The 55,464-nt window shown below is 65.5% G+C and carries 52 protein-coding genes and 2 tRNA genes (2 of these 54 running past the window's edge); 29 read left to right on the top strand and 25 right to left on the bottom strand.

All coding sequences use genetic code 11. The features are described from left to right. A protein-coding gene (gene psbA, locus KBZ14_RS00930; RefSeq protein ID WP_255116396.1) for a photosystem II q(b) protein crosses the window boundary here: on the bottom strand, positions 1 to 585 show its 5' portion. The gene continues 495 nt to the left of window position 1, outside the view; only the first 585 of its 1,080 coding nucleotides appear in the window; the start codon lies at positions 583 to 585; the stop codon falls past the left edge of the window. Between the two features lie 113 nt (positions 586 to 698). On the opposite strand from psbA, the gene cofG reads away from it, so the two are divergent. After that, complete coding sequence (gene cofG, locus KBZ14_RS00925) at positions 699 to 1,697, top strand: 7,8-didemethyl-8-hydroxy-5-deazariboflavin synthase subunit CofG (protein WP_255116395.1); 999 nt, start codon at positions 699 to 701, stop codon at positions 1,695 to 1,697. A 28-nt stretch (positions 1,698 to 1,725) separates the two neighbouring features. Then, entirely contained in the window at positions 1,726 to 3,312 is a 1,587-nt protein-coding gene (locus KBZ14_RS00920) for a photosystem II high light acclimation radical SAM protein (RefSeq protein WP_255116394.1), read from the top strand. Here KBZ14_RS00920 and KBZ14_RS00915 read toward each other — a convergent pair. The 3 genes from KBZ14_RS00915 to KBZ14_RS00905 are packed head-to-tail and all read right to left on the bottom strand — an operon-like array spanning position 3,309 to position 5,734. Continuing rightward, a complete protein-coding gene (locus KBZ14_RS00915) occupies positions 3,309 to 4,118 on the bottom strand; it encodes a CPBP family intramembrane glutamic endopeptidase (RefSeq protein WP_255116393.1) in 810 nt (269 codons plus the stop codon). The two genes, KBZ14_RS00920 and KBZ14_RS00915, sit on opposite strands and share 4 nt — an antisense overlap. Further along, on the bottom strand, positions 4,118 to 4,438 hold the full coding sequence (gene clpS, locus KBZ14_RS00910; protein ID WP_255116392.1) for an ATP-dependent Clp protease adapter ClpS: 321 nt from the start codon (positions 4,436 to 4,438) through the stop codon (positions 4,118 to 4,120). Before clpS ends, KBZ14_RS00915 begins: the two co-directional genes overlap by 1 nt. 45 nt (positions 4,439 to 4,483) lie before the next feature. Then, positions 4,484 to 5,734, bottom strand: a complete 1,251-nt coding sequence (locus KBZ14_RS00905) for an LL-diaminopimelate aminotransferase (protein ID WP_255116391.1) — start codon at positions 5,732 to 5,734, stop codon at positions 4,484 to 4,486. Positions 5,735 to 5,777: 43 nt separating this feature from the next. On the opposite strand from KBZ14_RS00905, the gene KBZ14_RS00900 reads away from it, so the two are divergent. The 3 genes from KBZ14_RS00900 to KBZ14_RS00890 all read left to right on the top strand — a co-directional run bounded on the left by KBZ14_RS00900 (position 5,778) and on the right by KBZ14_RS00890 (position 11,572). Then, on the top strand, positions 5,778 to 8,492 hold the full coding sequence (locus tag KBZ14_RS00900; RefSeq protein ID WP_399219561.1) for a TIGR03960 family B12-binding radical SAM protein: 2,715 nt from the start codon (positions 5,778 to 5,780) through the stop codon (positions 8,490 to 8,492). Between the two features lie 468 nt (positions 8,493 to 8,960). Next, positions 8,961 to 10,997: an Rne/Rng family ribonuclease gene (locus tag KBZ14_RS00895; protein WP_255116389.1), complete on the top strand. Its 2,037-nt coding sequence runs from the start codon at positions 8,961 to 8,963 to the stop codon at positions 10,995 to 10,997. A gap of 2 nt (positions 10,998 to 10,999) precedes the next feature. Beyond that, positions 11,000 to 11,572 (top strand): ribonuclease HII, encoded by a 573-nt coding sequence (locus KBZ14_RS00890; protein WP_255116388.1) that lies wholly within the window; start codon positions 11,000 to 11,002, stop codon positions 11,570 to 11,572. Here the strand turns inward: KBZ14_RS00890 and KBZ14_RS00885 are convergent. Next, complete coding sequence (locus tag KBZ14_RS00885) at positions 11,569 to 12,087, bottom strand: DUF1997 domain-containing protein (protein ID WP_255116387.1); 519 nt, start codon at positions 12,085 to 12,087, stop codon at positions 11,569 to 11,571. The two genes, KBZ14_RS00890 and KBZ14_RS00885, sit on opposite strands and share 4 nt — an antisense overlap. 53 nt (positions 12,088 to 12,140) lie before the next feature. On the opposite strand from KBZ14_RS00885, the gene pheA reads away from it, so the two are divergent. Continuing rightward, on the top strand, positions 12,141 to 12,980 hold the full coding sequence (gene pheA / locus KBZ14_RS00880) for a prephenate dehydratase (RefSeq protein ID WP_255116386.1): 840 nt from the start codon (positions 12,141 to 12,143) through the stop codon (positions 12,978 to 12,980). A gap of 2 nt (positions 12,981 to 12,982) precedes the next feature. On the opposite strand, the gene KBZ14_RS00875 is transcribed toward pheA, so the two are convergent. From KBZ14_RS00875 to KBZ14_RS00835, 9 genes are all read right to left on the bottom strand, one after another. After that, positions 12,983 to 13,993 (bottom strand): methyltransferase domain-containing protein, encoded by a 1,011-nt coding sequence (locus KBZ14_RS00875; protein WP_255116385.1) that lies wholly within the window; start codon positions 13,991 to 13,993, stop codon positions 12,983 to 12,985. Between the two features lie 6 nt (positions 13,994 to 13,999). Beyond that, complete coding sequence (locus KBZ14_RS00870) at positions 14,000 to 14,674, bottom strand: LON peptidase substrate-binding domain-containing protein (protein ID WP_255116384.1); 675 nt, start codon at positions 14,672 to 14,674, stop codon at positions 14,000 to 14,002. Positions 14,675 to 14,863: 189 nt separating this feature from the next. Next, positions 14,864 to 15,184 carry a 30S ribosomal protein S10 gene (gene rpsJ, locus KBZ14_RS00865; protein ID WP_185466691.1) on the bottom strand — a complete coding sequence of 107 codons (321 nt, stop codon included), beginning with the start codon at positions 15,182 to 15,184 and terminating at the stop codon, positions 14,864 to 14,866. Positions 15,185 to 15,412: 228 nt separating this feature from the next. After that, positions 15,413 to 16,612, bottom strand: a complete 1,200-nt coding sequence (gene tuf / locus KBZ14_RS00860; protein ID WP_255116383.1) for an elongation factor Tu — start codon at positions 16,610 to 16,612, stop codon at positions 15,413 to 15,415. A gap of 39 nt (positions 16,613 to 16,651) precedes the next feature. After that, positions 16,652 to 18,727 carry an elongation factor G gene (gene fusA, locus KBZ14_RS00855; protein WP_255116588.1) on the bottom strand — a complete coding sequence of 692 codons (2,076 nt, stop codon included), beginning with the start codon at positions 18,725 to 18,727 and terminating at the stop codon, positions 16,652 to 16,654. 109 nt (positions 18,728 to 18,836) lie between these two features. Further along, the gene (gene rpsG, locus KBZ14_RS00850) at positions 18,837 to 19,307 is read right to left on the bottom strand and encodes a 30S ribosomal protein S7 (RefSeq protein ID WP_255116382.1); all 471 of its coding nucleotides are present in this window, start codon (positions 19,305 to 19,307) and stop codon (positions 18,837 to 18,839) included. A 40-nt stretch (positions 19,308 to 19,347) separates the two neighbouring features. Beyond that, positions 19,348 to 19,722 carry a 30S ribosomal protein S12 gene (gene rpsL / locus KBZ14_RS00845; protein ID WP_255116381.1) on the bottom strand — a complete coding sequence of 125 codons (375 nt, stop codon included), beginning with the start codon at positions 19,720 to 19,722 and terminating at the stop codon, positions 19,348 to 19,350. A 67-nt stretch (positions 19,723 to 19,789) separates the two neighbouring features. Continuing rightward, complete coding sequence (locus tag KBZ14_RS00840) at positions 19,790 to 20,146, bottom strand: AIR synthase (RefSeq protein ID WP_255116380.1); 357 nt, start codon at positions 20,144 to 20,146, stop codon at positions 19,790 to 19,792. A gap of 70 nt (positions 20,147 to 20,216) precedes the next feature. Then, positions 20,217 to 22,052, bottom strand: a complete 1,836-nt coding sequence (locus tag KBZ14_RS00835; protein WP_255116379.1) for a phosphodiester glycosidase family protein — start codon at positions 22,050 to 22,052, stop codon at positions 20,217 to 20,219. A gap of 191 nt (positions 22,053 to 22,243) precedes the next feature. Between KBZ14_RS00835 and gltB the strand changes: the two genes are divergently transcribed. After that, positions 22,244 to 26,842, top strand: a complete 4,599-nt coding sequence (gene gltB / locus KBZ14_RS00830; RefSeq protein WP_255116378.1) for a glutamate synthase large subunit — start codon at positions 22,244 to 22,246, stop codon at positions 26,840 to 26,842. Here gltB and lipA read toward each other — a convergent pair. After that, positions 26,839 to 27,708: a lipoyl synthase gene (gene lipA, locus KBZ14_RS00825; protein ID WP_255116587.1), complete on the bottom strand. Its 870-nt coding sequence runs from the start codon at positions 27,706 to 27,708 to the stop codon at positions 26,839 to 26,841. The two genes, gltB and lipA, sit on opposite strands and share 4 nt — an antisense overlap. 83 nt (positions 27,709 to 27,791) lie before the next feature. Here lipA and KBZ14_RS00820 point away from each other — a divergent pair. Beyond that, positions 27,792 to 27,865, top strand: a tRNA-Pro gene (locus tag KBZ14_RS00820). A 45-nt stretch (positions 27,866 to 27,910) separates the two neighbouring features. Here the strand turns inward: KBZ14_RS00820 and cobJ are convergent. Both cobJ and KBZ14_RS00810 read right to left on the bottom strand, forming a co-directional pair. Next, positions 27,911 to 29,707: a precorrin-3B C(17)-methyltransferase gene (gene cobJ / locus KBZ14_RS00815; protein WP_255116377.1), complete on the bottom strand. Its 1,797-nt coding sequence runs from the start codon at positions 29,705 to 29,707 to the stop codon at positions 27,911 to 27,913. Further along, complete coding sequence (locus KBZ14_RS00810; RefSeq protein ID WP_255116376.1) at positions 29,704 to 31,041, bottom strand: hypothetical protein; 1,338 nt, start codon at positions 31,039 to 31,041, stop codon at positions 29,704 to 29,706. The genes cobJ and KBZ14_RS00810 overlap by 4 nt, the downstream gene beginning before the upstream one ends. A 445-nt stretch (positions 31,042 to 31,486) precedes the next feature. On the opposite strand from KBZ14_RS00810, the gene psaA reads away from it, so the two are divergent. After that, complete coding sequence (gene psaA, locus KBZ14_RS00805; RefSeq protein ID WP_255116375.1) at positions 31,487 to 33,790, top strand: photosystem I core protein PsaA; 2,304 nt, start codon at positions 31,487 to 31,489, stop codon at positions 33,788 to 33,790. Positions 33,791 to 33,809: 19 nt separating this feature from the next. Then, positions 33,810 to 36,023, top strand: coding sequence for a photosystem I core protein PsaB (gene psaB, locus KBZ14_RS00800; RefSeq protein ID WP_255116374.1), 2,214 nt, complete (start codon positions 33,810 to 33,812; stop codon positions 36,021 to 36,023). Positions 36,024 to 36,141: 118 nt separating this feature from the next. Here the strand turns inward: psaB and KBZ14_RS00795 are convergent, their stop codons facing one another. From KBZ14_RS00795 to KBZ14_RS00775, 5 genes are all read right to left on the bottom strand, one after another. Beyond that, on the bottom strand, positions 36,142 to 36,300 hold the full coding sequence (locus tag KBZ14_RS00795) for a hypothetical protein (RefSeq protein WP_255116373.1): 159 nt from the start codon (positions 36,298 to 36,300) through the stop codon (positions 36,142 to 36,144). 5 nt (positions 36,301 to 36,305) lie between these two features. Then, positions 36,306 to 36,899: an L-threonylcarbamoyladenylate synthase gene (locus KBZ14_RS00790; RefSeq protein ID WP_255116372.1), complete on the bottom strand. Its 594-nt coding sequence runs from the start codon at positions 36,897 to 36,899 to the stop codon at positions 36,306 to 36,308. Between the two features lie 4 nt (positions 36,900 to 36,903). Then, positions 36,904 to 37,791 (bottom strand): peptide chain release factor N(5)-glutamine methyltransferase, encoded by an 888-nt coding sequence (gene prmC / locus KBZ14_RS00785; protein WP_255116371.1) that lies wholly within the window; start codon positions 37,789 to 37,791, stop codon positions 36,904 to 36,906. A 25-nt stretch (positions 37,792 to 37,816) separates the two neighbouring features. Further along, positions 37,817 to 38,983: a DNA-processing protein DprA gene (gene dprA, locus KBZ14_RS00780; RefSeq protein ID WP_255116370.1), complete on the bottom strand. Its 1,167-nt coding sequence runs from the start codon at positions 38,981 to 38,983 to the stop codon at positions 37,817 to 37,819. A 90-nt stretch (positions 38,984 to 39,073) separates the two neighbouring features. Beyond that, a complete protein-coding gene (locus KBZ14_RS00775; protein ID WP_255116586.1) occupies positions 39,074 to 39,523 on the bottom strand; it encodes an acyl-CoA thioesterase in 450 nt (149 codons plus the stop codon). A gap of 71 nt (positions 39,524 to 39,594) precedes the next feature. Between KBZ14_RS00775 and KBZ14_RS00770 the strand changes: the two genes are divergently transcribed. Continuing rightward, positions 39,595 to 40,446, top strand: a complete 852-nt coding sequence (locus KBZ14_RS00770; protein WP_255116369.1) for a universal stress protein — start codon at positions 39,595 to 39,597, stop codon at positions 40,444 to 40,446. A 132-nt stretch (positions 40,447 to 40,578) separates the two neighbouring features. Here KBZ14_RS00770 and psbM read toward each other — a convergent pair whose 3' ends face one another. Together psbM and KBZ14_RS00760 are read right to left on the bottom strand one after the other, a co-directional pair. Then, a complete protein-coding gene (psbM, locus tag KBZ14_RS00765) occupies positions 40,579 to 40,683 on the bottom strand; it encodes a photosystem II reaction center protein PsbM (RefSeq protein ID WP_255116368.1) in 105 nt (34 codons plus the stop codon). Between the two features lie 49 nt (positions 40,684 to 40,732). After that, a complete protein-coding gene (locus KBZ14_RS00760) occupies positions 40,733 to 41,227 on the bottom strand; it encodes a 2Fe-2S iron-sulfur cluster-binding protein (protein WP_255116367.1) in 495 nt (164 codons plus the stop codon). Between the two features lie 269 nt (positions 41,228 to 41,496). On the opposite strand from KBZ14_RS00760, the gene psbB reads away from it, so the two are divergent. The 13 genes from psbB (at position 41,497) to KBZ14_RS00695 (ending at position 51,451) form a co-directional block, all read left to right on the top strand. Beyond that, a complete protein-coding gene (psbB, locus tag KBZ14_RS00755; RefSeq protein ID WP_255116366.1) occupies positions 41,497 to 43,056 on the top strand; it encodes a photosystem II chlorophyll-binding protein CP47 in 1,560 nt (519 codons plus the stop codon). A gap of 15 nt (positions 43,057 to 43,071) precedes the next feature. Then, complete coding sequence (locus KBZ14_RS00750; protein WP_010314684.1) at positions 43,072 to 43,167, top strand: photosystem II reaction center protein T; 96 nt, start codon at positions 43,072 to 43,074, stop codon at positions 43,165 to 43,167. A gap of 187 nt (positions 43,168 to 43,354) precedes the next feature. After that, positions 43,355 to 43,834 (top strand): transcriptional regulator NrdR, encoded by a 480-nt coding sequence (gene nrdR, locus KBZ14_RS00745; protein WP_255116365.1) that lies wholly within the window; start codon positions 43,355 to 43,357, stop codon positions 43,832 to 43,834. A gap of 111 nt (positions 43,835 to 43,945) precedes the next feature. Next, positions 43,946 to 45,022, top strand: a complete 1,077-nt coding sequence (locus tag KBZ14_RS00740; protein WP_255116364.1) for a 30S ribosomal protein S1 — start codon at positions 43,946 to 43,948, stop codon at positions 45,020 to 45,022. A gap of 16 nt (positions 45,023 to 45,038) precedes the next feature. After that, complete coding sequence (locus tag KBZ14_RS00735) at positions 45,039 to 45,824, top strand: HAD family hydrolase (protein ID WP_255116363.1); 786 nt, start codon at positions 45,039 to 45,041, stop codon at positions 45,822 to 45,824. A 30-nt stretch (positions 45,825 to 45,854) separates the two neighbouring features. Beyond that, a complete protein-coding gene (metK, locus tag KBZ14_RS00730; protein ID WP_255116362.1) occupies positions 45,855 to 47,123 on the top strand; it encodes a methionine adenosyltransferase in 1,269 nt (422 codons plus the stop codon). 51 nt (positions 47,124 to 47,174) lie between these two features. Continuing rightward, complete coding sequence (locus tag KBZ14_RS00725) at positions 47,175 to 48,392, top strand: FGGY-family carbohydrate kinase (protein ID WP_255116361.1); 1,218 nt, start codon at positions 47,175 to 47,177, stop codon at positions 48,390 to 48,392. A 187-nt stretch (positions 48,393 to 48,579) separates the two neighbouring features. Further along, the gene (locus KBZ14_RS00720) at positions 48,580 to 48,849 is read left to right on the top strand and encodes a DUF2470 domain-containing protein (RefSeq protein WP_255116360.1); all 270 of its coding nucleotides are present in this window, start codon (positions 48,580 to 48,582) and stop codon (positions 48,847 to 48,849) included. 37 nt (positions 48,850 to 48,886) lie between these two features. Continuing rightward, positions 48,887 to 49,555, top strand: a complete 669-nt coding sequence (locus tag KBZ14_RS00715; protein WP_255116359.1) for a ComF family protein — start codon at positions 48,887 to 48,889, stop codon at positions 49,553 to 49,555. A gap of 30 nt (positions 49,556 to 49,585) precedes the next feature. Continuing rightward, a tRNA-Phe gene (locus KBZ14_RS00710) sits at positions 49,586 to 49,658 on the top strand. A 38-nt stretch (positions 49,659 to 49,696) separates the two neighbouring features. After that, a complete protein-coding gene (locus KBZ14_RS00705; protein ID WP_255116358.1) occupies positions 49,697 to 49,933 on the top strand; it encodes a hypothetical protein in 237 nt (78 codons plus the stop codon). 47 nt (positions 49,934 to 49,980) lie between these two features. Beyond that, positions 49,981 to 50,574: a chromophore lyase CpcT/CpeT gene (locus KBZ14_RS00700; protein WP_255116357.1), complete on the top strand. Its 594-nt coding sequence runs from the start codon at positions 49,981 to 49,983 to the stop codon at positions 50,572 to 50,574. 130 nt (positions 50,575 to 50,704) lie between these two features. After that, complete coding sequence (locus tag KBZ14_RS00695; RefSeq protein ID WP_255116585.1) at positions 50,705 to 51,451, top strand: phycobilisome rod-core linker polypeptide; 747 nt, start codon at positions 50,705 to 50,707, stop codon at positions 51,449 to 51,451. Position 51,452: 1 nt separating this feature from the next. On the opposite strand, the gene KBZ14_RS00690 is transcribed toward KBZ14_RS00695, so the two are convergent. After that, entirely contained in the window at positions 51,453 to 51,851 is a 399-nt protein-coding gene (locus KBZ14_RS00690; RefSeq protein ID WP_255116356.1) for a hypothetical protein, read from the bottom strand. Between the two features lie 216 nt (positions 51,852 to 52,067). Here KBZ14_RS00690 and KBZ14_RS00685 point away from each other — a divergent pair, with 216 nt between their 5' ends. From KBZ14_RS00685 to KBZ14_RS00665, 5 genes are all read left to right on the top strand, one after another. Continuing rightward, positions 52,068 to 52,913: a phycobilisome rod-core linker polypeptide gene (locus KBZ14_RS00685; protein ID WP_255116355.1), complete on the top strand. Its 846-nt coding sequence runs from the start codon at positions 52,068 to 52,070 to the stop codon at positions 52,911 to 52,913. Positions 52,914 to 52,949: 36 nt separating this feature from the next. Next, on the top strand, positions 52,950 to 53,207 hold the full coding sequence (locus KBZ14_RS00680) for a rod-capping linker protein CpcD domain-containing protein (protein WP_255116354.1): 258 nt from the start codon (positions 52,950 to 52,952) through the stop codon (positions 53,205 to 53,207). 413 nt (positions 53,208 to 53,620) lie between these two features. Continuing rightward, positions 53,621 to 54,139 carry a C-phycocyanin subunit beta gene (gene cpcB / locus KBZ14_RS00675; protein ID WP_255116353.1) on the top strand — a complete coding sequence of 173 codons (519 nt, stop codon included), beginning with the start codon at positions 53,621 to 53,623 and terminating at the stop codon, positions 54,137 to 54,139. A 97-nt stretch (positions 54,140 to 54,236) separates the two neighbouring features. Further along, a complete protein-coding gene (gene cpcA / locus KBZ14_RS00670) occupies positions 54,237 to 54,725 on the top strand; it encodes a C-phycocyanin subunit alpha (protein ID WP_255116352.1) in 489 nt (162 codons plus the stop codon). A gap of 354 nt (positions 54,726 to 55,079) precedes the next feature. After that, on the top strand, positions 55,080 to 55,464 hold the 5' portion of the coding sequence (locus tag KBZ14_RS00665; RefSeq protein WP_255116351.1) for a phycobilisome rod-core linker polypeptide. The gene runs 374 nt beyond the window's last position; the window shows 385 of its 759 coding nt (coding positions 1-385); the start codon lies at positions 55,080 to 55,082; its stop codon lies off the right edge, out of view.

The following is a 55,464-nucleotide window of genomic DNA, read 5'->3' as shown; positions in this document are numbered from 1 at the left end:
GTGCATCAGGATGTTGTGCTCAGCCTGGAACACCAGCATGTAGTTGAAGGTGCCGGAGATACCCAGGGGCATGGCGTCCGAGAAGGAGCCCTGACCGAAGGGGTACACCAGGAACACAGCAGAAGCAGCAGCCACGGGTGCGCTGTAAGCAACGCAGATCCAGGGGCGCATGCCGAGGCGGTAGGAGAGTTCCCACTCGCGTCCCATGTAGGCGTAGATGCCGATCAGGAAGTGGAACACCACCAGCTGGAACGGACCGCCGTTGTACAGCCACTCGTCGAGGCTGGCGGCTTCCCAGATGGGATAGAAGTGCAGGCCGATGGCGTTGCTGCTGGGGATCACAGCGCCGGAGATGATGTTGTTGCCGTACAGCAGGCTGCCGGCGACAGGCTCACGGATGCCGTCGATGTCAACAGGGGGAGCTGCGATGAACGCAACGATGAAGCAGATGGTGGCTGCCAGCAGGCAGGGGATCATCAGAACGCCGAACCAACCCACATAGAGGCGGTTGTCGGTGCTGGTGACCCACTCGCAGAACTGGTTCCACGCAGAAGCGCCTTGGCGCTGCTGGAGAGTGGTGGTCATGAGTACGGGAAAGAAATGCCGCGTGCCCGAAGGCTTTTGGCGGTAAGTAGGGCAGCGGCCGGAGCCGACGCCTCCCACAACGTAACGGAACATTGCGCGCTTGTAAAGGGGTGTTGAGGGAGGGATCGCCGCGGGGTCATCGCCCCTTCGGGCGCCGCATCAGCTGGAGCCCCAGCGTCACGCTGGTGCCCACCCACGGTTGCTTCAACGCTTGCGGCTACTGCAGTTTTCGGGTTCCCCTGGCGCAGGCCAGCGCCCTCAGCGAGGCCTCGGCCCTGGAGCAGCTGGCGGCCCGCCCCCTGGCCCGTGAGGTGTTGCTGCTCAGCGGTGAGGTGGCCCCGGCATCGCCCCAGCGGGCCGGCTGGTTTGCCCATCTGATCCGACTGAGTCGCCTGGCCCTGGCCCAGGGGCGCTTGCCCCATACCAACGCCGGCCCCCTGTCGCTGGCTGAGATGGCTTCCCTGGCCCGGCTTAACCCCTCCATGGGCCTGATGCTGGAGGGCCTCGGGCCGGCCTATGAGCCCCTGCATCGCCACGCCCCCAGCAAGCGCCTGGAGGTGCGCCTGCGGCAGTTGCAGCAGGCAGGGCGGCTGGGTCTTCCCTTCACCACGGGCCTGCTGCTGGGGGTGGGCGAGAGCTGGGCCGATCGCCAGCAGGCTCTTGAGCTCCTGGCGGACCTGCAGCGGCGTTGGGGGCATCTGCAGGAAGTGATCCTGCAGCCCTGGCGTCCCGATGGTGAGCAGGCGCGGCCTCTCACCACGGCCGAGCAAGACGATCTGCTGGCGTTCATTGCCACGGCCCGTGCCGTACTGCCGGCCGAGGTGCATCTCCAGATGCCCCCCAATCTCTGGCCCCTGGAGGCCCTGCCTGCGGCCCTCGAGGCCGGCATCGACGACCTGGGTGGCATTGATGTGGGCGATGTGATCAATCCCGCCTACCCGCAGCCCAGGCCCGAACAGCTGGCTGAGCTGCTGGCGCGCCACGGCTGGGAACTGCGCCAGCGTCCCTGCGTGCATCAGGCCTGGTGGGGTTGGTTGCCCACCCCGCTGCAGCGCCGCGTGCGCGAGCTGGCCAGCGCCATGGCGACTCCGGCCCCTGAGATCAGTTGTTAGCGTCCAAGCACGCTTTTTGTGCCCCGCCGTGAGCCAACCCTGCCCGGGTGATCAGCGGGTGTTGCTGGTTCGCCTGCCCTGCAATCCCATCTTCCCGATCGGCCCGGTGTACCTGGCCGATCACATTCATAAGCAGTTTCCCCAGGTGCCCCAGCGGATCCTGGATCTGGCAGCCCTTCCCCTGCTGGATGTGGAGCGCGTGCTGCTCGCCACGATCGAGCAGTTCCGCCCCACCCTTGTGGTGTTCTCTTGGCGGGATATTCAGATCTATGCGCCAGTGGATGGGCGCGGCGGCAATCCCCTGCAGAACTCTTTTGAGGTGTTCTATGCGCGCAATCCGCTCAAGCGCCTGCGTGGTGCCCTGGGCGGCCTGCGCCTGATGGCCTCCTTCTATGGAGAGCTGTGGCGCAACCTGCGCTTGGTGCGGCGGGGGTTGCGCCGGGCCCGCCGCTTTGAACCGCAGGCCATCGCCGCCCTCGGCGGCGGCGCCGTGAGTGTCTTTTATGAGCAGCTGGGCCGCAAGTTGCCCCAGGGCACCGTGGTGTCGGTGGGGGAAGGCGAGCCGTTGCTGGAGAAACTGATCCGGGGCGAGTCCCTCGAGGGGGAGCGCTGCTTTCTGGCGGGGGAGGAGCCCAGGCCTGGCTTGATCCATGAGCAGCCGGCGGGCATGGAGAAAACCGCCTGCAACTACAGCTACATCGCCCAGATCTGGCCCCAGCTCGACTGGTATCTCGACGGCGGCGACTTCTATGTGGGTGTACAGACCAAGCGCGGTTGCCCCCACAACTGCTGCTATTGCGTCTACACCGTGGTGGAGGGCAAGGCGGTGCGCGTGAACCCCGTGCAGGAGGTGATCGCCGAGATGCGCCAGCTCTATGCGAAGGGCGTGCGTGGCTTCTGGTTCACCGATGCCCAGTTCATCCCCGCGCGCCGCTACATCGACGACGCCAAGGAGCTGTTGCGGGCCGTTCAGGCGGAGGGTTGGAGCGATATCCGCTGGGCCGCCTACATCCGGGCCGACAACCTCGATGCCGAGCTGGCTGAATTGATGGTGGCCACCGGCATGGACTACTTCGAGATCGGCATTACCTCCGGCTCCCAGGAGCTCGTGCGCAAGATGCGCATGGGCTACAACCTGCGCACCGTGCTGGAGAACTGCCGCCTGCTCGCCAGGGCTGGTTTCCGCGAGCACGTGTCGGTGAATTACTCGTTCAACGTGATCGACGAGCGGCCCGAGACGATCCGCCAGACCGTGGCCTATCACCGCGAGCTGGAGCGCATTTTCGGTGCCGACAAGGTGGAGCCGGCGATCTTTTTCATCGGCCTTCAGCCCCACACCCACTTGGAGCAGTACGGCTTCGATCAGGGCCTGATCAAGCCCGGCTACAACCCAATGAGCATGCTGCCCTGGACGGCTCGGCAGCTGCTCTGGAACCCCGAGCCGATGGGGAGCACCTTCGGTCGGATCTGTCTGGAGGCCTTCGAGCGCAACCCATCTGATTTCGGCCGCACGGTGATGGATTTGCTAGAGCGCGACTACGGGGTTGCTCCCCTGGAGCAGGCGTTGCATGCGCCGGTGGAGGGTCGCAAAGCCCTGGCCACGGCCACCCGCTAGGCGCTCCACCAGCGTCGTCGCGCCCACAACAGCAGGCCCAGCCCCAGCCAGCCCAGCACGCTCCCGATGGGGTTGGCGGGTCCGGTGAGCCAATTGGGGGTGGCCGGTTCCAGGGCGGTCAGCCCCTGGTTGAGCACAAACCAGCCGCCCACCAGGCCGCCATGCAGTCCAATGGCCCCCCACAGCAAGCCCCTGTCGGAACGGCGTTGCAGGCCAAGGGCCAGGCCCAGCAGCATCAGGCCCCCCAGGAGACCGAGGAGGGGTAGTAGCGGCAGATTGAAGCGGGTGTGAACCAAGCTGAACAGGGCGGCCTGGAGTAGCAGGGCCCGCTGGCGTCCCCATTGCAGCTCGAGTTCCCCCAGTAGCCAGCCGCGGAATAGCAGTTCCTCGGCAAAGCCCACCCCCAGGGCCAGGGCCAGGCCGTTGAGAACCACGGCGCCAGAGGTTTGCAGTGGCCAGGTGAGCGCTCCGGCCAGCTGCAGGCCGATCACCACCAGACCCAGCAGAGCCGCCGCCTTGAGCAGGCCGCGCAGTAGGGCCTTGAGCACGGCTGGCCCTGGTGCCACCACCCCCAGGCTGCGCCAGGGGTGCGGCTCACCCCACTGCCGTCGCAGTCGCTGCGGCAGGCTGAGCACGAGGGCCACCACGGCCGGAATCGCTGCCAGGCTCGCCCGCTGCCCTTCGCCAACGCCGAGGAGCCCTGCCAGCCCTTGGCAGCCCAGGAAGAGGGCCACCAGTACGGCGGGATAGAGCAGGGTGCCCCACCAGGGGATGTGCGGCCTGCCCGGCGTGGCGGCGGCCTCCATCAGCTTTCCGGTTCGATCGTGCTTGTGAGCCCTTTGGCCTTGAGGGTTTCGCAGTAGAACTCCGCCGGCTCGATGTCGCACACGATCACCAGGCCCACGCCGGTGCTGTGGGCCTCCAGCATCACAGCGATGGCGTCCTGCTCGCTGAGGGATGGCACCACCTGCCGCAGGGTGGTCACCACGTATTCCATGGTGTTCACCGGGTCGTTGTGCAGCAGCACCTTGTAGCGGGGCGAGGTCTTGCGAACCCGCTCCGGTGCCTTCTCCATCACCGCCGCGCCACCGCTGTCGCGGCCTGGTGCCTGGCTTGCTCTGGTCATCGCGGCCAGTTCAGACATCACGGGACGCAAACTCTAGGCAGGACCTCACGCGGCAGCCGCTGCCGGCGCGAGGGCCCGTTGGATGCGCCGCATGGCCTCCTCCACGTTGGCGCGGCTGTTGAAGGCCGAGAGGCGGAAGTAGCCCTCGCCGGCGGCCCCGAAGCCGCTGCCGGGGGTGCCCACCACGTTGGCCTGGCCCAGCAGCAGGTCGAAGAACCCCCAGGAATCAATCCCCTCGGGGGTTTTGATCCACACGTAGGGGGCCTGTTCCCCGCCGTGCACCTGCAGGCCGGCCGCGCTGAGCTCGCGGCGAATGATGGCGGCGTTTTCCATGTAGAAGCTGATCAGGGCTTTCACCTGGGCCTGGCCTTCCGGCGAATACACCGCTTCGGCGCCACGCTGCACGATGTAGCTCACGCCGTTGAACTTCGTGCATTGGCGGCGGTTCCACAGGGCCCATAGCTCCACCCGTTCGCCATTGGCGGCCGTCCCCATCAGCCCCCTGGGCACCACGGTGAGGGCGCAGCGGGTGCCGGTGAAGCCGGCGTTCTTGGAGAAGGAGCGGAACTCGATGGCGCACTCACGGGCGCCTTCGATCTCGTAGATGGAGTGGGGTAGCTCGGGGTCCTGGATGAAGGCCTCGTAGGCCGCGTCAAACAGGATCAGGGCATCGTTGGCACGGGCGTAGTCCACCCAGGCCTTCAGTTGCTCCCTCGTGGCCACCGCGCCGGTGGGGTTGTTGGGGAAGCAGAGGTAGATCAGATCCACCTTGTCGCTGGGAATCTCGGCGGTGAAGCCATTGGCGGCCGTGATCGGCAGGTAGGTGAGGCCGCCGTACTGGCCGGCGTCATCGGCGTCGCCGGTGCGGCCCGCCATCACGTTGGTGTCCACATACACCGGGTACACCGGGTCGGTCACGGCGATGCGGTTGTCCGGGCCGAGGATGTCGAGGATGTTGCTGCTGTCGCACTTGGAGCCATCCGACACGAAGATCTCTTCGGCGCTCACCTGGCAGCCGCGGGATTGGAAGTCGTGGGTGGCAATGGCCTCGCGCAGCCACAGGTAGCCCTGCTCGGGGCCGTAGCCGTGGAAGCCCTCACGGGTGCCCATCTCGTCGATGGCGGCCTTCATGGCGCTGCGGCAGGCCTCCGGCAGTGGTTCAGTCACGTCGCCGATGCCCAGGCGAATGATCGGAGCCTCTGGGTTGGCCTCGCTGAAGGCCTTCACGCGCCGTGCGATCTCCGGGAAGAGGTAGCCCGCCTTGAGCTTGAGGTAGTTGCCGTTGACCTGAGCCATGGGATCGGGCGCCGTGCGCTGTTGCTGATGGCGGGATTGTCCTATGGCGAGGCGCCCCGATGCATACGATCGAGCCAACGCCCGTCCGCGTGCCGCCGTGACCGTTGCCTCGCCTGTTGACGCTCCGGTGGACTTCGCGGCCCTGGTGGACCGGAGCATTGCCAAGCCCGGCCGCTATCTGGGCAATGAGCTGGGGGTGGAGCCCCGCGACTGGCAGGGCGCCCGGGTGCGCTGGGCCCTCACCTACCCCGAGATCTACGAGGTGGGCTCCAGCAACACCGGCCACATCATTCTCTATTCGATCCTCAACGCCGTGCCCGGCCAGCTGTGCGACCGCAGCTACCTGCCAGGGCCCGATCTGGCCGAGCGGTTGCGCCTGCGCGGGGAGCCCCTGTTTGCGGTGGAGAGCCGCCGGCCCCTGCCGGCGTTCGACATCCTCGGCTTCTCCCTCAGCTATGAGCTCGGGGCCACCAACATCCTCGCGATGCTGGAGCTAGCCCAGGTCCCCATCCGGGCAGCGGATCGGGGGGATCTGCCCCTGGCTGATCCGGCAGCACCGCCCTTGATCTTTGCTGGTGGCCCCACCGCCACCAGCAACCCGGAGCCCTTCGCGGCCTTCTTCGATTTCGTGGTGCTTGGCGATGGCGAGGAGGTGCTGCCCGAGATCGGGCTGGTGGTGGCCGAGGCCAAGGCGGCGGGCCTGAGCCGCCGTGAGCTCCTGCTCGACCTGGCCCAGGTGCCGGGGGTGTACGTGCCCAGCCTCTACGGACCGGGGGCTGACGGCGTGACCCAGGTGCCCCTCGTTCCCGGCATCCCGGCGCGGGTGCTGCGGCGCACCGCCACGCCCATGCCCCACTACGCCATGGGTCTGGTGCCCCACATCGAGACGGTGCATGACCGGCTCACCGTGGAGATTCGCCGCGGTTGCACCCGTGGCTGCCGCTTCTGCCAGCCGGGCATGCTCACCCGTCCCGCCCGGGATGTGGAGCCCGAGGCGGTGATCGAGGCGATCGAAACCGGCATGGAGCGCACCGGCTACTCCGATTTCTCGCTGCTCTCGCTGAGCTGCAGCGATTACCTGGCCCTGCCGGCGGTGGGGGTGGAGCTGCGCAACCGCCTGGCCGACAAGAACGTGACCCTCACCCTGCCGAGCCAGCGGGTGGATCGCTTCGACGAGAACATCGCCCACATCCTGGGGGGTACCCGCAAGGCGGGCCTCACCTTTGCGCCGGAGGCCGGCACCCAGCGCCTGCGCGACATCGTGAACAAGGGCCTCACCGATGCCGAGCTGCTGCGGGGCATCCGCACGGCGATGCAGAGCGGTTACCGCAAGATCAAGCTCTATTTCATGATCGGCCTGCCGGGGGAAACCGATGCCGATGTGCTGGGCATCGCCGATACCTGCCGCAATCTGCAGCGCAACTGCACCGACCTGGGCCGGCTGGAGCTGAACCTCACCATCAGCAACTTCACGCCCAAGCCCCATACGCCCTTCCAGTGGCACAGCGTGAGCACGGCGGAATTCCAGCGGCGCCAGCAGCTGCTGCGCGAGGCCCTGCGGCCCCTGCGCGGCCTCAAGACCAACTACACCGATGTGCGCCTCTCGGCCATGGAGGACTTTGTGGGCCGCGGCGATCGGCGCCTGGCTCCGGTGATCGAGGCCGCCTGGCGCTCCGGTGCCGGCCTCGATGCCTGGTTCGAGGCGGCCGATCGCACCTACGCCGCCTGGACCGAGGCCATTGAGGCCGCGGGCCTGGGCGGCCGCTATCGCGCCCTGGAGATGGGGGCCTGGAGCAGCACCGAGGCCCTCAGTTCCCAAGACCTGGAGGCCTTCTGCGCTCAGCCCCTGCCCTGGGATCACATCGATTCCGGCGTTGACAAGGGCTGGCTTGCCGACGACCTCAGCCAGGCCCTGGCGGCGGCGGTGGTTCCCGATTGTTCCTTTGAGGGTTGCAGCAGCTGCGGTGTGTGCGGTCCGGAGCTGGGCCACAACGTGGTGATTCCGCCGCCAGTGATCCCAGAGCAGCTCCCCCAACGGCCTCCCGCCAGCGAGCGGATGCAGCGCCTGCGCTTCCGTTTCGCCAAAACCGGCTCGCTGGCGCTGCTCAGCCACCTGGATCTGGTGCGACTGATGGAGCGTGCCCTGCGCCGCAGCGGCGTGCCCGTGAGCTTCACCGGCGGCTTCCACCCCCTGCCGCGGGTGCAGTTCGCCCTGGCCCTGCCCCTGGGCGCCGAGGCGGCTGGCGAGTGGATGGATGTGGAGATGGCGGAATGGCAGGACCCCGCCTGGGTGTGCCAACGGCTGCAGGAGCAACTGCCGCCCCAGTTCGCGCTGCAGACGGTGCTCGAGGTGCCGGTGTCGGGCGTCAGCCTGTCGCAGGAGCTGGTGGCGGCCACCTGGAGCCTGGTGCTGAGGCCTGAACCCTCGGTTGCGGCGTTGGGGGCTGCTCCGCTGGTCAGCCTGGCCCAGTGGGAGGAATCCGTTGAGGCCTTGCGCAACGCGGGCGAGTGGATCTGGGAGGACACCGATAAGAAGGGGCGTCCCCGCAGCCGGGACTGTCGTCCGTACCTGCAAGACCTGCGGGTTGCGGCAACGGAGGATCCTGCAGCGGTGAGCTTGCTTTACACCGCTGAGATTGATGCAGCGGGTCGCAGCCTGCGCCCAGAACAGCTGCAGTCCTGGTTCAGCCAACAGCTGGCCATGTCCCTGAACATGGTGAGCCTGCGCCGCGAATCGCTGCAGTTGCGCCAGGGCTGAAGGCCACAAAATGCCCGTGCTAGCGTGCAAGCACGACGGCAGATCAACTGGTCCGACCCTTGGCCAGAGTCTTCGCCCCTCTTGATGAGAGGGGAGCCTAGGCAGCTTTCTCGAACCTCTCTTCTTGAAAGTCGCCACGGCAGACGCCGTTCAGACGGGTTCCATCCAGATCTGGAACTTGCGCTTCTTTCCCGGTAAGGCCTGCTCGTAGGTCGCGGTTCTGAGGTCACGCACCCCTGGGTGATGTCCCTCCCGCCGCAGCGCTCGAAACAGTCACCGCTCCGGTCCGCCCTTGGCGTCCCCTCTGCGGATGTCGTCCTGAATTTTTCCAAACCACAGCTCCTTCCAGAACCCAAGGCCATCGGCGATGGCTGCGGATGTTTCGCTTCCCCGTGTTGTGGTTGCGGCTGGTGCCGTTTTCCTAATCCCCCTTCGGCTCGCTTCCGGCGAGCCATCTCCTGACTTTCCATGCCTCAGCAGATCGTCATCGCCGAGCAGCTGCGTATTGCCGCAGTTCTCACCGACGACCGTGTGGATGAATTGGTGGTGGCCCAAGGCCGCTATCAAATCGGTGACGTCTATCTCGGCACCGTTGAGAATGTCCTCCCCGGCATCGATGCTGCCTTCGTCAACATTGGCGAGGGTGAGAAAAACGGCTTCATCCATGTCACCGATCTCGGCCCGCTGCGGCTGAGAAAGGGCGCTGCCGGCATCACCGAGCTACTGGAACCCAAGCAGAAGGTGCTGGTTCAGGTGATGAAGGAGCCCACGGGCACTAAGGGGCCGCGGCTCACCGGCAACCTCACCCTGCCGGGCCGTTTCTTGGTGCTCCAGCCCCATGGCCAGGGGGTGAACATCTCCCGCCGCATCAATGGTGAGAGCGAGCGCAATCGGCTGCGGGCCCTAGGCGTGTTGATCAAGCCCCCAGGGGCTGGTCTGTTGATCCGCACCGAGGCGGAGAGCGTCAGCGAAGAGCTGCTGATCGACGACCTTGAAGCCCTGCTGCGCCAGTGGGAGGCCATCCAGACCGCGGCAGAGGCCGCCAGCCCTCCGGTGCTACTCAACCGCGACGAGGACTTCATCCATCGGATCCTGCGCGATCACTACAGCCCTGATCTGGTGCGGGTGGTGGTGGACACGGCCGATGCCGTAGGCCGCGTCAATGCCTTCCTCGGGGTCGATCAGGCCAACCTGCAGGTGGAGGCGCATCAGGAACCCACTGAGATCCTTGAGCACTTCAAGGTGAACGCCGCCATCCGTGATGCCCTCAAGCCCCGGGTGGAGCTGCCTTCCGGTGGCTACGTGATCATCGAGCCCACCGAGGCGCTCACGGTGATTGACGTGAACTCGGGCTCCTTTACCCGCTCCGCCAATGCGCGGGAGACGGTGCTCTGGACCAACTGTGAAGCGGCTATCGAGATTGCCCGCCAGCTCAAGCTGCGCAACATCGGTGGTGTGGTGATCATCGACTTCATCGATATGGAGTCGCGCCGCGATCAGTTGCAACTGCTCGAGCACTTCACTGAAGCCGTGCGCCACGATTCGGCGCGCCCCCAGATTGCTCAGCTCACGGAACTGGGCCTTGTGGAGCTCACCCGCAAGCGCCAGGGGCAGAACATCTACGAACTGTTCGGGCGTGCCTGCCCCAGCTGCGGTGGCCTGGGTCACGTGGCGGTGCTGCCTGGTAAGGACACCCTCCAGCCTCTGGCCAACCTGGGCGGCTTGGTGCGCTCTGCCGCTTCCGCCCGGGCTGAGGTGCTCAGTCCCTCCGTCTCTGAAGCAGCCGGTGGTCGTCGTCGCCGCGGTGGTCGGGGTGGTCGGGGTGCCGGCGAGGCCCCGGATCTGCCCAGCTTTGATGTTGCGGCCGCTGCCCCAGGGGTCTCGGTGGATGCCGCCATGGCCCCAGCTGGTGAGGTTCCCAGTCGGCGGCCTGAGCCGGAACTCGTGGCTGTCCCCATGGATGCCGACCAAGAGCTCGTGTACGGCTGGCTTGGCCTCAACCCAGCCCTGTTGCTGGAGCCGGTTCCCAGTGCCGACAACCTGATGGTACGGGTGGTGCGTCCCGGTGAAGATGCCGAGGCCATCCTGGAAGAGGCGCGCCAGCAACTGGCTGCGACAGGTCCGCGTCGTCGTCGCCGTGGCCGCGGCGGCAGTGGTGATGCGGTGCTCGCCAGTCCCACCCGTCCCGGTGCTGCTGAAGCCCCTATGGCGGTGCAGCCGCCGCTGCCCGTCACGGTGGAGATCACGCCGCTGCCCGTCGACGACTTTGCGCCGATCCCCGTCCTGACCGACACCACCTTCGACGTGATCGCCACACCCAAGCCGGCGGCCGAGCGGGTCCCGGCCCGAGCAACCCGGAGCCGTGCTGCCGCGGCGGTGGCCATCACCGAGGTACCAGCGCCAGCCCCTGCCGCTGTGGCCCTTGCTGCCGCTCCGGAACCCGAACCCGAGGACGACAGCGGCGAACCCCGCCGTCGCCGCCGCCGTTCCTCCGCCACCGACTGACGTTGGCCGTTGCCGGCGTGGATGAGGTGGGCCGGGGCTGTTGGTTCGGCCCCGTGTTCGCCGGGGCGGTGATCCTCCCCGACGCTGCCCGCGAGCCGCTCGCCGCCGCCGGACTCACGGACAGTAAGGCCCTCACCGCCCGCCGGCGTGCCCTGCTGGTGCCTCAGATCACGGCCCAAACCTGCCACTGGGCCCTGGGTCAGGCGTCTGCCGCGGAAATCGATCGCCATGGCATTCGCACGGCCACGGAGTGGGCCATGCTGCGGGCCTTGCAGCGCCTGGCGCTCCCGCCTGAGCTGGTGTTGGTGGATGGGGTGTTACCCCTGCGCTGCTGGCGGGGAGCGCAGCAAACCGTGGTGCGGGGCGACAGCCAGTGCCTGGAGATTGCTGCCGCCAGTGTGCTGGCCAAGCAGGCCCGGGATGCGCTGATCACCCGGCTGGCCCTGACGCATCCCGGCTATGGCCTGGAGCGCCATGCCGGTTATGGCACCGCTGTGCACCGCCAAGCCCTGCTGCAGCTCGGACCTACTTCGCTGCATCGCCGTTCCTTCCTTCGCAAGGTGCTCCCCGCCTAGCTGGCCGTGAGCTGGCACCACTGCTCAAAATCGCCCAGAAGCTGCTGACCCACACGGGTCTTGATGCCTAGCAGGATTCCGGCCAGCAGCGATCGCCCCGTGCCCTCCAGCACCTTGGCTGGGATCAGCTTCAGCAGACTGGGCTGGCTCACATGCACCGCCAGGGCGGCCTCGCCCACCAGGCCCTCCTGCCGTGCTTCCAGCCAGGAGTGCAGGGTGAGGCGAAAGTCGTCCACCAGGCCCAGGCCCTCCAGTTCGCAGTCCACTGCTTCCAGCTCGATGCGGCTGGGGCTGCGCCGGGCCACCAGATCCACCACCGGCTGGATCTGCAGCTGGAACACCTGCAGTTTGGTCACCGTGTAGCGATAGCTCCCGGCTGAGAGCGGGTGGAGTTGTTGCGGATCGAGCAGAGCGCCGATGACCCGCTCTTCGTCGTCGAGGTAGGCCGCAAGCCGCTCGCCATCCCGTTGAACCGGCAAGTGCAACGCTTGGCTGGCGCTGAAGGCCAGGGGCATCTGGGAGCGGCCGGGGCGGCATGATCCTATCCAGCACGGCTTTCCCAGTTCCCATGCGCATTGCCTTTCTTGGCCCCGCGGGTACCTATGGGGAGCAGGCTGCGATGCGCCTGGCGGCCCTGGAGCAGATCGCCACCCCGCAACTGCTGCCCCAGGCGGGCATCCGCGCCGTGGTGAAGGCCCTGGCGGAAGGGCGCTGTGATGGTGCGGTGGTGCCGGTGGAGAACTCGGTGGAGGGCGGTGTGACCGCCTGCCTCGATGCCCTCTGGGAGCACCCCGAGCTGCGGGTGGAGCGGGCTCTGGTGCTGCCCATTCGCCATGCGCTGCTGGGCAGTGGCCCGTTGGAGGGCGTGAGCGAAGTGCTCTCCCATCCCCAGGCCCTGGCCCAGTGCAGCCAGTGGCTGGCCGACCGCCTGCCCACCGCCCTGCAACTGCCTACCAGCTCCACCGCTGAAGCGGCCCGCATGGTGGCGGGTAGTCGTTTCCGCGCCGCCGTTGCCTCCCTGCAGGCCGCCCAGGAGCATGGCCTGGAGGTGCTGGCCTATCCCATCAATGATGTGGCGGGCAATTGCACCCGCTTCCTGTTGTTGGGACGCGGGGAGCGCAGCCTCGAGGGCCCCTTGGCCAGCCTGGCGTTCTCCCTGCATGCCAACCAACCAGGTGCCCTGCTGGAGGCCCTGGCCTGCTTTGCCCATCGGGGCCTGAACATGAGCCGCATCGAATCGCGGCCCTCCAAACGCGAGATGGGGGAATACATCTTCTTCGTGGATCTCGAGCTCTCCGAGGGGCCGGAGCCGTTGCAGCAGGCCATTGCCGAGCTCCAGCCCCTGTGTGAGCACTTGGCCGTGTTCGGGGCCTATCCGATCACCCAGATCGCAGACGTGGAGGCCTGACCTCAGGCCGGTTTGCGTCCGCGAAACACGCCGAACTGCATCATCCCGGTGGCGAAACCCCAGTGCATCAGCAGCAGGGTGGGGGTTTCGCGCAGACCCATCAGGACGGCCTGCGGTCCTAGCCCCAGCACGGCACGAGGCCGGCGAAGGCCTTCGAGGATGGAGTCGATCCAGGAGGGCAGCGTTTCGCGGCTCCAGTCCGCGGTGTCCACCAGCCAAGGGTTGGCTGAGGTGCCCTCAGGCTGGGAGTTGGTGGTGCGGCCGTAGGGGCTTTGCTCCAGGTTGCGGCGGAAGCCTGGGATGCTGGCGAATTCGGGATGGGCCCATTGCACCAGCAACTGGTGCATCACCCAGCGCTCCAGGCGATTCAGGGGTTTCACAGCGGCGTCGCGGCGGTTCCAATCGGCCACCGCCAGCCGTCCGCCGGGCTTGAGCACCCGCAGCAATTCATCGGCGTAGCGCTGCTTATCGGGCATATGGGGGCCGGCCTCCACACTCCACACCGCATCGAAGCCGGCGTCCGGCAGATCGAGAGCGAGGGCATCCATCACGGCAAAGCGGCAGTTCAGATCCGCTGGGGTGAGTTCGGTGGCCCGTCGGATCTGGCCAGGGCTGATGCTGATGCCCAACACCTGCAAGCCGTAATCGCGGGCGAGAATGCGGGCGCTGCCACCGATGCCGCAGCCCACATCGAGCACCGTGCTGCCTGGAGGCAGGTCCGCGAGGCCGCTCCAGCGGGCCAGCTCGTGGACGAAGTCCACCTTGGCGCGGCGGAAGTCCACCGACTGCGGCGGGCTGCCGTAGTGCCCCAGGTGGACATGATCTCCCCAGAGACGCTCCAGCAGCTGGTCATCGGTCCAGCGGTCGTAGGCATCGGCCACGCTGGCGGTGCTTTCGAACTGGCGATCACGCCAGCCCCACACCGCAAGGCCAAGCAGCAGCAGGGCGCCCAGGATCGCGGCCACTCCCAACAGGCCCCCGGCGAGGGTGGGCAATACGGCCAACCGTGTCATGGTGTCTCAGCTCTCCTCGTTGCCCGCGGATTCGTCGAGATCTCGAAAGGTGTCCTGCAGCACGGTTCGGGCGGCCAGTTGCCGGCGGGTTTCATCCAGCAAATCAAATTCCTGGCGCAGCCGTTCACCGGTATCGGTGATCTCCAGCAGCGCCTGTTGCTGATCGGCCACCGGACCCCCCAGGTGGGCACCGATCCAGAACGACAGCTCCCGGGGCAGGTCTGGCACGTCACTGGGCAGGGCGGTGGGCTTGCCCATCAATTTGCCCGTGAGCTCCACCACGTCCTTGAGGGCTTTGGTCACCTCTGTGGAGAGATCGCTGAGGGTGTCGTGGCTGTCGTTGTGCTCGTCTTCAATCCAGCTCACCAGTCCCACCCGGAAGGGGGCCTCGCGCACCACCTCCAGCACGCGAAAGCGCTGCTGGCCCATGGTCACGATGTTGCTGCGGTCGTTTTCCTGGGTTTGGCACTGGAGAATCTCAGCGCAACAGCCCACCTCTGCCATCTTTCCCTCCTGGGGATCCCAACGCACAACACCGAAGCGCCGATCGGCGTCCAGCACCGTGCGCAGCATCATCCGGTAGCGCGGCTCAAAGATGTGAAGAGGCAGCACCTCCTGGGGGAACAACACCACATCCGGCAGCGGGAAGAGTGGGAGTTCCCTCACGGCCAGATTCGTCACGTCGTCGTCCTTCCGGCAGCGGTTGAGGGACCGGCACCGCCGTAGGGCAGAACCGTCTTTTGGCTCGAATCCTAGGCAGCAACACTCCGCCTGCGAGGGCTAGGTGGGCGCCGATGGGCCCGTCAAAAAGCCCGCCTCTTGGCGGGCTTGGTAGGCACCACTACGTGGTGCGGCAGTTGAACGTGGAACTCAGAGCTTCACTTCGATGTCCACACCGCTCGGCAGGTCGAGCTTCATCAGAGCATCGATGGTTTTTGCCGAGGGGCTGTAGATATCGATGATCCGGCGGTGGGTGCGGGTCTCGAAGTGCTCACGGGAGTCCTTGTCCACGTGGGGCGAGCGCAGCACGCAGTAGATCTTGCGCTTGGTGGGAAGGGGGATCGGGCCGATCGCAGTTGCAGCGGTGTGATCGGCAGTTTCGATGATTTTTTCGCAGGACAGATCCAGCATGCGGCGATCAAACGCCTTGAGGCGGATGCGGATCTTCTGCTGAGCGATGGCGGCGGACATGTCGGTTCAGACGGCGATGAGCCAGGTGCGGCGGAGAGCCAGGGTGGAACAACCCGTTGGCTGGGAGCGTTAGAGGTGAACACCTCTAACTGTCGTGCTCAGAAGTAGCAAACGGGAGGATCCCGAATGGCCACTCAGAAGCGGCTGGATTGTCGAGGTGCAGGAAGGGGTGAAGGCCGAAACCTCCACCCCCCGACCTTAGATCAGGGCGAGAGCCGGATCAGAGGATCACTCGAGGATCTTGGACACCACGCCGGCGCCGATCGTACGACCGCCTTCGCGGATGGCAAAGCGCATGCCCTGTTCGATGGCCACCGGGCAGATCAGCTCGCCGGTCATCTTGATGTTGTCTCCGGGCATCACCATCTCCACGTTCGTGCCGTCTTCAGCGGTGAAGGCGGTGATCTGACCGGTCACATCGGTGGTGCGAATGTAGAACTGCGGGCGATAGCCTGCGAAGAAGGGAGTGTGGCGGCCGCCTTCCTCCTTCTTGAGCACGTAGACCTGCCCTTCGAACTTGGTGTGGGGCTTGATGGAGTTGGGCTTCACCAGCACCATGCCGCGCTCGATGTCTTCCTTCTGCACACCGCGGAGCAGCAGACCCACGTTGTCGCCGGCCATGCCTTGATCAAGCAGCTTGCGGAACATCTCCACGCCGGTGACTGTGGTGTCGCGGGTGTCCTTGATGCCCACGATCTGGACGGTTTCGCCCACCTTCACCACTCCACGTTCGATGCGCCCTGTGGCCACGGTGCCACGACCGGTGATGGAGAACACGTCTTCAACAGCCATCAGGAAGGGCTTGTCGATTTCGCGCTCGGGCTCGGGGATCGACTCGTCAACGGCATTCATCAGCTCGTCGATCTTGGCTTCCCACGCGGAGTCGCCTTCCAGGGCCTTGAGGCCAGACACCTGGACCACCGGGATGTCATCACCAGGGAACTGGTAGCTGGTCAGCAGTTCACGCACTTCCAGTTCGACCAGTTCGAGGATTTCCTCGTCGTCCACCATGTCGCACTTGTTGAGGGCGACAACCAGGGCGGGCACGCCCACCTGCTTGGCCAGGAGGATGTGCTCCTTGGTTTGGGCCATTGGGCCGTCGGTGGCGGCCACCACCAGGATGGCGCCGTCCATCTGGGCGGCACCGGTGATCATGTTCTTCACGTAGTCCGCGTGACCGGGGCAGTCCACGTGGGCGTAGTGACGCTTGTCGGTTTCGTATTCGACGTGGGCGGTGTTGATGGTGATACCGCGCTCGCGCTCTTCAGGAGCGCCATCGATTTGGTCGTAGGCCTGAGCCTTCGCCATACCCTTCTTGGCCAGCACGTTGGTGATGGCGGCGGTGAGGGTGGTTTTGCCGTGGTCAACGTGGCCGATGGTGCCGATGTTGACGTGGGGCTTATTCCTTTCGAACTTCTCGCGGGCCATGATGAAAAAGAATCGGGGGGTAAACGGGTATGAGAAAGATCAGGAATTACCCTGATTCTTAGAAATGATGGCTTCCGCCACATTGCGAGGAACTTCCTCGTAATGGCTGAATTCCATCGAGAAGATACCCCGACCCTGGGTCATGGATCGGAGCTGGGTGGCGTAGCCGAACATCTCGGCCAGGGGCACCTTGGACTGGACCTTGGACTGCCCGCTGTCCACGGACTGACCCTCGACCTGTCCACGGCGGGAGGAGAGATCGCCGATGACGGACCCAAGGTAATCCTCGGGAACTTCAACCTCGACTTTCATCATCGGCTCAAGCAGCACAGGATTGCACTTCTTGACGCCGTCCTTGAAAGCCATGGAGCCAGCGATCTTGAACGCCATTTCAGACGAGTCCACATCATGGTAAGACCCGTCCACCATGGTGACCCGCACGTCGATCATGGGGAAGCCTGCAATCACGCCGGAATTGCAGGTCTCCTTCATGCCGGCTTCTGCCGGTCCGACGTACTCCTTCGGCACGACGCCGCCAACAATCTTGTTGACGAATTCGAAGCCTGAACCCGGTTCGCCGGGTTCCATTTCGATCACCACGTGGCCGTACTGGCCTTTACCACCGGTTTGGCGGGCGAATTTGCCCTCACCCTTGGCGCTGCCGCGAATGGTTTCGCGATAGGACACCTGAGGGGCGCCGATGTTGGCCTCCACCTTGAACTCGCGCAGCATGCGGTCCACGAGGATTTCCAAGTGGAGTTCGCCCATGCCGGCGATCACGGTCTGGCTGGTTTCCGGATCCGTACGAACCCGGAAGGTGGGATCTTCTTCGGAAAGGGATTGAAGCGCCTTGGAGAGTTTCTCCATGTCGCCCTTGGTCTTGGGCTCCACTGCCACCGAGATCACGGGCTCGGGGATGTAGAGGGATTCCAGGATGATCGGATCGGAATCCACACACAGGGTGTCGCCGGTGGTGGTGTCCTTCAGGCCCAAGACGGCGCCCAAGTCACCGGCGCGCAGTTCGTCCACTTCCTCGCGGTCGTCGGCCTTCAGCACGATCAGGCGGGAGATGCGCTCCTTCTTGTCCTTGGTGGAGTTCATCACATAGCTGCCCTTCTGGAGCACACCTGAATAGATGCGCACGAAGGTGAGCTTGCCGAAGGGATCGGCCATCACCTTGAAGGCAAGGGCACTGAACGGGGCACTGTCTTCGGCGGGACGGGCCGCTTCTGTGCCATCGGGCAGCAGACCCTGGATCGGGGGCACATCCACCGGGGCGGGCAAGTAGTCCACCACCGCGTCGAGCAGGAGCTGAACGCCCTTGTTCTTGAAGGCGGAGCCGCAGATCATGGGCACCAGGCCGTGCTTGAGCACACCTTCACGGATGCCCTTGCGCAGCTGCTCTTCACTGAGCTCACCGGTTTCCAGGAACACTTCCACCAGGTCCTCGTCGGTCTCGGCGACGCTTTCCATCAGTGCCGCGCGCCACTTGGCCGCTTCCTCCACCATGTTGGCGGGGATATCGGTTTCCTCGATGTCCTTGCCGAGTTCATCCTTGTAGATGAACGCCCGGTTCTTCACCAGGTCCACGATGCCGCTTAACTCGCCTTCGGCACCGATGGGCAGCTGGATCGGGGCAGCGTTGGCCTTGAGACGATCCTTGATCTGTTCGTAGACCTTGAGGAAGTCGGCGCCGGTGCGGTCCATCTTGTTGACGAACACCATGCGCGGCACCTTGTAGCGATCCGCTTGGCGCCACACGGTTTCCGACTGGGGCTGAACGCCGCCCACGGCACAGAACACGGCGATCACGCCGTCGAGCACCCGCATGGAACGCTCCACCTCAATGGTGAAGTCCACGTGACCAGGGGTGTCAATGATGTTGATGCGGTGGTCTTTCCAACTGGTGGAAATTGCCGCAGCCGTGATGGTGATGCCCCGCTCGCGCTCCTGGGCCATCCAGTCGGTCACGGCGGCGCCATCGTGCACCTCACCGATCTTGTGAACCACACCCGAGTAGAACAGGATCCGCTCGGTGGTGGTGGTTTTGCCGGCATCAATGTGCGCAGCGATACCGATATTTCTGACGCGTTCTAGGGGGTAGGCGCGAGCCACGGGATAGGTCTCCGGAGGATGTGATCGACAAAAATTGGGCGTCACTCTACAAGTCGGCTGCAACCGACCCTTGCAGGGGCTGGACCGCCCGCGGCCCAGCTCACTGGTCTCAGTAGCGGTAGTGGGCGAAGGCCTTGTTGGCTTCGGCCATCTTGTGGGTTTCTTCCCGTTTGCGGACGGCACTGCCGGCTTCGTTGGCCGCATCCATCAGTTCGCCGGCCAGTTTCTGGGCCATGCTGCGGCCGTTGCGGGCCCGGGAGAAATTCACCAGCCAACGCAGGGCCATGGCCGTGCCACGTTCCTGGCGCACTTCCATGGGCACCTGGTAGGTGGCGCCGCCAACCCGGCGAGCCCGCACTTCCACCAGGGGGGTGGCGTTCTTGACGGCGGTCTCGAACAGCTCCAGGGGGTCGGAACCGGTGCGCTCGTTGATCAGCGAGAAGGCATCGGAGAGAATCCGCTGGGCGGTGGACTTCTTGCCGTGCTTCATCAGTCGGGCCACGATCATCGTGGCCAAACGGCTGTTGAACTGGGGATCGGGAAGAACCGGGCGCTTCTCAGCTGCGTTGCGGCGGGACATAGACCTGGAGGGTGGAAGTCAGGAAAACGGGAGGGAAGGATCAATCCTTCGGAGTTTTGGCGCCGTACTTGGAACGAGACTGACGGCGATCCTTGACGCCGGCGGTGTCGAGCGTGCCGCGAATGATGTGGTAGCGAACACCCGGCAGATCTTTCACACGGCCGCCGCGGATCATCACCACGGAGTGCTCCTGCAGGTTGTGGCCGATGCCCGGGATGTAGGCAGTGACTTCAAAGCCCGAGGTGAGGCGCACACGGGCCACCTTGCGCAGGGCCGAGTTCGGCTTCTTGGGTGTGGAGGTGTACACACGGGTGCACACACCACGGCGCTCAGGGCAGCCGCGCAGGGCGGGGGACTTGGTTTTGCGGGTGAGGCGCTGCCGCTCGGTACGGATCAGCTGCTGAATCGTGGGCATCTAGGGCCGGAGAGATCGAGGGGCCGGAGCGAGGTCGGGAGCCCGACCGTTTCGACAATCCGCCACATTACTTTGTCGCCTGCCCACCCTCGTTGGCGGGGCCGAACGAGGCGCCGCAGGCGCAGATCCTCACGCTGTGGTCTGCCCTGACCAGGAATCCACCGCCGCTGAGATCGCCGCGATAGTCCAGCTGGAGGCCCGCGAGGCGCGTGCTCTGGTCGCCGGGGGCAAACAGGGTGATGCCATCGGCCCTGGCCACGGCCACCCCGGCCAGGTGGCCGGGACGGATGCGGATCACCCAGCGCTCGCAGCTGCCGTCCACTAGGTCGAGGTGCATCATCCCCGGGGTGCCGGCCACGGCGGCCTGACGACCCAGCTCGGCGGCAGCGGCTGCGGTGAGGCGCAGGCTGTGGCCCTTGGGCATGACGGCGGAACGCGGTGCTGAACGTTCAGTCTGTCAGGCCAGTCCGTTGAGCAGGATCGCTGCCGAGGCCTCACTGCGGCCCCGCTGTGAGTGGGCCCGTCGGTCGCTGGAGGGTCCAGCTGCTGTCGCGCGGGATCAGGCCAAGGCCGTTGTGAACAGCAGCCACCACGCCACGCCCCTTCACGGTGTGGGTGTCGCCCACCACCAGCCCTGTGGAACTGCCTCCATCCAGGTTCAGCGCGTCACGCAGGCCCAGTTGCTTCAGCAACTGGGCGCTTTGCAGCAGGGTGGGCCCTGCATCGCTCACCCCCTGGAGCGTCACCAGCCAGAGCTGATGGCCATCACTGCCCACCACGGTGCGCGGCGCCCCCTGGGAGAGAAATCCGCTGCTGAAGCCCTCCGCCGCTCCATTCAGCACTACCTGAGAGTCCTGCAGGAGCAAGGGGCCGCCCCCCATCGCATAGGGCAATTCGCCCAGGGCGTTGCTGGGCCGACTGTTCAAGCTCACCCGTTCACCCGGCATCCAGGGCAGATTCAGGCCGCCCCGTGCCACCAGCAGCAGGTCTCCCTGGGCCAGGGGGACACCCCCATCGAGTTGCCCCAGCTCGAAGCGTTGGCTCACGCTGCCATTGCGCACCAAGACGCCCATCTCCGTTCCGCTGATGGCCTGGTAGCTGCGGCCCCAGTCGGCGGTGTAGCGGCTGAGGCCGCGCTGCACGTAACCACTGTTCACGGCCAGCACGGGCCAGCGTTGGCCGCTGCTGTCCACGATGGTGTCCTCGAGGCTGAGGCGCCCGAAGCTCGGCAGGCTGGCCTGGCTCCACCCCATGGCGCCCCGGTTGAGGATCGGGCCCGACAGCCAGCGGCCGTTGTCCCGCAGGGCACCGAGGGGAAGGCGGTTCACCCGGTTGAAATAGCCTCCGTTCACCGCGATCAGGGCCTGTTCTGAGCGGGCCAGCTGCGTGAGGCTGCTCAGCCCCTGCATGCCATCGGGCCGGTTGAGGGGGCGCAGGTCGAGAGGTGTGGCTCGCGGGTCAAAGCGCACGCTGCTCATCAGTACCTGCTGGTTGCCCAGGCGGACGATGCGCCGATCCATCTGCAGGCCCTGGCCCAGCAGGGCCTGTAGGCGCGGATCCGGGGGGGGCGGAGCCGTTGCCGTGGCGGTGCTCGGGCTGGTGGCGGTCCCTGCTGGCAGATCCAGCACCAGTCGCCAGGGGGCTGCCAGGGTGAGCAGTCGCGGTGCACCACCTGCCGCGGCTCGGAGTTGCAGGCCGTTGCGGGTCTGGGTGGCGGTGAGGCCCAGGCCCTGCAGTTGCTGCAGTTGTTCGGCCGTGGCTTGAACACCCACCAGCAGACTGGTTGCATCGGAGCGAACCAGGGCCGGTGTGCTGAGATCGAGCACCACGCGCCGGCTTGGCCCCTGCTCGCGCCAGCGCACCTGATGCAGCGGCGCGGGGGGAAGCTCCAGATTCAGCCTGTTGCCCTGCACCTTCAGCTGAACCCCCGCGGACTCCAGCAAGGTGGAGGCCGGCACCGCCACTTCGTCGTCGAGGCTGCGCTGGGCACCACTAGGCACCCGCTGGCGTTGGCCAAACCATTCGAGTTCCAGCGTGTTGTCGCTGCTGCTGCGGCTGCTCACCCCCAGCTGCCCCTGCAACACCTCGAGGGGGATCCATAGCTCGACCCTGCCGGTGCCAGGGTCGGTTTGCACCTGCCAGCGCGCCTGCTGACGGAGGCTGTTGATCTGGATCTCCGTGCCTTGGGCCTGGGGCAGTCGCGCTCGCTGGGCGTCAGGCGAACGCGGTTGCAGCAGGGGGGGTGGGGCCGTGAGCGGTACGCCGGCCAGCAGTGCGGCCAGGGATGCGGCAACAGGCATCACTGGCAGCAGTGTCAGCAGGCCCGCCATGGCACACCGGCTTCACAGGTTGAGGAACGGTAGCGGCCACGCTCAGGGACTCCCACGCTTGGGCCTTTGTTCTGCGAACCTCTGTCCCTAGGATCGGAGGCTCGCAGCGCGGCCGGTGGATGCGGGGTGTTCCCTCGCCGCCAGTCCTGCCGCCTTCATTGCTGCCATACATACAAGGTTGTAGCCGGGTTATGCCGCTGTCCTCTCGCCCCGTTTGGCCCCATTGCGACAGCCCCGCACCGGCGGCGGTGGCAGGCGAGAAGGACGCCTGCGGCGTGGGTTTCCTGGCCAGCTTGAAGGGTGAGGCCAGCCACTGGGTGCTGCAACAGGCCCTGCGCGGCCTCGACTGCATGGAGCACCGCGGTGGCTGCGGTGGTGATGGTGATTCCGGCGACGGTGCCGGGGTGCTCTGTGGGATCCCCTGGGGCTATCTGGAAGCCGTGTGGCCCGAGGCAGCTGCCGCGAACGGCAGCGCCCGCGGACTGGGCATGGTGTTCCTGCCGGCCGACGCCGCCAAGCGTGAGCAGGCCAAGGCCTTTTGCGCCGAAGAGGCCGCCAATCTGGGGCTGCGCAGCCTGGGTTGGCGGGCGGTGCCGCTGAACCCTGCGGTGCTGGGCCCCCTCGCCCTGGGTACGGCTCCCGCCATTGAGCAGTGGCTGCTTGCCGCTGATGAAACCGGCGATGCCCTGGAGGCGGTGCTGTTCCGTCTGCGCCGCCGCTGCGGCGACCGGGCCCGCGCGGCCTGGGGCCCCGGCCCTGGCGACCTCTACTTCGCCTCCCTGAGCAGCCGCACGGTTGTGTACAAGGGCATGGTGCGCTCGGAGGTGCTGGCTGCCTTCTATGGCGATCTGCGCGACGAGCGCTTCGCCGTGAGCTTTGCGGTGTACCACCGCCGTTTCAGCACCAACACCTTGCCCCGTTGGCCCCTCGCCCAGCCGATGCGGTTGCTGGGTCACAACGGCGAGATCAACACCCTGCTGGGCAACCTCAACTGGGCGCGGGCTTCGGAGGCCAGCCTCGATGCGGTGTGGGGTGAGGCAGCCGGCGATCTCAAGCCGGTGGTGAATGCGGCCTTCAGTGATTCGGCCAACCTCGACGCCACCCTGGAGCTGCTGGTGCGCAGCGGCCGGCCCATTACCGAGAGCCTGCTCACCCTGGTGCCCGAGGCCTTCCGCGACCAGCCTGAGCTGGCGGGTAAGCCGGAGATCCAGGCCTTCTACGAGTATTCCGCCTGCACCCAGGAGCCCTGGGATGGCCCGGCCCTGTTGGTGTTCGCCGATGGCCGTAGCGTCGGCGCCACCCTGGATCGCAATGGCCTGCGCCCGGCCCGCTACTGCATCACGAGTGACGGCTTCGTGGTGATGGGCTCGGAAACCGGCGTGGTGGAGCTTGAGGAGAGCCGCATCATCGAGAAGGGCCGCCTGGGCCCCGGCCAGATGCTGGCGGTGGACTTGGAGCAGGGCCGCCTGCTGCGCAACTGGGATGTGAAGCAGGAGGTGGCCGCCCGCCACCCCTACGGGGCCTGGCTGGCGGATCACCGCCGCAGCTTGACCCACCAGCCCTGGACGCAGGAGCGCCAGCTTGGCGATCTCGAGCTGCTGCTGCAGCAAACGGCCTTTGGCTTCACCGCCGAAGACTTTGACCTGGTGATCGAGGACATGGCCGGTGCGGCCAAGGAGCCCACCTACTGCATGGGCGATGACATCCCCCTGGCGGTGCTCTCGGATAAGCCGCACCTGCTCTACGACTACTTCAAGCAGCGCTTCGCCCAGGTCACCAACCCGCCGATCGATCCGCTGCGGGAAAAGCTGGTGATGAGCCTGGAGATGCACCTCGGCAAGCGGGGCTCTCCGCTGAAGCCCGAGGCTGCTTCCGCGGCGGTGCTGCACCTGGCCAGCCCGATCCTCAATGAGGCGGAGCTGGCGGCGGTAGCCCAGCAGGGCCTGCCCACAGCCACCCTCTCCACGTTGATGGCGATCACCGATGGGCCTGGAGGCCTGGCGGCTGCCGTGGAGCGCCTCAAGGCGGAGGCCGAGGCGGCCGTGCGCGGCGGCACTCAGATCCTGGTGCTCAGTGATCGCGGCGGCCCCAGCGGCGGGATCACGGCCACCACCACCACCATCCCGCCGTTGTTGGCGGTGGGGGCGGTGCACCACCACCTGCTCAACCTTGGGCTGCGGCTGCAGGCCTCCCTGGTGGTGGACACGGCCCAGTGCTGGAGCACCCATCACCTGGCCTGCCTAATCGGCTACGGGGCCAGTGCGGTGTGCCCCTGGCTCACCTGGGAAACCACTCGCCACTGGCTGGCGCACCCCCGCGTACAGAAACTGATCGAAACCGGCAAGTTGCCGGCCCTCACGCCCGATCAGGCCCAGGCCAATGTGCGCAAGGCCCTGGAAGATGGCCTGCGCAAGATCCTCTCCAAGATCGGCATCTCGCTGCTGGCCAGCTATCACGGTGCCCAGATCTTTGAGGCCATCGGCCTCGGTGCCGATCTGATCGAGCTGGCGTTCAAGGGCACCACCAGCCGGGTGGCGGGCCTGAGCCTCGCCGAATTGGCCAGCGAAACCCTGAGCTTCCACGCCAAGGCCTTCCCCGAGCTCAACCGCACCAAGCTCGAGTTCATGGGCTTTGTGCAATACCGCACCGGCGGCGAGTACCACCTCAACAGCCCGGAGATGGCCAAGGCCCTGCACGCGGCCGTTAAGGCGGGCCCTGGCTATGACCACTTCTCTACCTACAAGAGCTTGCTGGAGAACCGGCCGGTCACGGCCCTGCGCGACCTGCTGGAGCTCAAGCCCGCGCCGGCGCCCCTGGCGATCGAGCAGGTGGAGAGCGTGGAGAGCATCTGCGCCCGCTTCTGCACAGGTGGTATGAGCCTGGGGGCCCTCTCGCGCGAGGCCCACGAAGTGCTGGCCATCGCCATGAACCGCATCGGCGGCAAGAGCAACAGCGGCGAAGGCGGTGAGGATCCTGCCCGCTTCCACACCCTTAACAACGTGGATGCGGAAGGGCGCTCAGCCACCCTGCCCACGCTCAAGGGCCTGCGCAACGGCGACACCGCCTGCTCGGCGATCAAGCAGATCGCCTCGGGTCGTTTCGGCGTGACCCCCGAATACCTGCGCAGCGGCCAGCAGTTGGAGATCAAGGTGGCCCAGGGGGCCAAGCCCGGCGAGGGCGGCCAGTTGCCTGGGCCGAAGGTGGATCCCTACATCGCTTGGCTGCGCAACAGCAAACCCGGCGTGGCTCTGATCTCGCCGCCACCCCACCACGACATCTACTCAATCGAAGACCTGGCCCAGCTGATCCACGACCTCCACCAGGTGCATCCCGCCGCCAAGGTGAGCGTGAAGCTGGTGGCTGAGATCGGCATCGGCACGATCGCTGCCGGTGTGGCGAAGGCCAATGCCGATGTGATCCAGATCTCCGGCCACGACGGCGGCACCGGTGCCTCACCGCTGAGCTCGATCAAGCACGCTGGCGGCCCCTGGGAGCTTGGTCTCACCGAGGTGCATCGTTCTCTACTGGAGAACGGCCTGCGCTACCGGGTGCTGCTGCGCGCCGATGGCGGCCTCAAGACCGGGTGGGACGTGATCATCGCGGCCCTGCTGGGCGCCGAGGAATACGGCTTCGGCTCGGTGGCGATGATTGCTGAGGGCTGCATCATGGCCCGCGTTTGCCACACCAACAACTGCCCGGTTGGGGTGGCTACCCAGAAGGAGAATCTGCGCAAGCGCTTCCCTGGCGTGCCCGAGCACGTGGTGAATTTCTTCCTGTTCGTGGCCGAGGAAGTGCGTCAGCTGCTCAGCGTGCTGGGCGTGGCGCGCCTCGAAGACCTGATCGGCCGCACGGAGCTGCTGCAGCCCCGTGCCGTGAAGCTCGCCAAAACCCAGGCCCTCGATCTGTCCTGCCTGATCGATCCGATTGCGGCAGCGGCCGATCGCCGCTGGCTGCAGCACGACGCCCAGGCCCACAGCAATGGCCCGATCCTGGAAGATCAGCTGCTGGCCGACGCCGAGGTGATGGCCGCCATCGAGGGCCACGGCCGTGTGGCCCGCACTCTGGCGATCGTGAATACCGATCGCAGTGTGGGCGCCCGCCTCGCCGGGGAAATCGCCGCCCGCCACGGCAACACCGGCTTCCAGGGCCAGCTCGACCTCACCTATGAGGGGGCCGCCGGCCAGAGCTTTGGGGCCTTCGTGCTCCAGGGCCTGAACGTGCGTCTGGTGGGCGAAGCCAACGACTACGTGGGCAAGGGCCTCAACGGTGGCTGCCTCACGGTGGTGCCGCCGGCGGGTGTCCAGGATCCCGGCAGCCAGGTGATCCTGGGCAACACCTGCCTCTACGGTGCCACCGGCGGTGAGTTGTTCGCCCTGGGCCGCGCCGGTGAGCGCTTCGCCGTGCGCAACAGCGGTGCCAAAACCGTGGTGGAAGGCGCCGGCGATCACTGCTGCGAATACATGACCGGCGGCGTGGTGGTGGTGCTGGGCTCCACTGGCCGCAATGTGGCGGCCGGCATGACTGGCGGCGTGGCCTTCATCCTGGATGAGAGCGGTGGTCTGCGGGAGCGGGTGAACCCTGAGATTGTGGCCATCGCCGACCTCACCACCCCTGAGCAGGACGCCCTGCTCAAGCCCCTGCTGGAGGCCCACCTGCAGGCCACCGGTAGCGCCAAGGCGGCGACGATCCTTGCCGACTGGCCCACCTGGAAGGCCCAGTTCAAGCTGTTGGTACCCCCCAGCGAGAAGGCCACCGTGGGCCTGGCGGAACGGGAGGCCGTGGCGGCTTAGCGGGGATACTCCCGCATCAGCCGCTGCACCTCGCCGGCGTGGTAGCTGCTGCGGGTGAGTGGTGTGCTCACCACCTGAAGGAAGCCAAGTTCCTCCTCGCCATGCTGCCGGAAGCCCGCGAACTGTTCGGGCGTCACGAAGCGATCCACCGGCAGGTGTTTGGGACCGGGGGAGAGGTACTGGCCGATGGTCACGATGTCCACCTGGTGGCGCCGTAGATCGGCCATCACTTCTTTCACCTCAGCGTCGCTTTCGCCCAGGCCAGTCATCAGGCCGGATTTGGTGTAAGTACGCGGCCAGCCCTCGCGCACCCGCTGCAGCAGCTCCAGCGACCGCTCGTAGACCCCCTGGGGCCGGGCCTTCTTGTAGAGCCGCGGCACCGTTTCGATGTTGTGGTTGAGCACCTCCGGCGCGCCCTCCATCACGGCGGCCAGGGCGTCCCAGTTGCCGCAAAAATCGGGGATCAGCAGTTCGATCGTGGTGAGGGGTGAGCGCTGGCGCACCTGCGCGATGCAGGCCACAAACTGGCTGGCGCCGCCATCGGCCAAGTCGTCGCGGTTCACCGAGGTGATCACCACGTGGCTCAGACCCAGGCGGGCGACGGCCTCTCCCAGCCGTTCAGGTTCCGTGGGGTCGAGCTCCCGCACGCTCTTGTCGAAGTCGATGTCGCAGTAGGGACAGGCGCGGGTGCAGCCCGGCCCCATGATCAGAAAGGTGGCGGTGCCGCCGGCAAAGCACTCGCCGATGTTGGGGCAGCTCGCCTCCTGGCAGACGGTGTTGAGCTTGAGATCCTGCAGCAGGTCGGCCACCTCGCCGATTCGCTCCCGCTGGGGGGCCTTCACGCGCAGCCAGTCGGGTTTGAGCAAGACGATCGGGGTGCCCGGAGGCAGCAAGCAGAGGCCTGACTCTAGAAAGCGGGGGGTATCGCCATCCCCTACACTCCGGCCATCGGGATGTAGCGCAGCTTGGTAGCGCACTTCGTTCGGGACGAAGGGGCCGCAGGTTCGAATCCTGTCATCCCGACTTGATCACAGAGGCCTGGTTCCCCAGGCCTTTATCTCGGGTCGCTCAGCCGAGCTCGGCGCCGGGATAGCCCCGCGGGGTCACCATGCGTCCGCCCTGCACACGGCTGGTGCTGTTGCCGATCAGCACCAAGGTGAGCATGTCCACCTGATCGAGCGGCAGGTCGCCCAGGGTGTGGAGGCTCACCGCCTCTTCAGGCCGGCCCAGCTGGCGGGCGAGTACCGCCGGCGTGCCTGGCGGACGCGCCTCCAGCAGCAGCTCCCGGGCCCGGCCCAGTTGCCAGTCGCGACCCATGGAGCGGGGGTTGTACAGCGCCACCACGAAATCCCCCGCTGCCGCCGCCTGCAGGCGCTTCTCGATCACGGCCCAGGGGGTGAGGCGATCGCTGAGGCTCACGGTGCAGAAATCGTGCATCAGCGGAGCACCGGCCCGGGCGGCGGCCAGCTGCAGGGCCGAGATGCCTGGATGCACCGTGAAGGCAGGGCGATCACCGGGGTCCAGGGCCATCCACTGCTCCAGGGCCAGGCCAGCCATGCCATAGATGCCGCTGTCGCCTGAGGAGATCAGCGCCACGGTGAGCCCCTGGCAGGCCAGCTCGAGGGCCTCGCGGCAGCGCTCCCGTTCCTGGGTGAGCTGACCGTCGCTGCGCAGTTGATCGGGGCGTCGCAGGGGTTCCAGCAGATCCAGGTAGAGGCCGTAGCCCACCCACACGCAGCTCTCGGCTAGGGCGCGGCGTGCATCCGAGGTGAGCAGATCCAGGCTGCCGGGACCACTGCCGATTAGATGCAGCTGGCCCCTGGCTGGAGCCCATTGGCTGGCCGCCTGGCCGATGGCCAGGGTGGCGGCCCCCTGTTCGCCAGGTTGTGCCCGCTCGATCCGCTTCTCCGCCCGCAGCTGGGCGGCAGGGCCTGCCGCTAGTAGGGCGGCAGCCTCAGCCACGCTGGCGGTGCCCAATTCGGCAGCCACCGCTGCGGATGGGTTGGGCACGGTCACCGCCGCCAGCTGCTCGGCGGGGAAGCAGCGCAGCGGCCAGCCCCGCCGCTGGGCAAGGTCCAGCAGGGCTGGCTCATCGGCCTTGCGATCGGCCGTGGCCACCCCGGCCACGGCCTCTGGCGCCAGGTTCAGTTCGGCCAAGGTGGCGTCGACGCAGCGGTCCAGCAGGCTGAGGCTGGTGCCGCGCTCGCAGCCCATGCCCAGCCACAAGCTGGGGGGATGCCAGTTGCAGGCGGCCGTGGGGGCGTTGCCGATCACCAGGTCGGGTGCCGAGCTGGACGACGCTGTGGAGGGAGCTCCGTCCAGTTGCTGCCAGCGGTTGTTGCCCCCCGTCTGCGCCACCTGGATCGGGGCTTGTCGCTGGGCTTGCTTCATCAGCACATCCCAGGGGCCGCTGCCTCGCCGCCAGCCCCAGGCCTCGCCGAAGCTGTCCAGGGCCAGGCGCCCCTCGCTCCTGCAGGCGCCGGTGAGCACCGCGGCGCCTCCCAGCAGCGCCGCGATCTGCTCGCTCAGGGCTTCGCCGCCGGCGGCGTGACCACCCAGCAGCGGGATGGCAAAGCGTCCTTGGGGATCAAGCACCACGACCGCTGGATCCGCAGATTTATGGCCCAGTAACGGTGCGATCAGCCTGGTGATGGCACCGCATGCCCCCACGGCCACAAAGGCGCTGCTCTGCTGCCACTCGGCGCTGAGCAGCTCGGCCACGCCGCGGCTGCTCCAGGCAGGATCAGTTTCGGAGCCGTTCGGCGGCAGGGCGATCCGGTCGATCAGGCCGGCGTTCAGTAGGCGGCGCAGCAGGGGAAGGGCGTTGTTGCTCAGGGCAAAACCCCAGCGAAGGCGTTCGGTCATCCCTGCAGCTTCTCGCGCAGCCCGGCCAGAGGACCCGACGGCTTGGGTTTCAGCAGGGAGCCATCGGTATTCACCTGATCCCGGGCCGAACCCTTGAGGGTGCTGCTGGGGGCAATGCGATCGGGCGGGGCTGTCGGCACAGTCACCACGGGGGCGGACGCCTGTGGTGGTGGCTCTGGAGCTGGCGTCTCGGCTTCAGGCTGGTGCGCAGCCGTGGAGCTGCTGCTGGTGTTCTCCGACCTATCGTCGGGGCCCGGCCCGGCGGCATCGGTTTCAGGGCTGGTGTCGCTGGTGTCTGTTGTGAGGCTCTCGGGGAGCGATACCGGCGGTTCGGGTTCGGGTTGCAGCGCGGGTGGGATTTCCGGTTCGGGTTGGGTTTCCGGCTCCGGCTCCGGCTCCGGCTCGCTCGCCGCTACCGGTGCTGGCAGTGCTGCCGCTGGGGCAACGCCGCTCAGGCGGTCCAGCTCCTCGTTGCTCAGGCCTGGCTTTTGCCATGCGGCCCGCTGGCTGTTCTGGATCACTACCTCTTCAACCAGGCTGTTGAAGGGCGGGTTCAAGGGTTCGCCACGGCCATCCAGCAACTCCAGCTGCACGGCATTGCTGCCGTTGCGGAAGCCCTTCAGCCACAGGGGCGTCTGCCGGTCGACCAGAAAGCTGTCCCCGTTCACGCTCACCCGCAGCCGCCAGCGGCCGTCGTCGTCGCGGAGGCGCTGCAGTGGGGCATCAAACAGCAGCCAATCCACCAGCACAGGCTCCGCCCCGGCGTGGCCGTTGGGGCTGCTGGCAATGAGCTGGGGGCTGCCCGTGGCGGGCAGTTCGGGCGGATTGGCCGCCACCCGGTGCACCCGGATCTGGGTGCTGGCCCCGGGCGATTTCACCGCTTCACCCCAGGGCCTGGCCGCGTAGACGGTGACGCGATGACTGCCTGGGCTGAGCTCGGGGAGCGGCACGTTGGCAGCGGCGGCTTCACTACTCAGGCGCAGGGGGGTCTCCCCATCGATCTGCACCACCAGATGGGGGCCCAGGCCCAGCTCGCCGGCGTCCGCCAGGGGCCAATCGCTCACCCGCAGCTTGAGGGCCCACGGCCCAGCGGGCAGCACGGTGCCATCGGCTGGTGCCAGCACGTTGACCCGTGGTTGCCGTTCCCTCAGCCGTTCGCTGAGTTGTTGCACGGCGCCAGGGGGGGGCACCTCCTGGAGGTTGCCGTTGGGCGCGGTGACCGCCAGCGGGACGGGCGCTGCTGGTGGAGCGCTGGTTCGGCTGCAGCCGCCGCCTAGCACTGTCAGTGCCATCAGTACCAAGGCGATCAGACCCCGCAGCGGCGCTGCCAGCATCCCGATGTCTCCTCTTCTATATGGGAGCGTTTCTGAGCACATTCTGCAGTGTGGTGGCCAGGCTGCAGAAAAGAGCAATAGAAACGATTCAAAAATATGCCGCTTGAGAGTAAATGAGTGCTCTCAAAAACCGTTTTCAGGATGATTGCTTCTCCGCTCGAGAGCTCAGGCCCTGACTGGAGGGGCCCCGGATTGAACCTTTGTAACTGCCGGCCCAAGGGGGCCCGAATTCACTTTTATACTTCCGCCAGCGGTCCCCTTTTTGGGGCCCGAGCTCCAGTCGGGGCAAGCGGTCTCGGCCTCGGCTGTGGCCCTGTTCTGATTGGCGCCCATGGGTGCGTTCGGCCTCGGCTGAGCTCGCTCTTGCGGCTCCACCGGCCTGGGTTTCTGCTCAGTCCGGAGGGGTGGACCTCCACCTCGACCCCGTCCCTCGAGGAACGTCTCGATGACCATCAGCCCACCAGAGCGTGGGAAAACGGCGAAAGCCCAGGTCGACCGGGTGAACAACCCGGCCACCTTCGAACTGTTCGGCAAGCCCGGCCATTTCGATCGCAGCCTCGCCAAAGGTCCCAAAACCACCACCTGGGTTTGGAACCTCCACGCCAACGCTCACGACTTCGACAGCCACACCAGTGATCTCGAAGAGGTCAGCCGAAAGATCTTTTCGGCCCACTTCGGTCATCTGGCCGTCATCTTCATTTGGCTGAGCGGTGCCTTCTTCCACGGCGCTCGCTTCTCCAATTACTCCGGCTGGCTGGCCGACCCCACGCACGTGAAACCCAGTGCGCAGGTGGTTTGGCCTGTTTTCGGCCAAGAAATCCTGAATGGCGACATGGGTGCCGGTTTCCACGGCATTCAGATCACCTCCGGTCTCTTCCATGTGTGGAGGGCCTGGGGCATCACCAACGAAACGCAGCTGATGGCCCTGGCCATCGGTGCTCTGGTGATGGCCGGCCTGATGCTCAATGCGGGCGTCTTCCACTACCACAAGGCAGCTCCCAAGCTCGAGTGGTTCCAGAACGTTGAGTCGATGCTCAACCACCATCTGGCCGGTCTGCTTGGTCTGGGCTCCCTCTCCTGGGCGGGTCACCTGATCCATGTGTCTCTGCCCACCACCGCGCTGATGGATGCCATCGACGCCGGCAAGCCGCTGGTGCTCAATGGCAAGACCATCGCCACCTATGCGGACATCCCTCTGCCCCACGAGTTCCTGAATCAGGACCTCATCGCCCAGCTGTTCCCTGGTTTCGGTGCCGGCATCAATGCCTTCTTCACCGGTAACTGGGCGGCTTACAGCGATTTCCTCACCTTCAAGGGTGGCCTTAATCCTGTAACCGGCAGCCTGTGGATGAGCGACATCGCTCACCACCACCTGGCGATCGCGGTGCTCTTCATCGTGGCCGGTCACATGTACCGGACTAACTGGGGCATCGGCCACAGCATCAAGGAGATCCTCGAGGGCCAGAAGGGCGACCCCCTGCTGTTCCCGGCCTCCAAGGGTCATGACGGCCTCTACGAGTTCATGACCACCAGCTGGCACGCCCAGTTGGCTGTGAACCTGGCCCTGCTGGGCTCGCTGAGCATCATCGTGGCTCAGCACATGTATGCGATGCCTCCGTATCCCTACATCGGCATCGACTACCCCACCCAGCTGTCGATCTTCACCCACCACACCTGGATCGGTGGTTTCCTGATCGTTGGTGCTGGCGCCCACGCCGCCATCGCGATGATTCGCGACTACGACCCCGCCAAGCACGTGGACAACGTGCTCGACCGGGTGCTCAAGGCCCGCGATGCCCTGATCAGCCACCTCAACTGGGTGTGCATCTGGCTCGGCTTCCACAGCTTTGGCCTGTACATCCACAACGACACCATGCGTGCCCTGGGCCGTCCCCAGGACATGTTCAGCGACTCCGCCATTGCCCTGAAGCCCGTCTTCGCGCAGTGGATCCAGGGTCTGCATGCCGCTGCTGCCGGCAGCACCGCTCCCAACGCTCTGGCGAGTGTGAGCGAAGTGTTCAACGGTTCTGTTGTGGCCGTTGGCGGCAAGGTGGCCGCCGGTCCGATCCCCCTGGGAACGGCCGACTTCATGGTCCACCACATTCACGCCTTCACGATCCACGTCACCGTGCTGATCCTGCTGAAGGGTGTGCTGTATGCGCGTAGCTCCCGCCTCGTTCCCGACAAGGCGAACCTGGGCTTCCGCTTCCCCTGCGACGGCCCCGGCCGTGGCGGTACTTGCCAGGTTTCGGCTTGGGACCATGTGTTCCTGGGCCTGTTCTGGATGTACAACTCCCTGTCCATCGTCATCTTCCACTTCTCCTGGAAGATGCAGAGCGACGTGTGGGGCACCGTCAACGCTGACGGTTCCGTGTCCCACATCACCAACGGCAACTTTGCCCAGAGCGCCATCACGATCAACGGCTGGCTGCGCGATTTCCTGTGGGCTCAGGCCGCACAGGTGATCAACAGCTATGGCTCTGCCACCAGTGCCTACGGTCTGATGTTCCTGGGTGCCCACTTCGTTTGGGCGTTCAGCCTGATGTTCCTGTTCAGCGGCCGCGGCTACTGGCAAGAACTGATTGAGTCCATCGTCTGGGCTCACAACAAGCTGAAGGTTGCTCCCGCCATTCAGCCGCGGGCGCTCTCCATCACCCAGGGTCGTGCCGTTGGTGTTGCCCACTATCTGCTGGGCGGTATCGCGACCACCTGGTCCTTCTTCCTGGCCCGCATCATTGCGGTCGGCTGACCTTTCCTGACCTCCCCCAATGGCAACGAAATTTCCTTCGTTCAGCCAGGGTCTGGCACAGGACCCGACAACCCGTCGTATTTGGTACGGGATCGCCACGGCTCACGACTTCGAGAGCCATGACGGAATGACGGAGGAGAAGCTTTACCAAAAGCTCTTCTCCACCCACTTCGGTCACCTCGCGATCATCGGCCTCTGGGTTTCGGGCAACCTGTTCCACGTCGCCTGGCAGGGCAACTTTGAGCAGTGGGTCGCCGATCCTCTGCATGTCCGTCCTATCGCTCACGCGATCTGGGATCCCCACTTCGGCCAAGGTGCCATCACCGCCTTCACCCAGGCTGGTGCCTCTTCCCCGGTGAACATTGCGTACTCCGGCGTGTACCACTGGTGGTACACCATCGGTATGCGCACCAACGCCGAGCTGTATCAGGGTTCCATCTTCATGATGATCCTGTCGGCCTGGGCCCTGTTCGCTGGCTGGCTCCACCTTCAGCCCAAGTTCCGGCCTTCCCTGGCCTGGTTCAAAAACGCTGAATCCCGTCTCAACCACCACCTGGCGGTTCTGTTCGGTTTCAGCTCCATTGCCTGGGCCGGTCACCTGGTCCACGTGGCTATTCCTGAGTCCCGTGGTCAGCACGTGGGTTGGGACAACTTCCTGAATGTGCTGCCTCACCCCGCTGGTCTGGCTCCGTTCTTCACCGGCAACTGGGGTGTGTATGCCCAGAACCCTGATTCCCTGAATCAAGTGTTCGGCACCGCCACCGGTTCCGGCACCGCGATCCTCACCTTCCTCGGTGGTTTCCACCCCCAGAGTGAAGCCCTGTGGCTCACGGACATCGCCCATCACCACCTGGCCATCGGTTGCATCTTTGTGATCGCCGGCCACATGTACCGCACCAACTTCGGTATCGGTCACTCGATCCGCGAGATCCTCGAAGCCCATAACCCCCCCAAGGGCACCCCTGGTGACCTGGGCGCTGGCCACAAGGGTCTCTACGACACCATCAACAACTCACTGCACTTCCAACTGGGTCTGGCTCTTGCCTCCCTTGGTGTGGTGACGAGCCTGGTGGCCCAGCACATGTATGCGATGCCTTCCTACGCGTTCATCGCGAAGGACTACACCACGCAAGCTGCGCTGTATACCCACCACCAGTACATCGCCATCTTCCTGATGTGCGGTGCCTTCGCTCACGGTGCGATCTTCTTCATCCGCGACTACGACCCTGAAGCCAACAAGAACAACGTTCTTGGTCGGATGCTTGAGCACAAGGAAGCCATCATCAGCCACCTGAGCTGGGTTTCCCTGTTCCTCGGTTTCCACACCCTGGGTCTCTACGTCCACAACGACGTTGTCGTGGCATTCGGTACCCCCGAGAAGCAGATCCTGGTGGAGCCTGTCTTTGCCCAGTTCGTCCAAGCTGCCAGCGGCAAGGCGATGTATGGCATGGATGTGTTGCTCTCCAACCCCAACAGTGCCGCCAGCCTGGCTTCTGCCAACATCGCCGGCGACCACTACTGGTTGGATGCGATCAACGGCAGCACCGAGCTGTTCCTGCCAATCGGTCCTGGTGATTTCCTCGTGCACCACGCCATCGCGCTGGGTCTGCACACCACCACCCTGATCTTGGTGAAGGGTGCCCTGGATGCCCGGGGTTCCAAGCTGATGCCCGACAAAAAGGACTTCGGCTACTCCTTCCCCTGCGACGGCCCCGGCCGTGGCGGTACCTGCGACATCTCAGCCTGGGACGCCTTCTATCTGGCTGTCTTCTGGGCCCTGAACACCGTGGGTTGGGTCACCTTCTACTGGCACTGGAAGCACCTCGCCATCTGGCAGGGCAACGTGGCTCAGTTCAACGAATCCAGCACCTACCTGATGGGCTGGTTCCGCGACTACCTGTGGCTCAACTCCTCTCAGCTGATCAACGGCTACAACCCGTTCGGCAGCAACAACCTGGCCGTCTGGTCTTGGATGTTCCTGTTCGGTCACCTGATCTGGGCCACTGGCTTCATGTTCCTGATCTCCTGGCGCGGTTACTGGCAGGAACTGATCGAGACCATCGTCTGGGCGCATCAGCGCACCCCGCTCGCCAACCTGGTGGGCTGGCGCGATAAGCCCGTGGCTCTCTCGATCGTTCAGGCCCGTGTGGTTGGTCTGGCTCACTTCACGGTGGGCTACTTCGTGACCTACGCCGCCTTCCTGATCGCTTCCACCTCTGGCAAGTTCGGCTGATCGGCTCAGCCCTTGCCCCTCGAGGGACGACTCAAGCCTCCGGCCTCGGCCGGGGGCTTTTTTATGACCGGTAATGACACGCGAGCCTTCTCTCCCCGACTTTGTTGTCGCTGTGCCGTTAGCGCTTGGCCTGGGTTCCGCCGGCCAGTACCCAGGCCACCAGTCCCAGCAGGAGCCAGGGCAGCCAGCTCAGCTCAAACACAGCGGTGGCGGCCCGCAGGAGCGGTTCCATCAGCCAGTGGTGCAGGCCCAACAGAACCAGCAGCAGCAGGCTCATCCAGATCATGGTGCGGGTGCGCCGGGCAGCTCGGGCATCACAGCACCAGGGCGCAGAAGCTGCCAGGCGCCGGTATCGCTCCAGGCCATCACCGTGCTTGCCACACCAGCCGCTTCCGGCCAGGGCACGGGTGCCAGCAGCGGCACCCCCGGAAACGACCGGGCTGCAGTAATGGCCTCAAGGCAAGGGGCCTCCCCGGAGCGATTGGCGCTGGTGGTGGCCAGGGGCCCGCTCAGCTCCAATAGCTCCAGGGCCTGTCGGCACTGCGGCACCCGCAGCCCCAGGCTCGTGCCGCCGGGATGAAGCTGCTCCAGCACGGTTCCTCTGGCTGGCAGCACAAGGGTGAGGGCACCAGGCCAGTGGATCTTGGCCAGGTCTTTCCAGGCCTGTTCCACAACGCTGCCGAGGAGGCAGAACAGCTCTTCGGGATCGGATCCCATCAGGATCACTGGCTTGTGCGCTGGCCGCCCTTTGAGCTCCCACAGTTGCGCTGCGGCCTCCGGACGGGCCGCCAAGGCGGGCAAGGTGTCGGTGGGGAATAGGGCCGGCCCTCCATTGCGCAGGCTCAGGGCCAAGGGCTCGGCTTCCAGAATCGGCATCGCTCTAGACATGGCTGGCTCGCTGGGCACTGGCGAAGCGGAGGGTGCCCTCCAGGTCTGCGTGGTTCTGGATGTTGATCAGACCTGCTTGGGCGAGCAACTGGCCCACGGCCTGGCTCTGGTCGTGGTGGTGTTCCATCAACAGCCAGCCGCCTGGGGCGAGGGCCTGCCGGGCGCCGCTGGCGATGGTGCGAATGGCATCGAGGCCATCGCCGCCTCCATCCAGGGCGAGACTGGGCTCGTGGTTGCGCACGACTGCTTCCAATTCTTGCCACACCGCGGTGGGGACATAGGGCGGATTGGAGAGCACCAGTTGGAGTTGGCCCCATTGAGCCTGTAGGGGCTCCCACCAGCTGCCCTGGTGCAGGCTCACTCGTTTGCTGAGCTGGTGTTGCTCAAGGTTGATTGCAGCCTGCGTTAGTGCTGCTTCTGATGCATCCACGGCGTAGCCACGGCTCTTGGGTAGGGCACGGGCCATCGCAACGGCAAGACAGCCTGAGCCTGTGCCCAGATCGGCCCAGGGGGAGGAAGGGGCGTTTTCCCCGCCTTGGGCGTGTTCAAGGGCTAACTCCACGAGAAGCTCCGTTTCTTGGCGTGGAATCAGCACGCCAGGGCCAACCTGCAACTCCAGGTCCCGCCAGGGACAGACCCCCACCAGATATTGCAGCGGGGTTTGATGCAGGCGGTGATGGCGCCAGAGCTCTTCCAGCTCCGGGAGGCTGCACCTCAGCGTGACGCTCTGATCAGGTTTGAGCCGCAGCTGCTGCAGCAAGGTCCAGCGCACTCCTCCTGCCAGGTCAAGCAGCCAGTCGAGATCGCTGGGGTTGCCACCGTCCTGGAGCTGGTGGCGCCGCCAGGCCAGGAGGGCATCACTGCGCAACAGGGTTGGCATTTCCTAACCCTAGGCACTGATCTGTTCAGCAGGGCCGCCACCACAGGCCCGGTTCCGCGCGCAGCAGGCCGGCCAGTTCCAGTTGCAGCAATCGCTTCGACAGCACTCCCGGTGTTTGGCGGAGGCGCTCGCAGAGTTGCTCCAGGGACGCCCCACGGCCGAGGGCCGCCAGCAGGGCCGCCTCCCGCAACTGCAGGTTGCCCGCTGCTGCGGGCGTGGGCGGGCTGCGCTGCTGGCCTTGCTGGAGCAGTGGCCCCGGCCCTAACTCCTTGATCAGATCGGCTGGGTCCAGTAGGGCTGTGGCGCCTTGTTGTAGCAGCCGGTTGCTGCCGGAGGCCGACACCTTGCCGGCATCGGCCGGCACCACCCAAACCGGCAAGCCGTGATCCCAGGCCAGGCGCGCCGAGTGCAGGGCGCCACTGGCGGTTGGGCACTCCACCACCACCACCGCCTTGGCCAGGGCCACCTGCAGGCGGTTGCGGGCGGCAAAGTGGCCCGGCTGCACGGCTGCGCCCGCTGGAAGTTCGCTCACTAAGAGTCCCTGGCGTGCCACGCGCTGTTGCAGGTCCTCGTGGTGGCGCGGGTACACCCGCTCCAGGGGCGTGCCCAGCACGGCCACAGGGCGGCCATGGCGCTCCAGGCAGCCGGAGTGGGCGGCTGCATCAATGCCCTCGGCCAGGCCGCTCACCACCGGCCACCCCGCTTCCGCCAGGGCTTGGCCGATGGCTCTGGCCATCATTTCCCCATGGCGGGAGGGGCGGCGCGTTCCCACCACGGCAACGGCCTGTTGCTTTCGCAGACGGGGCCAGAGGCTCCCATTGCCTTGCCAGTACAGCTGCAGGGGTGGACGTTCGAGTGTTCGTATGGCGTCCGGCAGCGCCCGATCATTGGGGAGTAGGCAACGCCGCCGGTGCCATTGGAGCCGTGCCGCGGCAGTGAGCGGCTGGGGTAACGGTGTCTGGCCCCAGCGTTGGCGATAGGCCTCCAAGGTGGCCAGGCCCTTGGGGCCCAGGCCCGTGGCGGCCTTTAGATCGCGCAGATCCGCGCCCCACGCCTGCTCTAGAGAGCTGAACTGGTCGCGCAGGCCTTGCAGCCGCGTCCAACCGATGCCGGGACATTCACACCAAACCCGCTGCCACAGCCGCTCGCGCTCGCGCAGATCGGCTTCTTGATTTGGGTTTCCCACAGCCATGCCCGCAAAGGGCGCAAACAGCAGATCCCCCATGGGTCACACCGCCCCTGATATCACTGGTTCAGATGTACCATAGGCGCTGGTCGGGGTTCAGCCTCTCGGGCCCTGTTGTAGGTGTGTCACGGCCGCCATCAGGTCGTCTGGCAGGTGGCGGAGCAGTCGCCGCTGTTGGCCGCCCCCGCTCATCTCCACTAGCACCAGCTCCACCCTGGCTTCGGCGGCCACGGAGCCATTCGGGGCGATGAAGCGGCTGTGCCAGGGCAGCCTCACCCCTTGGCGCGGCAGCACCTGGCTCTGGAGCACCACCAGGTCACCGTGCTGCAGCGCCTGTTTGTAGCTCAGGTTCAGCCCCACCACAGGCAGTTCCAGCCCCCGCGCTGAGAGATCGGCGTAGGCCAGGCCAGCTGCCGCCAGCGCCTCCACCCTCGCCTCTTCCAGCCAGGCCAGATAGGCCCCGTGCCACATCACTCCGGCGTGATCGGTGTGCTGCGGCAGCACACGGCGTTTCAGGGCCCAAGTGTGGGCTTGTTGATGCTCCATCACGGTGTGCGTTTCGAAAGCCAAGGGGCCCGCTGATCGGCCATAGGCTGCCGGAGCGCGTTGCCAGTGCTGTGTTCCGCAACCTTCTGATCGCCGATTCCGGAAAGGGTCATGTTGAGGAGATGGTCCGCATGCTGCGGGACATCCCTGCCGTGAAGCAGGCCCGGATCAATCTCCTGCACGTGGTGCCGGAGCAGGCAGGGGAGAACTTCACGGAGCACTCCCAGAAGGCGGCCGGGATTGTGGCGGAAGCGGTGCAGCGACTCGGGCTCAGCCCCACCGACGTGAACGCGATCATTCGCCAGGGCGACACCAAGCAAACCGTGCTGAAGGTGGCCGATGAGCTCAACGTCGACCTGATCGTGATGGGCTCCCGCGGCCTGGGTCGGTTGCAGTCGATCCTGAGCAACAGTGCCAGCCAGTACGTCTTCCAGCTCTCCACTAGGCCGATGTTGCTGGTGCGCGATGACCTCTACGTCCGTCATGTCAACCGGGTGATGGTCACCATTGACGGCACCGGCGTGGGCGATGACGCTCTGCGCCTGGCCTGTGAGATGGTGCGTGATATCCCCGGTGGCAGCCTCCTGGGGATTCACGTGAGCCGTCAGGACATCACCCCCTCCCGCGGTGGCAAATCACCGGCCGATGAGGTGCTGGAGAAGGCCGTGCAGCGGGCCCGGTCCTTTGGGGTGGAGATGGCGGCCCTTCACAGCACGGGCGATGTTGGCCGCGGGGTGTGTGCGGCTGCGGCGGAGCACAAGGCCGACCTGCTCGTGATCGCCTCCCAGGATCGGCGCCCGCTGGTGGCCAAGAGCTTGGTGGACATCGACCGCCTGCTTGGTTCCTCAGTGAGCGACTACATCCGCGTGCATGCTCCGGCGCCCGTGTTGCTCGTGCGTGAACCCGAGGCGCGCAGCCGCTGATCGTGGCAGCCGTAGGAGGAGTGCCGGTTTCCGGCCAGCAAAAAAGGCGCCCATTGGGGCGCCTTGCTACTGGGCAGGCCTCTGAGAGGACTAAAGAGGTCGCCCTCTCAGAGGCCGATGAGCTGGGGAAGATCAGCTCTGACGGCTGTTGGTCTGGATGTAGAGCACCAGCAGAAACACCGTCGGAACCAGCACGAACATCAGGCTGGCAACAAAGCCGAGATCGTTGGTTTCCATCGCAAGTGTCTTGAGCTAGCTGACCGTATCACCAGCGATCGGGCTGAGATCAGCCCTCTTCACCGCTCGTTGTGGTTTCTTGGCGTCCACCAAGCCCTTCCTCGGCCGTTGCAGCTCCCTCGCTGATGGCTGCATCGTCTTCTGCGGTGGGCTCCTCGCTCATGGGCCAGGCGGTGGGGCCGGCTGGCAGCGCTGCGGCCTTTGCCGTTGCGATCTTGGCCTCAGCATCCGCAAAGCCCACTTGCGGCCGGGTGAGCACAAGCACAGAGTGCTGCACCAGCGCCTGGCAGGCCAGGCGCCAGCTCTCGGGGCGCCGCCGCAGCTTCTGCTCCTCCACACCGGTGCGACCACTCAGGCTGCCCGGGGAGCTCTCGCCCACCACGTCCACAAAGCAGGTGATGCACTGGCCGCAGCCCCCGCAGTTGCCCAGCTTTCCCTTCAACCCATAGAGCTCCACGCCCTCCCGCAGGGCCACCTCTCGCAGGTTCTCGCCCGGGTAGCACTCCACATCGACTCCTTCGCGCACGAAACGGATCACGGGCATGGCGGCCAGGTGTGGAGAACCCTTTCATTCTGAGGGGCAGGGTTGCGTTTTGTAACCGCGTCCGAGGGTCGCTGATGTCCCTGGCCTGCGGGCCACAGGGCCGGCCCCGTCACGGCTCGTTTCAGCTCTGCGGCGATCGAATCGGTCGGCTTGCCGAAACCCTTACCATCGCCAGCACGGATCGAGCCTTCAATGGACTCGGTCGTGCTGCTATCCGCCCCCGGGTTCTCCGGTTCGGATAGCTGGTTGTTTCCCCGGACCTAACCCCCATGGGATTGCCCTGGTATCGGGTGCACACGGTCGTTATCAACGACCCGGGCCGACTGTTGGCCGTGCACCTCATGCACACCGCTCTGGTAGCCGGCTGGGCCGGCTCCATGGCCCTCTACGAGCTGGCCATCTTCGATCCCTCCGACCCGGTGCTCAACCCCATGTGGCGCCAGGGCATGTTCGTGATGCCGTTCATGGCCCGCTTGGGCGTGACCGGTAGCTGGGGCGGCTGGAGCATCACCGGTGAGACCGGTGTTGATCCCGGCTTCTGGAGTTTCGAAGGTGTGGCTGCTGCCCACATCATTTTCAGCGGCCTGCTCTTCTTGGCCGCGATTTGGCACTGGACCTACTGGGATCTCGAGATCTGGCAGGACCCTCGCACCGGCGAGCCTGCCCTCGACCTCCCCAAGATCTTTGGCATCCACCTGCTGCTGGCAGGCCTTGGCTGCTTCGGCTTCGGTGCTTTCCACCTCACGGGCGTGTTCGGACCCGGGATGTGGGTCTCAGACCCTTACGGCGTCACGGGCCACCTTGAGGCGGTGCAGCCGTCCTGGGGGCCTGAAGGCTTCAACCCCTTCAATCCGGGCGGCATCGTGGCTCACCACATTGCCGCCGGCATCGTGGGCATCATTGCTGGCATCTTCCACATCACCACCCGTCCGCCGGAGCGCCTCTACAAGGCCCTGCGCATGGGCAACATCGAGACGGTGCTCTCCAGCGCCATCGCCGCCGTGTTCTTCGCCGCCTTCATCGTGGCCGGAACCATGTGGTATGGCGCAGCGGCTACTCCGGTTGAGCTGTTTGGCCCCACCCGCTACCAGTGGGACCAGGGCTACTTCAAGACCGAGATCAACCGTCGTGTGCAGACCGCTCTTGACAACGGTGCCACCAAGGAGCAGGCCTACGCCTCCATTCCCGAAAAGCTGGCCTTCTACGACTACGTGGGCAACAGCCCAGCCAAGGGCGGTCTGTTCCGGGTTGGCCCGATGGTGAATGGCGATGGTCTGCCCACGGGTTGGCTGGGTCACATTTCCTTTACCGATAAGGAAGGCCGGGATCTGCAGGTGCGTCGTCTGCCCAACTTCTTCGAGAACTTCCCTGTGGTTCTCGAGGACAGCCAAGGCATCGTTCGTGCCGACATCCCCTTCCGTCGCGCTGAAGCGAAGTATTCCTTCGAGCAGACCGGCGTCACGGCCACCGTGTATGGCGGTGCCCTCAACGGCACCACCTACACCGATCCAGCTGATGTGAAGCGCCTTGCCCGCAAGGCCCAGCTGGGCGAAGCCTTCGAGTTCGATCGCGAGACGTACCACTCCGACGGCACCTTCCGCAGCTCCCCCCGCGGCTGGTTCACCTTCGGTCACGCCACCTTCGCCCTGCTGTTCTTCTTCGGCCACATCTGGCACGGTGCCCGCACCCTCTACCGCGATGTGTTTGCCGGTATTGATCCAGACCTCGGCGAACAAGTGGAGTTCGGTCTGTTCCAGAAACTGGGCGACCGTTCGACCCGTCGCCTGCCTGAGGGCTATGTGCCCCCGGCTGGATCCACCCTCAGCTGATCCCAGGAGCAACCCATGGAAAGCTTTGCTTACATCCTGATCCTGGCTCTGGCCATCTCCACCTTGTTCTTCGCGATTGCGTTCCGCGATCCCCCGAAAATCGGTAAGTGAGTTGGTGCAGCCGATTCCGGCTGCCGATGTTCTCAGCCCCCGCCTTGGCGGGGGCTTTTTTGTGGCCTGGGACGCGGTCGAGAAGGGGCCCGCGTCCATCGCCTCGGGAGATCCATTGCGGCAGAGGGCTTCTCAATCGGCAAATCACTGTCTACACTTGTTTTATCTCTGAGGCAGTTAATCGGGCATGCAATGCCCCTCTTGCCAGCACACTGACAGCCGCGTGCTGGAGTCGCGTTCTGCCGACTCCGGGCGCAGTGTTCGCCGTCGCCGTGAATGCCTCCATTGCGACTTTCGTTTCACCACCTACGAGCGCGTGGAAACCGTGCCTATCACCGTGGTGAAGCGCAATGGCAGCCGCGAAGCCTTCAGTCGCGGCAAATTGCTGCACGGCCTCTTGCGTGCCTGTGAAAAGACGGGCCTAGAGCCCAGCCGCCTCGAAGGCGTGGTGGATGAGCTGGAGCTCCAGCTGCAGGGCCGCAGCGGCCGAGAAGTGAGCAGTAACGACATCGGTGAGCTTGTGCTGCAGCAGCTCAGTGAAATGAGCGAAGTGGCCTACGTGCGATTTGCCTCGGTGTATCGCCAGTTCCAGGGCATCAGTGATTTTGTCTCCACGCTGGAGGGCCTGAGCCGGCGCCCGGGCTCCACGTTCGCTGCAGTGGGCTGAGAGCGGGATTTCGGCCCACACTCCTTTGTATAGTCGTGGATTCCCTGTCAACTGTCGGCGGACGGTGACGGGGTTCCTCTCGCACTGCCCTGGGCAGTCCGCCAGCTCTCCATGACCGTGACCCCTTCCGACGTCAACGCCAGCGAGATCGATCTCGCCGTTGACGCTGCAGCCCACCAAGACTTCGGCGCCGAGGCTGCCGAGTTCGATCTGAGCATTCCGGAAGAGGTGCCCAGCGCCGATGACCCCAGCAGCCGTGCCGCGGCTCGCGACATCGACGGCGTGGGTTTCACTCTGGACGAGTTCGCGTCGCTGCTGAGCAAGTACGACTACAACTTCAAGCCCGGCGACGTGGTGAAGGGCACCGTGTTCGCCATGGAGCCGAAGGGCGCCATGATCGACATCGGCGCCAAGACCGCTGCCTTCATGCCCATGCAGGAGGTGTCGATCAACCGCGTGGAGAGCATCTCCGACGTGCTCGAGCCCGGTGAGGTGCGCGAGTTCTTCATCCTCAGTGAGGAGAACGAAGACGGCCAGCTCACCCTCTCGATCCGCCGGATTGAGTACCAGCGGGCCTGGGAGCGGGTGCGTCAGCTGCAGAAGGAAGACGCCACCATCTACTCCGAGGTGTTCGCCACCAACCGTGGTGGTGCCCTGGTGCGGGTGGAAGGCCTGCGCGGCTTCATCCCCGGCAGCCACATCAGCACCCGCAAGCCCAAGGAAGATCTGGTGGCCGACTTCCTTCCCCTCAAGTTCCTGGAGGTGGACGAGGAGCGCAACCGCCTGGTGCTCAGCCATCGCCGCGCCCTGGTGGAGCGCAAGATGAACCGCCTCGAGGTGGGCGAAGTGGTGATCGGCACCGTTCGCGGCATCAAGCCCTACGGCGCCTTCATCGACATCGGCGGCGTGAGCGGCCTGCTGCACATCTCCGAGATCAGCCACGAGCACATCGAGACACCCCACACGGTGCTCAACGTGAATGACCAGATGAAGGTCATGATCATCGATCTCGATGCCGAGCGCGGTCGCATCTCGCTGTCCACCAAGGCCCTCGAGCCCGAACCCGGCGACATGCTCACGGATCCCCAGAAGGTGTTCGAGAAGGCCGAGGAGATGGCCGCCCGTTACAAGCAGATGCTGCTTGAGCAGGCCGAAGAGAACGAGCCCATGGGCGTCACCCTCGACTGACCTCTGGGACCTTCCCATGCCACAGCTGCAGCTTCGCGGCACGGGTCTCGGTGATGTGGAGGCGGTGCTGTTCGACAAGGACGGCACCCTCAGCATCAGCGAACCCCAGCTCATCACCCTGGCTGCGGCCAGGGTTTTTCTTTGTCTGGAGCAGGTGGAGCTGGCCCTGAGGCCAGCCCTGCGGGACTTGCTGGAGCGGGCCTACGGCATCAACGCGGCCAGTGATGCCATCCACCCCGCCGGGATCACTGCGGTGGCCAGCCGCGATCACAACCTGATCGCTACCGCCACGGCCCTGGCGCAGGTGGGCCTGGGTTGGCCTGAGGCCCTGGCCTTGAGTGAGCAGGTGTTTGCCCAGGCCGATCAGGCCGATGCCCGCCGTGCCGCTGCGGGGGAAATGCGAGGCACCAGTGCCACCACGGAGGGTTTGCTGCCCTGGCTGGAGCAGCTGCGGGCCGCCGGTATCACCTGCGCTGTGATCAGCAACGACGACATCGCGGGGATCGAGCATTTCCTGGCCAGCCATGCGCTTGAGCCCTATTTCGCTGGGTTCTGGAGCGCCGAGCACCGGCCCCGCAAGCCGGACCCTGCCGCCGTGCATGGCCTGTGTGCCCAGCTGGGGGTGGCGGTGGCCCGCTGTGCCCTGATCGGTGATGCCAACAGCGACCTGCGGATGGCCGTGGCGGCGGGCATCCCCCACCAGCTCTCCCTGGGGTACACCGCTGCCTGGAGCACCACACCAGCCTTGGCCGAACCCCATCCCCGCATCCATCACTGGAGTGAGCTGTCCATCGGCGAATAAGGTTGGGGGCTATCTCCACGCCAAGAGGGAATGAGCAGCCCCACCGGTTCGGTATCCCGATACGTCTTCACCTCTGAATCGGTGACCGAAGGGCATCCCGACAAGATCTGTGATCAGGTGAGCGATGCGGTGCTGGATGCCCTTCTGGCCCAGGATCCCGCCTCCCGGGTGGCCTGCGAAACCGTGGTCAACACGGGCCTGTGCCTGATCACTGGTGAAGTCACCACCACCGCCCGGGTGGACTTCAACACCCTGGTGCGGGGCGTGATCAATCGGATCGGCTATGCCGGCGCCCGTGCTGGTGGTTTCGATGCCAACAGCTGCGCCGTGCTGGTGGCCCTGGATCAGCAGTCGCCCGATATCGCCCAGGGGGTGAACGAGGCCGACGACCACGACGGCGACCCGCTGGATCTGGTGGGGGCCGGCGACCAGGGGATCATGTTCGGCTACGCCTGCAACGAGACGCCCGAACTGATGCCGCTGCCCATCAGCCTGGCTCATCGGCTGGCCCGCCGCCTGGCGGAAGTGCGCCACAACGGCAGCCTCGACTACCTGTTGCCCGACGGCAAGACCCAGGTGAGTGTCGTGTATGAGAACGATGTGCCCGTGGCCATCGACACGATCCTGATTTCCACCCAGCACACCGCCGACATTGACGGCATCTCGGAAGAGAAGGCCATGCGGGAGCGCATCGCCGCCGACCTCTGGACTCACGTGGTGGAACCCGCCACGGAGGATCTGGATCTCAAGCCCAGCAAGGCCGACACCCGCTTCCTGGTGAACCCCACCGGCAAGTTTGTGGTGGGTGGCCCCCAGGGGGATGCCGGCCTCACCGGCCGCAAGATCATCGTGGATACCTACGGCGGCTATGCCCGCCATGGCGGTGGTGCCTTCTCCGGCAAAGACCCCACCAAGGTGGATCGCTCCGCCGCCTACGCCGCCCGCTACGTGGCCAAGGCTCTTGTGGCTGCTGCCCTGGCTAAGAAGGTGGAAGTGCAACTGAGCTACGCCATCGGTGTGGCTAAGCCCGTGAGCATCTTGGTGGAGAGCTTCGGCACCGGCGCCATCAGCAACGCCGACCTCACGGCCCTGGTGCAGGAGCATTTCGACCTGCGTCCCGGCGCCATCATTGAGATCTTCGGTCTGCGCAACCTGCCCCAGCAGCGGGGCGGCCGCTTCTATCAGGACGTGGCGGCCTACGGCCATTTCGGCCGCAGTGATCTGAACCTCCCCTGGGAGGATGTGGCCGCCATGGCCGCCACCCTCCAACAGGCCACGGCAGCGCGCGTCGCCGCCTGAAGCCCGCTGCGCCCGCCCCTCGCCCTCGGCATTGATCTGGGAACCAGCGGCTTGCGGCTGGCCGTGCTCGATGCTGCCGGTGCGCTCGTGGCGGAGCAGGCCAGTGGCTACCCGGCCGCGTTTGAGGATCCCCGCGGCTGGCGCTCGGGTTTGATCGCTCTGTGTGGACGATTGCCCGCCGAGCTGCGCAGCCAGGTGGGTGCCGTGGCCATCGATGGCACCTCCGGCACCCTGCTGCTCTGCCACGAGGATGGCACCCTGCTACCCGGGGTGTTGGCTCAGGCGCTGCCGTATCACCGGGCCTGCCCCCACCAGGCGGCGGCTGCGGCACGACTCACCGGTCAGGCGGTGGGCGCTGGTCCGGCGGCCAGTGCCAGTGGCAGCCTCGCCAGGGCCCTCATGCTGCTGGCCATGGATCCAGGGCCGTGCCTGCTGCGGCACCAGGCCGACTGGTTGATGGGCTGGTTGCTGGGCGATTGGCGCTGGGGGGAGGAGGGCAACAACCTGCGTCTGGGCTGGGATCTTCAGAAGTGTTGCTGGAGCGGCTCCATAGCGGATCAGCCCTGGAGTGGCGGGCTGCCGCAGGTGCGCTCCAGTGGCGAGCGGCTGGGCACCCTGGCGGCGGCGTCCGCCCGGGCCCTGGGGCTGCCGGCCAGTTGTCAGGTGGTGGCGGGTAGCACCGATGCCAATGCCGCTGTGCTGGCCGCCGATGCCCAGCCCGGCGATGGTGTGGCGGTGCTGGGCACCACCCTCGTGCTCAAGCAGTTCTGCCCCCAGCCCATCACTGGGCCAGGCATCAGTTGCCACCGGGTGGCGGGTCAGTGGCTGGTGGGGGGCGCCTCCAATGCCGGGGCCGGGGTGCTGCGCCGCTGGTTCACCGATGGCCAGATCGCCGAGCTCAGTCGCCAGATCGATCCGCGCCGCCCCACGGGCCTGGCCCTGCGCCCTCTGCCCGGCCCTGGTGAGCGCTTCCCCGTGGATGATCCAGCCCTGCAACCTCAGTTGGAACCCCGGCCGGTGAGCGATGCCCTCTACCTACAGGGACTGCTGGAGGGGCTGGCGGAGATCGAGCGTGCCGGCTGGCAGCGGTTGGCCGAGCTGGGTGCTCCGCCGATCCGGCGCGTGATCAGCCTGGGGGGCGGGGCCCGCAATCCCCAGTGGCGGCTGATGCGCCAGCGGGTGCTGGGGCTGCCAGTGCTGAACCGCCCCCAGCTCACGGCCGCCCAGGGTATGGCCAGACTGGCTGGCACAGCCCTGAGGTGCCCATGAACAACAGCTTGCGCTCCTGGATCTCCATGCTGATTTTTGTGGTGCTCGCTGGATACGTGAGCTTCAGTGCCATCCGCCTGGGCCTGCTGCTGTGGCAGCGCTTTGCCGCCGGCTAGCCAGCGCCGCCCAGCCAGGCCGCTGAATGGGCCCAGACCCCTCAGAATTGCCGCACCCGCGATCGCAACCCATGGCCGCCGACCCCCTCACTCCTGCTGTGAGCGATCGGATCTGCAAGCACATGAACGACGACCATGCCTCGGCGGTGCTGGCCTATGCCCGTCACTACGGCGGTGTCGCGGCTCCCGCCATGGCGCGGATGGTGGCGGTGGGCCCGGAGGCCATGCAGCTGGAGGTGGATGGCCAGCGGGTGGATGTGGCCTTCGACCACACCCTCAGCGATAGCGAGGATGCCCACCGCACCCTGGTGGCGATGCTGCGGGCCATGCCCCAGACCTGAGCGGGCGGGGAATGCTCAGGCCAGTCCCTGGATGGCCATGTTCCAAACCCTCCTGCGGGGTACCCTCGCCCTGATCAGCACCGGTCGTTGCCCGCTCTGCAGTGGCGCCGTACCGGCCGATGCATCCAGTCAGCGGCTGTGTGAGTCCTGCCGCGAGCGCTTGGCCCTCAGCACTGGCGGCTTGCAGGGAGATCAGCCCCTGCTCTGGTGTGCCTTGGCCCCGTACGGCGGTCCGCTGCGGGGCCTGCTGCTGGCGCAACGGCCGCGGCCGGTCCCGAGCGTGATGGAGGGCTTGGCCGCTGAGCTCCTGGATTGCTGTAGCAGTGCCATCGCCGGTGGGCTGCTGGTGCCGATTCCCAGCTGGAAACGGGCGGCCAACCCGTTGCCCCAGCTGATTGCCAAAGCCTTGGCCACGCTGTCTGGCGGGCGGGTCGCGGTGTCCGGCGAGCTGTTGCAGCGCAGTCGTCCCACCGTGGGCCAGCACCATCTGAACCGCACCCTGCGTCTGCGCAATCAGCTGGGCTCCTTCCAGTGCGTTCGCCAGTCGCGTCCGGTGCTGGCGGGCCTGCGCCGCCGTGGGCTCTGGCTGGTGGACGACATCCTCACCACGGGGGCCACGGCCCAGGCGGCTGCCTTGGTCCTGGAAGCGGAGGGGCTGCGGGTGGAGGGCCTGCTCTGTTTGGCCCGAACCCCGGCCCCCTCGTGATCTAAGATCTCGATGTCGCGCTAGCGACGGGCCGGGATAGCTCAGTTGGTAGAGCAGGCGATTGAAAATCGCCGTGTCCCCAGTTCAAATCTGGGTCCTGGCATTGATTAGTGTTGCAGTCCGCTGAACTGCAGCTCCTCCATGCCCCTGCCGATTCCCGATAAGCCTGGGCAGGTGTTCGATAACGCCGATAGCTTCGGGATGGTGTTCGATGAAGCCTGGCAGCGCCATGAATCCACCAGTCCCAACCACGGCTTGAGCACCGAGGAGAAGAAACTGTTGATGCTCCAGGCCTGCGGTGAGCACCCCTTCATGCTCAGCAGTCCAGCCATGGCCACCCAGGTGGCCGATTTCCGTATCCGTTTGCTGGGCCTCTGAGCGGGGCTGCCCATAGGATCCGGCCTCTCCCCACCATCCCTGAGGCGATGTCCAGCCCCCTCGCTCGCCTGCTGCGCCAGTTGAGCGCCGGCTTCAGCAACCAGCACCAGGCTTTCGAGAACCCTCCGCTCTACGCCCATATCCTGGTGAAGTTCCGGCCGCTGCCCCAGCTGGTGCCAGGGTCGCTGCTGTTGGAGCAGACCTACGCCATCACGCCAGGGGTTCCCTATCGCATTCGGGTGCTGCGGGTTGAGCAGCAGGAGCAGAGCCTGGTGATCCACAACCAGGCCCTCCACGATGAGCAGCGCTTCTGGGGCGCGGTGCAGGACGACGAGAAGCGCGCCCTGATCACAGCGGCCGATCTCAAGCCCCTGGAGGGTTGCGCCTATGTGGTGCGTGAAACCGCCGATGGCTTCAACGGCGAAGTGGAGCCAGGTTGCCGCTGCCTGGTGGAGCGCAAAGGGGCTACCTCCTATCTGGTGAGCAGCTTTGAGCTCAGTGCCCATGGCATGCGCACCATCGATCGCGGCCACGATCCCACCACCCATGAACAGCTGTGGGGATCGCTGGCGGGGCCCTTTGAATTTGAGCGCACCGAGGATTACAGCCATGAGCTTCCTGTTCACTGGCTGTCCGCCTGATCTCCGCAGATCCTTTGCACAACGTTGCAGTGCTTTACGCCAGCCGTGAAGCTCTGTGCGATGTTGGCGCCCTAGGGGTTTCTGCCTAAATCCCTTTTCTATGGTCGGCGAGCTTTTTTCTGCTGCCGTTATGGCATTGCCGCTGCTGGCCACCAAGCCGATCACCCAGAACGCCCGGGTGAACAACTTCGCCATTGGCGGTGATGAAGCCCCGCGCACCCTGGTGGCTGTGGATGAAGTGATCGAGCGGGCTTACCGCCAGATCTTCTTCCATGCCTTCAAGGTGGATCGTGAGCCGATGCTGGAGATGCAGCTGCGCAACGGCACGATCACCACCCGTGATTTCGTGCGCGGCTTGCTGCTCTCGCGCAAGTTCAGCGAGGGCTTCTATCGCTGCAACAGCAACTACCGCGTGGTGGAGCAGGTGGTGGGCCGGGTGCTGGGCCGTGAGGTGCACGGCAACCAGGAGCGCATCGCCTGGTCGATCGTGATCGCCAACCAGGGGCTTGAGGGCTTTGTGGATGCCCTGCTCGAATCGCCCGAATACATGGAGGCCTTCGGCACGGATGAGGTGCCCTATCAGCGCTCCCGGGTGCTGGCCGGCCATGCCAAGGCTCAACTGCCCTTCAACCAGAAGGCTCCCCGCTATGACGCCTACTGGCGTGAGATCAGCGCCAAGCGTGCTCCCGCCAACCCCTATGCCGGTGGTGGTGCCCAGTTCAGCGGTGGTCAGATGTCTCCTGCCTGGGTTGGCGGTCAGCCCCCCAAGTTGGCGCAGACCCTCTGGCTGGCCCTGGCTGGCGTGGGTGCCCTGGAACTGGTGCGCGTGCTGGTGGCCACCGCCGGGGCCATGCTGAGCACCGGGTCGGCCGGCTGATTCAGGCGCTCAGCTCATCCATAAAGGGCTGTTCCTCTTCGTCTGGGAAGGGGTTCAGCTCCAACTCCAGCTCAGGCTCCTCGCTGGAGGGGGCTGGTGGTTGGCGGTGTTCTTCCGTCCTGGGCGGGAAGGGGTGCACCTGGGCGCTGGGGTGCTGCTCGTTTAAGAGCTCCTCTAAGCGGGCGATGCGCTCTTCGGTATGGGCCAGGATTTCGCTCGATTCCAGGCTGGCAGGGTCGTCGGCCAGGTTGGTGCCCAGGTCACCGATCTGCTGCTCCAAACTCGCCAGCCGTTCCTCCAACTCCAGCAGCCGCAGGGTGAGGGTTTCGCCCACCTGGCTGAGGGCCTGGAGCTGCTCGCTGATCCGTTGCTGCAGCGAGGCGGAAGACGCAGCTGACATCCCTCGGGCCGATTGGATTTGGGCGGATGGTATCGGCGCGGGGCCCAGGCGCCAGGCCTGCTTTTTGTAACGTTTCTGAAAGCCGGTGTTCGGCGGCAAATGGGCCCCATTGGATCCGGCTCTGGCACCAACAGCGCAGGTTGCCCCTCGGTGCGGCATCTCCCTCGGTGCTGCCCTTGCTCCTCCCCTGGCCCGCAAGCCCGCCCCTGAAGTCCCATGACTCTCGCCAACGCTGCCTACCTGGGCATCGAGCGTTACGCCAACAACCGCGTCAACGAAAACTGGATGTCCGCTTCGTCGGACGACAAAGCAGCTGTGATCCGTGCTGTGTATCAGCAGGTTCTCGGCAACCAGTACGTGATGGCCAGTGAGCGGCTCGAAGGTCCTGAGTCGCTGTTCAAGCGCGGCTACCTGAGCGTGCGCGAGCTCGTGCGCCAGGTGGCCAAGAGCGGTCTGTATCGCAAGCGCTTCTTCGAGAGCAGCAATCCCTACCGCTTCATCGAGCTCAACTTCAAGCATCTGCTGGGCCGCGCGCCCCAGAACAAGGCAGAGATGCTGCACCACTTCACGATCCTGCAGGAGCAGGGCTACGACGCTGAGATCGATTCCTATCTCGACAGCGCCGAGTATCAGGATCGCTTCGGCGAAGAGGGTGTGCCCTATCTCCACGGCTGGAATTACTCCGTGGGTCAGCAGGGACTGCAGTTCTCCTACATGCTGCAACTGGCCTGTGGTGCCGCCGCCTCCGTTAAGGGCGACATCCTCAAGAACCAGTCGCGCCTGAATCGCGCGGTGCATGCCGAGCAGCCCATGCCCGTTGTGGCTCCTGGCTCCAAGGCCGCCGGTTTCCGCAAGGTCGCCAGCGATGGCGTCACCCGTCAGGGTGTGGGTTCCGGAGAAGAGGGCCGCACCTTCCGCATGGAGATTACCGGCTTCAACAACTTCCGCCTGCACAAGCGCAGCAATCGTGTGCGCTTCATCCCCTTCAACAAGCTGCTCGAGTACCAGCAGCAGATCCACCGCGAAGGCGGCCGGGTCGCCAGTGTCACTCCGGTCAACTGACCGGAGCCTTCTTTCCTCGTTACCCCCGTAGCTCTGATGAAGGTTTCTGCAGGCAATCGCGGCACCAGCCTCAGCAATGACCGTCAGGTGACATTCACCGTGACCAGCATCGCCAACAACGACTACTCCCGCACGGCGGATGTGGTCATGAATGTGCCTTACACCCGGATGAACGAAACCATGCGCATGGTGCAGCGCATGGGTGGCAAGATCACTGGCATTCACGTCAGCGGCGGCATTGACACCAATGCCCCCAAGGCTGCGGCTCCGGCCAAGGCTGCTAAGAAGAAGTAAGCGGGCCAAGGCCCCGATCGTGCCCTCGCCCCCCTCTTGCAGGGGGCCTTTTCATGGCTGCGTGCTGGGCAGGAGGGATCTGGGACAGGCGGGGAAGGGGGTGTGCTACTGCCCGCGCTGTTCTCTGGGGTACAAAAGGCCCCCAAGAGCCCCGATTCGTTCTGTTTTACAACCAGCTCTCATCCTGCAGAAGCCTTGCGGTGCAGGCGATCTGCCGCCGCGAATGACTGTTTGTTAAGCGCTGCTGATGGGGGGCATAGGTAGGGTCGACAATATGTGGGCCAAGCGGTGAGGCGGACTTCGGCCTGCTCGCGCGATTTGGTCCCGTGAACCCCTGGTAGCTGCCGCTGCCGGCAGGGCGCACATTCCCCTCTTCACCCTTCCCGACTTCAGTCGAGAACAGGAGCTAATCAATGTTCGACGCCTTCACCAAGGTCGTTGCTCAGGCTGATGCCCGCGGCGAATTCCTGAACGCTGGTCAAATCGATGCCCTCGCCGCCATGGTGGCTGAGAGCAACAAGCGTATGGATGCCGTGAACCGCATCACCTCCAACGCTTCCAAGATCGTCACCAGCGCTGCTCGCGATCTGTTCGATCAGCAGCCTGCGCTGATCGCTCCCGGCGGCAACGCTTACACCCACCGTCGCATGGCTGCTTGCCTGCGCGACATGGAGATCGTTCTCCGCTACATCACCTACGCCGCCTTCACCGGTGACGCGTCCGTGCTGGAAGATCGCTGCCTGAACGGCCTGCGTGAGACCTACCTGGCCCTGGGCGTTCCTGGCGCTTCCGTGGCTGAAGGCATCCGCAAGATGAAGGACGCCGCCATCTCGATCGCCAACGATCGCAACGGCATCACCCAGGGCGACTGCTCCGCTCTGATGAGCGAGATCGGCACCTACTTCGATCGCGCTGCTGCTGCTGTCGCCTGAGGCGACCAGCGCTAGCTGATCCCTGGCTGTTGCATGGGCCACTGGCTGTTGCAACAGCCCCCTGATTTAGGTCCACCCTTCTTCTTCTCTTCGAACAATGAAGACCCCTCTCACCGAAGCCGTAGCAGCCGCTGATTCCCAGGGCCGCTTCCTGAGCAACACCGAGCTGAACGCCGCTTTCGGTCGTTTCGAGCGCGCCAAGAACGCCCTCGAGGCTGCCAAGGCCCTCACCGCCAACGCTGACTCGCTGGTGAACGGTGCTGCCCAGGCCGTTTACAACAAGTTCCCCTACACCACCCAGATGCAGGGCAGCAACTACGCCTCCGACGCGCGCGGTAAGGCCAAGTGTGCCCGTGACATCGGCTACTACCTGCGTCAGGTGACCTACTGCCTGGTTGCTGGTGGCACCGGCCCCATCGACGAGTACCTGATCGCTGGTCTCGACGAGATCAACCGTGCGTTCGAACTGTCCCCCTCCTGGTACGTGGAGGCCCTGAACTACATCAAGGCCAACCACGGCATCTCCGGCGACCCCGGCGTGATTGCCAACAACTACATCGACTACGCAATCAGCGCCCTCGTCTGAATCCAGACCAAGCGTTGCTATCCACGTAGATCTTCTCTTTGGCCCCTAACGGGGCCTTTTTATTTGCCTGGTGCTAGCCCTTGATAGGTATGGGATTCGACCAAGGAAGGCCGAAGCAAGCCCTGGGTTAGGAGAGGGAAGCGAAAACACCGTCTAGCCAATCCAGGGGTAAAAGCCAACCCAGCTACTTGCTTCTGGCCGTACCCAAACGCCCAAGCCTGCGAGTCGCAGCCCCAAGCGAGGAGGGAGTTAGCAGCTGGCCAGATCAACAGAAGTAAAGCTAGATGTCGATTCACTTTGACGGGTCTGATGCAGCTTGCAGGAGTTGGATAATCAAACAAAATACATGCTCCGATGGCCCTTCCGCTTCTTGCGACCCAGCTGCTGACCATGAACGCGCGGGTGAACAGCTTTCAGCTACCCGGCGGTCAGGACAGCCGTGAGTTCAAGTCCGGAACTGGTCAGCTCAGTGGCAACGGAAACTTTGAGAGCCAGATTGCTCAGGCCTACAAACAGATCTTCTTTCACGCCTTCAAAGTCGACCGGGAGCCAGCGCTTGAGTCGCAGCTGCAGAACGGCCAGATCACGATGCGAGATTTCATTCGGGGTCTACTACTATCTCGAAAGTTCCGGGATGATTTCTACCGCTGCAACAGCAACTACCGCATGGTTGAGCAGGTAGTGAACCGAGTCCTAGGACGTCCTGTACACGGCAATCAAGAGCGGCTCGCCTTCTCCA

This window comes from Synechococcus sp. HJ21-Hayes (assembly GCF_024345835.1).
In the GTDB taxonomy this organism is placed as follows: Bacteria; Cyanobacteriota; Cyanobacteriia; order PCC-6307; family Cyanobiaceae; genus Vulcanococcus.
Note: the sequence above shows the minus strand (reverse complement) of the source record. Positions and strands in the feature narration are given on the sequence as shown.

What these genes read in the sequence shown, in the direction of transcription:
- KBZ14_RS00840 (WP_255116380.1), bottom strand. Translation starts at nt 20,146, where the DNA reads ATGCCCAAGGGCCACAGCCTGCGCCTCACCGCAGCCGCTGCCGCCGAG.
- KBZ14_RS00775 (WP_255116586.1), bottom strand. Translation starts at nt 39,523, where the DNA reads ATGGAGCATCAACAAGCCCACACTTGGGCCCTGAAACGCCGTGTGCTG.
- KBZ14_RS00810 (WP_255116376.1), bottom strand. Translation starts at nt 31,041, where the DNA reads ATGCTGGCAGCGCCGCTGCGGGGTCTGATCGCCTTGGTACTGATGGCA.
- tuf (WP_255116383.1), bottom strand. Translation starts at nt 16,612, where the DNA reads ATGGCCCGCGAGAAGTTCGAAAGGAATAAGCCCCACGTCAACATCGGC.
- KBZ14_RS00720 (WP_255116360.1), top strand. Translation starts at nt 48,580, where the DNA reads ATGGCCGCCGACCCCCTCACTCCTGCTGTGAGCGATCGGATCTGCAAG.
- KBZ14_RS00695 (WP_255116585.1), top strand. Translation starts at nt 50,705, where the DNA reads ATGGCATTGCCGCTGCTGGCCACCAAGCCGATCACCCAGAACGCCCGG.
- KBZ14_RS00795 (WP_255116373.1), bottom strand. Translation starts at nt 36,300, where the DNA reads ATGAGCCTGCTGCTGCTGGTTCTGTTGGGCCTGCACCACTGGCTGATG.
- psaB (WP_255116374.1), top strand. Translation starts at nt 33,810, where the DNA reads ATGGCAACGAAATTTCCTTCGTTCAGCCAGGGTCTGGCACAGGACCCG.
- psbM (WP_255116368.1), bottom strand. Translation starts at nt 40,683, where the DNA reads ATGGAAACCAACGATCTCGGCTTTGTTGCCAGCCTGATGTTCGTGCTG.
- KBZ14_RS00705 (WP_255116358.1), top strand. Translation starts at nt 49,697, where the DNA reads ATGCCCCTGCCGATTCCCGATAAGCCTGGGCAGGTGTTCGATAACGCC.
- dprA (WP_255116370.1), bottom strand. Translation starts at nt 38,983, where the DNA reads ATGGCTGTGGGAAACCCAAATCAAGAAGCCGATCTGCGCGAGCGCGAG.
- KBZ14_RS00715 (WP_255116359.1), top strand. Translation starts at nt 48,887, where the DNA reads ATGTTCCAAACCCTCCTGCGGGGTACCCTCGCCCTGATCAGCACCGGT.
- KBZ14_RS00875 (WP_255116385.1), bottom strand. Translation starts at nt 13,993, where the DNA reads ATGACACGGTTGGCCGTATTGCCCACCCTCGCCGGGGGCCTGTTGGGA.
- psbB (WP_255116366.1), top strand. Translation starts at nt 41,497, where the DNA reads ATGGGATTGCCCTGGTATCGGGTGCACACGGTCGTTATCAACGACCCG.
- KBZ14_RS00735 (WP_255116363.1), top strand. Translation starts at nt 45,039, where the DNA reads ATGCCACAGCTGCAGCTTCGCGGCACGGGTCTCGGTGATGTGGAGGCG.
- KBZ14_RS00740 (WP_255116364.1), top strand. Translation starts at nt 43,946, where the DNA reads ATGACCGTGACCCCTTCCGACGTCAACGCCAGCGAGATCGATCTCGCC.
- KBZ14_RS00685 (WP_255116355.1), top strand. Translation starts at nt 52,068, where the DNA reads ATGACTCTCGCCAACGCTGCCTACCTGGGCATCGAGCGTTACGCCAAC.
- KBZ14_RS00680 (WP_255116354.1), top strand. Translation starts at nt 52,950, where the DNA reads ATGAAGGTTTCTGCAGGCAATCGCGGCACCAGCCTCAGCAATGACCGT.
- pheA (WP_255116386.1), top strand. Translation starts at nt 12,141, where the DNA reads ATGCGCATTGCCTTTCTTGGCCCCGCGGGTACCTATGGGGAGCAGGCT.
- cpcA (WP_255116352.1), top strand. Translation starts at nt 54,237, where the DNA reads ATGAAGACCCCTCTCACCGAAGCCGTAGCAGCCGCTGATTCCCAGGGC.
- KBZ14_RS00700 (WP_255116357.1), top strand. Translation starts at nt 49,981, where the DNA reads ATGTCCAGCCCCCTCGCTCGCCTGCTGCGCCAGTTGAGCGCCGGCTTC.
- metK (WP_255116362.1), top strand. Translation starts at nt 45,855, where the DNA reads ATGAGCAGCCCCACCGGTTCGGTATCCCGATACGTCTTCACCTCTGAA.
- clpS (WP_255116392.1), bottom strand. Translation starts at nt 4,438, where the DNA reads ATGACCAGAGCAAGCCAGGCACCAGGCCGCGACAGCGGTGGCGCGGCG.
- KBZ14_RS00885 (WP_255116387.1), bottom strand. Translation starts at nt 12,087, where the DNA reads ATGCCCCTGGCCTTCAGCGCCAGCCAAGCGTTGCACTTGCCGGTTCAA.
- KBZ14_RS00915 (WP_255116393.1), bottom strand. Translation starts at nt 4,118, where the DNA reads ATGGAGGCCGCCGCCACGCCGGGCAGGCCGCACATCCCCTGGTGGGGC.
- cpcB (WP_255116353.1), top strand. Translation starts at nt 53,621, where the DNA reads ATGTTCGACGCCTTCACCAAGGTCGTTGCTCAGGCTGATGCCCGCGGC.
- KBZ14_RS00790 (WP_255116372.1), bottom strand. Translation starts at nt 36,899, where the DNA reads ATGCCGATTCTGGAAGCCGAGCCCTTGGCCCTGAGCCTGCGCAATGGA.
- KBZ14_RS00905 (WP_255116391.1), bottom strand. Translation starts at nt 5,734, where the DNA reads ATGGCTCAGGTCAACGGCAACTACCTCAAGCTCAAGGCGGGCTACCTC.
- KBZ14_RS00750 (WP_010314684.1), top strand. Translation starts at nt 43,072, where the DNA reads ATGGAAAGCTTTGCTTACATCCTGATCCTGGCTCTGGCCATCTCCACC.
- KBZ14_RS00900 (WP_399219561.1), top strand. Translation starts at nt 5,778, where the DNA reads ATGGCGAGGCGCCCCGATGCATACGATCGAGCCAACGCCCGTCCGCGT.
- gltB (WP_255116378.1), top strand. Translation starts at nt 22,244, where the DNA reads ATGCCGCTGTCCTCTCGCCCCGTTTGGCCCCATTGCGACAGCCCCGCA.
- rpsG (WP_255116382.1), bottom strand. Translation starts at nt 19,307, where the DNA reads ATGTCCCGCCGCAACGCAGCTGAGAAGCGCCCGGTTCTTCCCGATCCC.
- nrdR (WP_255116365.1), top strand. Translation starts at nt 43,355, where the DNA reads ATGCAATGCCCCTCTTGCCAGCACACTGACAGCCGCGTGCTGGAGTCG.
- KBZ14_RS00690 (WP_255116356.1), bottom strand. Translation starts at nt 51,851, where the DNA reads ATGTCAGCTGCGTCTTCCGCCTCGCTGCAGCAACGGATCAGCGAGCAG.
- prmC (WP_255116371.1), bottom strand. Translation starts at nt 37,791, where the DNA reads ATGCCAACCCTGTTGCGCAGTGATGCCCTCCTGGCCTGGCGGCGCCAC.
- psaA (WP_255116375.1), top strand. Translation starts at nt 31,487, where the DNA reads ATGACCATCAGCCCACCAGAGCGTGGGAAAACGGCGAAAGCCCAGGTC.
- KBZ14_RS00760 (WP_255116367.1), bottom strand. Translation starts at nt 41,227, where the DNA reads ATGCCCGTGATCCGTTTCGTGCGCGAAGGAGTCGATGTGGAGTGCTAC.
- KBZ14_RS00895 (WP_255116389.1), top strand. Translation starts at nt 8,961, where the DNA reads ATGCCTCAGCAGATCGTCATCGCCGAGCAGCTGCGTATTGCCGCAGTT.
- KBZ14_RS00835 (WP_255116379.1), bottom strand. Translation starts at nt 22,052, where the DNA reads ATGGCGGGCCTGCTGACACTGCTGCCAGTGATGCCTGTTGCCGCATCC.
- rpsL (WP_255116381.1), bottom strand. Translation starts at nt 19,722, where the DNA reads ATGCCCACGATTCAGCAGCTGATCCGTACCGAGCGGCAGCGCCTCACC.
- cobJ (WP_255116377.1), bottom strand. Translation starts at nt 29,707, where the DNA reads ATGACCGAACGCCTTCGCTGGGGTTTTGCCCTGAGCAACAACGCCCTT.
- rpsJ (WP_185466691.1), bottom strand. Translation starts at nt 15,184, where the DNA reads ATGTCCGCCGCCATCGCTCAGCAGAAGATCCGCATCCGCCTCAAGGCG.